The sequence below is a fragment of the Actinomadura spongiicola genome, assembly GCF_003432485.1.
GTDB classification, from domain to species: Bacteria; Actinomycetota; Actinomycetes; order Streptosporangiales; family Streptosporangiaceae; genus Spirillospora; species Spirillospora spongiicola.
Genome location: NZ_QVNQ01000005.1, coordinates 619,808 through 676,193, shown reverse-complemented (window position 1 = coordinate 676,193; position 56,386 = coordinate 619,808). Strand labels below are relative to the sequence as shown.

At 70.3% G+C, this 56,386-nt stretch carries 50 protein-coding genes and 3 tRNA genes (2 of these 53 cut by a window edge); 33 read left to right on the top strand and 20 right to left on the bottom strand.

Annotated elements, in window-relative coordinates:
* Positions 1 to 985, top strand: the 3' portion of a protein-coding gene (locus D0T12_RS19495; RefSeq protein ID WP_117400997.1) for an aminotransferase class I/II-fold pyridoxal phosphate-dependent enzyme. The gene continues 149 nt to the left of window position 1, outside the view; only the last 985 of its 1,134 coding nucleotides appear in the window; the start codon falls outside the window, past its left edge; it ends in the stop codon at positions 983 to 985.
* Positions 982 to 1,923, top strand: a complete 942-nt coding sequence (locus D0T12_RS19490; protein ID WP_117400996.1) for an ornithine cyclodeaminase family protein — start codon at positions 982 to 984, stop codon at positions 1,921 to 1,923. Before D0T12_RS19495 ends, D0T12_RS19490 begins: the two co-directional genes overlap by 4 nt.
* Before the next feature lie 376 nt (positions 1,924 to 2,299).
* Here D0T12_RS19490 and D0T12_RS19485 read toward each other — a convergent pair whose 3' ends face one another.
* On the bottom strand, positions 2,300 to 3,052 hold the full coding sequence (locus D0T12_RS19485; protein ID WP_117400995.1) for an SDR family NAD(P)-dependent oxidoreductase: 753 nt from the start codon (positions 3,050 to 3,052) through the stop codon (positions 2,300 to 2,302).
* Positions 3,049 to 3,741, bottom strand: coding sequence for a GntR family transcriptional regulator (locus D0T12_RS19480; RefSeq protein WP_117400994.1), 693 nt, complete (start codon positions 3,739 to 3,741; stop codon positions 3,049 to 3,051). Before D0T12_RS19480 ends, D0T12_RS19485 begins: the two co-directional genes overlap by 4 nt.
* A 355-nt stretch (positions 3,742 to 4,096) precedes the next feature.
* Here D0T12_RS19480 and D0T12_RS19475 point away from each other — a divergent pair, with 355 nt between their 5' ends.
* From D0T12_RS19475 to D0T12_RS19440, 8 genes are all read left to right on the top strand, one after another.
* A complete protein-coding gene (locus tag D0T12_RS19475) occupies positions 4,097 to 5,179 on the top strand; it encodes an ABC transporter substrate-binding protein (RefSeq protein WP_117400993.1) in 1,083 nt (360 codons plus the stop codon).
* Positions 5,180 to 5,198: 19 nt separating this feature from the next.
* Complete coding sequence (locus D0T12_RS19470) at positions 5,199 to 6,053, top strand: ABC transporter permease (protein WP_117400992.1); 855 nt, start codon at positions 5,199 to 5,201, stop codon at positions 6,051 to 6,053.
* Positions 6,050 to 6,838: an ABC transporter permease gene (locus D0T12_RS19465; protein ID WP_199487548.1), complete on the top strand. Its 789-nt coding sequence runs from the start codon at positions 6,050 to 6,052 to the stop codon at positions 6,836 to 6,838. Before D0T12_RS19470 ends, D0T12_RS19465 begins: the two co-directional genes overlap by 4 nt.
* Positions 6,839 to 6,884: 46 nt before the next feature.
* Complete coding sequence (locus D0T12_RS19460) at positions 6,885 to 8,024, top strand: ABC transporter ATP-binding protein (protein ID WP_117400990.1); 1,140 nt, start codon at positions 6,885 to 6,887, stop codon at positions 8,022 to 8,024.
* Complete coding sequence (locus D0T12_RS19455; protein ID WP_117400989.1) at positions 8,021 to 8,848, top strand: SDR family NAD(P)-dependent oxidoreductase; 828 nt, start codon at positions 8,021 to 8,023, stop codon at positions 8,846 to 8,848. The genes D0T12_RS19460 and D0T12_RS19455 overlap by 4 nt, the downstream gene beginning before the upstream one ends.
* On the top strand, positions 8,845 to 11,187 hold the full coding sequence (locus D0T12_RS19450) for a LamG domain-containing protein (RefSeq protein WP_117400988.1): 2,343 nt from the start codon (positions 8,845 to 8,847) through the stop codon (positions 11,185 to 11,187). The genes D0T12_RS19455 and D0T12_RS19450 overlap by 4 nt, the downstream gene beginning before the upstream one ends.
* A gap of 111 nt (positions 11,188 to 11,298) precedes the next feature.
* Entirely contained in the window at positions 11,299 to 12,738 is a 1,440-nt protein-coding gene (locus D0T12_RS19445) for a diaminopimelate decarboxylase family protein (protein WP_117400987.1), read from the top strand.
* Positions 12,735 to 13,994 (top strand): NAD(P)/FAD-dependent oxidoreductase, encoded by a 1,260-nt coding sequence (locus D0T12_RS19440; protein ID WP_199487547.1) that lies wholly within the window; start codon positions 12,735 to 12,737, stop codon positions 13,992 to 13,994. The genes D0T12_RS19445 and D0T12_RS19440 overlap by 4 nt, the downstream gene beginning before the upstream one ends.
* A gap of 151 nt (positions 13,995 to 14,145) precedes the next feature.
* On the opposite strand, the gene D0T12_RS19435 is transcribed toward D0T12_RS19440, so the two are convergent.
* Complete coding sequence (locus D0T12_RS19435; RefSeq protein ID WP_158581542.1) at positions 14,146 to 14,862, bottom strand: GntR family transcriptional regulator; 717 nt, start codon at positions 14,860 to 14,862, stop codon at positions 14,146 to 14,148.
* Between the two features lie 591 nt (positions 14,863 to 15,453).
* Here D0T12_RS19435 and D0T12_RS19430 point away from each other — a divergent pair.
* The 8 genes from D0T12_RS19430 to D0T12_RS19395 are packed head-to-tail and all read left to right on the top strand — an operon-like array spanning position 15,454 to position 27,186.
* Positions 15,454 to 17,568 carry a hydantoinase/oxoprolinase family protein gene (locus tag D0T12_RS19430; RefSeq protein WP_199487546.1) on the top strand — a complete coding sequence of 705 codons (2,115 nt, stop codon included), beginning with the start codon at positions 15,454 to 15,456 and terminating at the stop codon, positions 17,566 to 17,568.
* Positions 17,565 to 18,284 carry an SDR family NAD(P)-dependent oxidoreductase gene (locus tag D0T12_RS19425; protein ID WP_117400984.1) on the top strand — a complete coding sequence of 240 codons (720 nt, stop codon included), beginning with the start codon at positions 17,565 to 17,567 and terminating at the stop codon, positions 18,282 to 18,284. The genes D0T12_RS19430 and D0T12_RS19425 overlap by 4 nt, the downstream gene beginning before the upstream one ends.
* Complete coding sequence (locus D0T12_RS19420) at positions 18,281 to 20,047, top strand: hydantoinase B/oxoprolinase family protein (protein ID WP_117400983.1); 1,767 nt, start codon at positions 18,281 to 18,283, stop codon at positions 20,045 to 20,047. Before D0T12_RS19425 ends, D0T12_RS19420 begins: the two co-directional genes overlap by 4 nt.
* Positions 20,044 to 21,714 (top strand): thiamine pyrophosphate-binding protein, encoded by a 1,671-nt coding sequence (locus D0T12_RS19415; protein WP_158581541.1) that lies wholly within the window; start codon positions 20,044 to 20,046, stop codon positions 21,712 to 21,714. Before D0T12_RS19420 ends, D0T12_RS19415 begins: the two co-directional genes overlap by 4 nt.
* Positions 21,715 to 21,720: 6 nt before the next feature.
* On the top strand, positions 21,721 to 22,773 hold the full coding sequence (locus D0T12_RS19410; protein WP_117400981.1) for an ABC transporter permease: 1,053 nt from the start codon (positions 21,721 to 21,723) through the stop codon (positions 22,771 to 22,773).
* A complete protein-coding gene (locus D0T12_RS19405; RefSeq protein ID WP_117400980.1) occupies positions 22,773 to 23,936 on the top strand; it encodes a substrate-binding domain-containing protein in 1,164 nt (387 codons plus the stop codon). The genes D0T12_RS19410 and D0T12_RS19405 overlap by 1 nt, the downstream gene beginning before the upstream one ends.
* Positions 23,937 to 23,941: 5 nt before the next feature.
* Positions 23,942 to 26,410: an ATP-binding cassette domain-containing protein gene (locus D0T12_RS19400; protein ID WP_117400979.1), complete on the top strand. Its 2,469-nt coding sequence runs from the start codon at positions 23,942 to 23,944 to the stop codon at positions 26,408 to 26,410.
* Positions 26,411 to 26,433: 23 nt separating this feature from the next.
* Positions 26,434 to 27,186 (top strand): SDR family NAD(P)-dependent oxidoreductase, encoded by a 753-nt coding sequence (locus D0T12_RS19395; protein WP_117400978.1) that lies wholly within the window; start codon positions 26,434 to 26,436, stop codon positions 27,184 to 27,186.
* Positions 27,187 to 27,287: 101 nt separating this feature from the next.
* Here D0T12_RS19395 and D0T12_RS19390 read toward each other — a convergent pair whose 3' ends face one another.
* Both D0T12_RS19390 and D0T12_RS19385 read right to left on the bottom strand, forming a co-directional pair.
* Complete coding sequence (locus D0T12_RS19390; RefSeq protein ID WP_233526168.1) at positions 27,288 to 28,514, bottom strand: NAD(P)/FAD-dependent oxidoreductase; 1,227 nt, start codon at positions 28,512 to 28,514, stop codon at positions 27,288 to 27,290.
* A gap of 4 nt (positions 28,515 to 28,518) precedes the next feature.
* A complete protein-coding gene (locus tag D0T12_RS19385) occupies positions 28,519 to 28,737 on the bottom strand; it encodes a ferredoxin (RefSeq protein WP_233526167.1) in 219 nt (72 codons plus the stop codon).
* A 738-nt stretch (positions 28,738 to 29,475) separates the two neighbouring features.
* Between D0T12_RS19385 and D0T12_RS19380 the strand changes: the two genes are divergently transcribed.
* Positions 29,476 to 30,735, top strand: a complete 1,260-nt coding sequence (locus D0T12_RS19380; protein ID WP_233526166.1) for a cytochrome P450 — start codon at positions 29,476 to 29,478, stop codon at positions 30,733 to 30,735.
* A 301-nt stretch (positions 30,736 to 31,036) separates the two neighbouring features.
* Here D0T12_RS19380 and D0T12_RS19375 read toward each other — a convergent pair.
* The 5 genes from D0T12_RS19375 to D0T12_RS19355 all read right to left on the bottom strand — a co-directional run bounded on the left by D0T12_RS19375 (position 31,037) and on the right by D0T12_RS19355 (position 33,244).
* Positions 31,037 to 31,111 (bottom strand) — tRNA-Val (locus D0T12_RS19375).
* 4 nt (positions 31,112 to 31,115) lie between these two features.
* Positions 31,116 to 31,186, bottom strand: a tRNA-Cys gene (locus D0T12_RS19370).
* A gap of 29 nt (positions 31,187 to 31,215) precedes the next feature.
* Positions 31,216 to 31,288: transfer RNA gene (locus D0T12_RS19365), tRNA-Gly, on the bottom strand.
* A 30-nt stretch (positions 31,289 to 31,318) separates the two neighbouring features.
* Entirely contained in the window at positions 31,319 to 32,287 is a 969-nt protein-coding gene (locus D0T12_RS19360; RefSeq protein WP_117400977.1) for a CHAP domain-containing protein, read from the bottom strand.
* A gap of 150 nt (positions 32,288 to 32,437) precedes the next feature.
* The gene (locus tag D0T12_RS19355) at positions 32,438 to 33,244 is read right to left on the bottom strand and encodes a universal stress protein (protein ID WP_117401129.1); all 807 of its coding nucleotides are present in this window, start codon (positions 33,242 to 33,244) and stop codon (positions 32,438 to 32,440) included.
* Between the two features lie 134 nt (positions 33,245 to 33,378).
* Between D0T12_RS19355 and D0T12_RS19350 the strand changes: the two genes are divergently transcribed.
* From D0T12_RS19350 to D0T12_RS19330, 5 genes are all read left to right on the top strand, one after another.
* Positions 33,379 to 34,458: an LLM class flavin-dependent oxidoreductase gene (locus D0T12_RS19350; RefSeq protein WP_117400976.1), complete on the top strand. Its 1,080-nt coding sequence runs from the start codon at positions 33,379 to 33,381 to the stop codon at positions 34,456 to 34,458.
* Positions 34,455 to 35,054 (top strand): FMN reductase, encoded by a 600-nt coding sequence (locus D0T12_RS19345; protein ID WP_117400975.1) that lies wholly within the window; start codon positions 34,455 to 34,457, stop codon positions 35,052 to 35,054. Before D0T12_RS19350 ends, D0T12_RS19345 begins: the two co-directional genes overlap by 4 nt.
* Positions 35,055 to 35,097: 43 nt before the next feature.
* Positions 35,098 to 35,454 (top strand): ArsR/SmtB family transcription factor, encoded by a 357-nt coding sequence (locus D0T12_RS19340; protein ID WP_117400974.1) that lies wholly within the window; start codon positions 35,098 to 35,100, stop codon positions 35,452 to 35,454.
* The gene (locus D0T12_RS19335; RefSeq protein WP_117400973.1) at positions 35,451 to 36,101 is read left to right on the top strand and encodes an SRPBCC family protein; all 651 of its coding nucleotides are present in this window, start codon (positions 35,451 to 35,453) and stop codon (positions 36,099 to 36,101) included. The genes D0T12_RS19340 and D0T12_RS19335 overlap by 4 nt, the downstream gene beginning before the upstream one ends.
* A gap of 207 nt (positions 36,102 to 36,308) precedes the next feature.
* On the top strand, positions 36,309 to 36,905 hold the full coding sequence (locus D0T12_RS19330; protein ID WP_199487545.1) for a YbhB/YbcL family Raf kinase inhibitor-like protein: 597 nt from the start codon (positions 36,309 to 36,311) through the stop codon (positions 36,903 to 36,905).
* A 22-nt stretch (positions 36,906 to 36,927) separates the two neighbouring features.
* Here D0T12_RS19330 and D0T12_RS19325 read toward each other — a convergent pair whose 3' ends face one another.
* The gene (locus D0T12_RS19325; RefSeq protein WP_158581540.1) at positions 36,928 to 38,055 is read right to left on the bottom strand and encodes a DUF2637 domain-containing protein; all 1,128 of its coding nucleotides are present in this window, start codon (positions 38,053 to 38,055) and stop codon (positions 36,928 to 36,930) included.
* Positions 38,056 to 38,243: 188 nt separating this feature from the next.
* The gene (locus D0T12_RS19320; RefSeq protein WP_117400971.1) at positions 38,244 to 38,897 is read right to left on the bottom strand and encodes a dioxygenase family protein; all 654 of its coding nucleotides are present in this window, start codon (positions 38,895 to 38,897) and stop codon (positions 38,244 to 38,246) included.
* Between the two features lie 261 nt (positions 38,898 to 39,158).
* Between D0T12_RS19320 and D0T12_RS19315 the strand changes: the two genes are divergently transcribed.
* The 4 genes from D0T12_RS19315 (at position 39,159) to D0T12_RS19300 (ending at position 43,376) form a co-directional block, all read left to right on the top strand.
* Positions 39,159 to 40,133, top strand: coding sequence for an AraC-like ligand-binding domain-containing protein (locus tag D0T12_RS19315; RefSeq protein ID WP_117400970.1), 975 nt, complete (start codon positions 39,159 to 39,161; stop codon positions 40,131 to 40,133).
* Positions 40,134 to 40,372: 239 nt separating this feature from the next.
* Positions 40,373 to 41,728 carry an erythromycin esterase family protein gene (locus tag D0T12_RS19310; RefSeq protein ID WP_233526165.1) on the top strand — a complete coding sequence of 452 codons (1,356 nt, stop codon included), beginning with the start codon at positions 40,373 to 40,375 and terminating at the stop codon, positions 41,726 to 41,728.
* Positions 41,729 to 41,756: 28 nt separating this feature from the next.
* Positions 41,757 to 42,557: a DUF427 domain-containing protein gene (locus D0T12_RS19305; protein ID WP_117400968.1), complete on the top strand. Its 801-nt coding sequence runs from the start codon at positions 41,757 to 41,759 to the stop codon at positions 42,555 to 42,557.
* Between the two features lie 114 nt (positions 42,558 to 42,671).
* Positions 42,672 to 43,376, top strand: a complete 705-nt coding sequence (locus D0T12_RS19300) for a Crp/Fnr family transcriptional regulator (protein ID WP_233526164.1) — start codon at positions 42,672 to 42,674, stop codon at positions 43,374 to 43,376.
* A gap of 28 nt (positions 43,377 to 43,404) precedes the next feature.
* On the opposite strand, the gene D0T12_RS19295 is transcribed toward D0T12_RS19300, so the two are convergent.
* Complete coding sequence (locus D0T12_RS19295) at positions 43,405 to 43,791, bottom strand: DUF3291 domain-containing protein (protein WP_117401126.1); 387 nt, start codon at positions 43,789 to 43,791, stop codon at positions 43,405 to 43,407.
* 89 nt (positions 43,792 to 43,880) lie between these two features.
* On the opposite strand from D0T12_RS19295, the gene D0T12_RS19290 reads away from it, so the two are divergent.
* Positions 43,881 to 44,441, top strand: a complete 561-nt coding sequence (locus D0T12_RS19290; RefSeq protein WP_117400967.1) for a TetR/AcrR family transcriptional regulator — start codon at positions 43,881 to 43,883, stop codon at positions 44,439 to 44,441.
* Positions 44,442 to 44,443: 2 nt separating this feature from the next.
* Here D0T12_RS19290 and qcrB read toward each other — a convergent pair whose 3' ends face one another.
* A complete protein-coding gene (gene qcrB, locus D0T12_RS19285) occupies positions 44,444 to 46,138 on the bottom strand; it encodes a cytochrome bc1 complex cytochrome b subunit (protein WP_117401125.1) in 1,695 nt (564 codons plus the stop codon).
* 116 nt (positions 46,139 to 46,254) lie between these two features.
* Positions 46,255 to 46,893: an IDEAL domain-containing protein gene (locus D0T12_RS19280; protein ID WP_117400966.1), complete on the bottom strand. Its 639-nt coding sequence runs from the start codon at positions 46,891 to 46,893 to the stop codon at positions 46,255 to 46,257.
* Positions 46,894 to 47,059: 166 nt separating this feature from the next.
* Between D0T12_RS19280 and D0T12_RS19275 the strand changes: the two genes are divergently transcribed.
* A complete protein-coding gene (locus D0T12_RS19275; RefSeq protein ID WP_117400965.1) occupies positions 47,060 to 47,587 on the top strand; it encodes a DoxX family protein in 528 nt (175 codons plus the stop codon).
* On the opposite strand, the gene D0T12_RS19270 is transcribed toward D0T12_RS19275, so the two are convergent.
* From D0T12_RS19270 to D0T12_RS19255, 4 genes are read right to left on the bottom strand one after another with little or no spacing between them, the layout of a single operon-like run.
* Positions 47,588 to 48,181, bottom strand: coding sequence for a TetR/AcrR family transcriptional regulator (locus D0T12_RS19270; RefSeq protein WP_233526163.1), 594 nt, complete (start codon positions 48,179 to 48,181; stop codon positions 47,588 to 47,590).
* A gap of 40 nt (positions 48,182 to 48,221) precedes the next feature.
* Entirely contained in the window at positions 48,222 to 49,223 is a 1,002-nt protein-coding gene (gene nrfD / locus D0T12_RS19265) for an NrfD/PsrC family molybdoenzyme membrane anchor subunit (RefSeq protein ID WP_117400963.1), read from the bottom strand.
* Positions 49,220 to 50,059 carry a 4Fe-4S dicluster domain-containing protein gene (locus tag D0T12_RS19260; RefSeq protein ID WP_117400962.1) on the bottom strand — a complete coding sequence of 280 codons (840 nt, stop codon included), beginning with the start codon at positions 50,057 to 50,059 and terminating at the stop codon, positions 49,220 to 49,222. Before D0T12_RS19260 ends, nrfD begins: the two co-directional genes overlap by 4 nt.
* Positions 50,060 to 50,104: 45 nt before the next feature.
* Positions 50,105 to 52,600: a non-ribosomal peptide synthetase gene (locus D0T12_RS19255; RefSeq protein WP_199487544.1), complete on the bottom strand. Its 2,496-nt coding sequence runs from the start codon at positions 52,598 to 52,600 to the stop codon at positions 50,105 to 50,107.
* A 106-nt stretch (positions 52,601 to 52,706) separates the two neighbouring features.
* Here D0T12_RS19255 and D0T12_RS19250 point away from each other — a divergent pair, with 106 nt between their 5' ends.
* From D0T12_RS19250 to D0T12_RS19240, 3 genes are read left to right on the top strand one after another with little or no spacing between them, the layout of a single operon-like run.
* Positions 52,707 to 53,684, top strand: coding sequence for an iron ABC transporter substrate-binding protein (locus tag D0T12_RS19250; protein WP_233526162.1), 978 nt, complete (start codon positions 52,707 to 52,709; stop codon positions 53,682 to 53,684).
* 5 nt (positions 53,685 to 53,689) lie between these two features.
* On the top strand, positions 53,690 to 55,201 hold the full coding sequence (locus tag D0T12_RS19245; RefSeq protein WP_117400959.1) for an ABC transporter permease: 1,512 nt from the start codon (positions 53,690 to 53,692) through the stop codon (positions 55,199 to 55,201).
* Complete coding sequence (locus D0T12_RS19240; protein WP_117400958.1) at positions 55,198 to 56,256, top strand: ABC transporter ATP-binding protein; 1,059 nt, start codon at positions 55,198 to 55,200, stop codon at positions 56,254 to 56,256. The genes D0T12_RS19245 and D0T12_RS19240 overlap by 4 nt, the downstream gene beginning before the upstream one ends.
* Positions 56,257 to 56,293: 37 nt before the next feature.
* Here the strand turns inward: D0T12_RS19240 and D0T12_RS19235 are convergent, their stop codons facing one another.
* Positions 56,294 to 56,386: the final stretch of an acyl-CoA dehydrogenase family protein gene (locus tag D0T12_RS19235; RefSeq protein WP_117400957.1), read on the bottom strand. Its footprint extends 1,050 nt past the window's final position; the window shows 93 of its 1,143 coding nt (coding positions 1,051-1,143); the start codon falls outside the window, past its right edge; it ends in the stop codon at positions 56,294 to 56,296.

Genomic DNA, 56,386 nt, shown 5'->3' with positions numbered 1-56,386 from the left:
GAACCTTTCGCTGGGCTACACCCAGACCTTCGGCGACCCGGCACTGCGCGAGGCGATCGCCGGATTGTACGTCCGGGCGGACGCGGCCGACGTGATCTGTTTCGCCGGCGCCGAGGAGGCCCTCTACCTGGCGATGAACGTACTGCTGGGCGCGGGCGACCACGCCGTGGTGGTGACGCCGAACTACCAGTCGGCAGAGACCGTGCCGCTCGCCCTGTGCGAGGTCACCGGCGTCGCCCTGGACCCCGACCGGGACTGGGCCCTGGACCTCGATGCGGTGAAGGCGGCGATCCGGCCGAACACCCGGGTCGTCTCGGTGAACTTCCCGAACAACCCCACCGGCAAGGTCATCAGCACCGCCGACTTCGCCGAGCTGGTACGGCTGTGCGACGAACGCGGCATCCACCTGTTCAGTGACGAGGTCTACCGCGGCCTGGAACGCGATCCGGCCCGCACCCTGCCGCAGGCCGCCGACCTGTCCGAGCGAGCGCTGTCGCTGAACGTCACCTCCAAGTCGCTGGGCCTGCCGGGGCTGCGGATCGGCTGGATCACCTGCCGCGACCGGGAGGTGCTGTCCCGGCTGGAGCGGGCCAAGCACTACACCACGATCTGCAACTCCGCCCCCAGCGAGCTCCTGGCCCGCATCGCGGTCCAGGCCCGCGCCACGATCCTGGACCGCAACCGCGCGCTCATCGCGCGCAACCTGCCGCTCTTCGACGCCTTCTTCGCCGAATTCGCGGACCTCTTCGAGTGGCGGGCCCCGGACGGCGGCTGCGTCGCCTACCCCCGCTATCTCGGCGCCGACGGAGTGGAGGAGTTCTGCACTCGCCTGGTCCAGGAAGCCGGCGTCCTGCTGCTGCCCGCCAGCATCTACCGGTCCGAGCTCACGCCCACTCCCACCGACCGTTTCCGCTTCGGTGTCGGACGTGCCGACCCCGAAGAGGGCCTGGCCGCCTTCGCCCAGTGGTTGCGGGCACGCCGATGACCCCGCTCGTCGTCGGTACCAGCGCCATCAAGCGCGCCACCACCCCGGAGCTGGTCTTCGCCGTCGTCCGCGACGCGCTGATCGCCCACGCCCACGACCGCACCACCGTGCCGCCACCGCTGCACCTGCAGTTCCCCGACGCCGACGGCGACTGCCACGTCAAGGCCGGCTGGGTCACCGACACGCCCGGCTTCGCCGTCAAGATCGCCACCGGCTTCTACCGCAACCCCGCCGCCGGCCTGCCCACCAACCACGGCCTGGTCTGCGCCGTCAGCGCCCGCACTGGCGAGATCAACGCCATCCTCGACGACCAGGGCCTGCTGACCGCCTGGCGCACCGCCGCGGCCGGCGCCCTGGCGACCCATGCCATGGCTCGGCCAGGCGCCGCGACCCTGGCCGTGTTCGGCACCGGCGAACAGGCCCGCCTCCAGGTCGAATGGCTGGCCAGGCTCCGCCCGATCGACACGGTGCTCGTCCACGGCCGCAGCAAGGACAAGACCAGGTCGCTGTGCGAGGCGTTCGACGCCCTCGGGCATCACGCCCGGCCCGCCCTGGCCGACGAGGCCGCCGCGGCCGACATGATCATCACCACCACACCGGCACCGACCCCGGTCCTGCAGGCCCGTCACGTCCGCGCGGGCGCGCACGTCACCGGCATCGGCACCGACATGCCCCACAAGAACGAACTGCCGCCGGCGCTCTTCGCCCGCGCGGCACTGATCGCCACCGACGACCACCGGCAATGCCTGGACCACGGCGACTTCGGCCACGCCGTACGCGCCGGGGTCACCACCGACACCAGCGACACGCCCGTCGGCCTCCTGCTCGAAAGACCCGTCGAGCGGCCGGACGGCGCGATCACGGTCGCGGACCTCACCGGAGTCGGCGCACTCGACGCGGCACTCGCCGCGGCCGTCCTGCGCGAGCTGGCCTCGTAGGCTCCTGAGATCACGTGAGCGAGGCAGCGGACGGACAGTCCGCCGCCTCGCCTGAGGGAACGGTGGCGTTGCCGAGGGGGCACGGCGGCGTGGTCGGCGTGGGGTGAAGGTCTTGCCTTCATTGTGCTTCTCCCAAGGACACAGGCATCGGCGACCGTGCTGGCGCATGCCGTGGCCAGGTTCCGGCCAGCCTCCCGTGGCCCCTGAAGCCGAGCGTTGTCACGCGGACCGCTGTACGGCGTGCCCAGCGCGACGGCCGCTGACCGACGCCGCCGAGGGTGTCGGCGCCGCCACTCCGAACACTGCGCGTATCGAGGTATCCGCACGAGCCTGCTGGCACGCGATCACCGACAAGACGCTTGTGGCGCTGCGCCGTTCAGTAGGTGGCTCGCCCACCCGAGAGGTCGAACACCGCGCCTGTGGAGAACGTGCAGTCCGGCGAGCACAACCACGCCACCGTTGCGGCCACCTCCTCGGGACGGGCTATCCGTCCCATCGGTATCCGTGAGGTCATGTACTCGAGGAGTTCCTCTGAGGCGTGCTCGAGCATGGGCGTGTCCACGACGCCGGGAGCGACAGCGTTCACGAGTACGCCGCTGGTCGCCGTTTCGCGGCCGAGCGACTTGGCGAGGCAGATCACCCCCGCCTTGGACGCCGAATAGGCCGAATCGTAGGGGTTGCCTTCCTTGCCGGCCATTGACGCGATGAGCACCACCCTGCCGTAGCCCTGTTCCAGCATCAGTGGGAGGACGGATCGGCAGACCAGGTATGCGCCTGTCAGGTTGACGTCCATCACCTGACGCCAGTGGTCCGGCTCGCACTCCCAGACGGAGGCGGTCGGCCCGGGGATCCCGTGCGCCACCACGACCGCGGCCGGTGGGCCCTCCCGCCGGCCGATGTCCGCGATGGCGGCCTCCACGGCCTCCTCGTCCCGGACGTCGAAGCGCACACCGCGCGCCGCCCCGCCGTCGGCGGCCAGCTCTCGTGCCATGTCGTGGACGTTGTCGCCCCGGTCGCAGAGGATGAGCCGCATGCCGGCCGCGGCCAGGCGACGCGCCACCGCGCGGCCCACCCCGCCGGCGGCTCCGGTGACCACGGCGAGCGGTGGGGTGGCCGCGGACGCGCTCATGCCTCCCTCCCTTCGGACATTTCCTGTTGCAGCCGAATCCGGGTGCGCGCTATGTGTGTGCGCACGAGCGCGCCGGCCTGCTCGCCGTTGCCCGCCTTGATCGCCTCGTGGATGAGAAAGTGTTCGGCGCGCATCACCTCGTGCTCGTCGTCGTCGGGCTTCACCACGTTGCGGTAGGCCCGGCGCGCGTGCTGTGTTGCGTTCCAGAACTCGCCGACGAGCCGCCGGATCCGGGCCGGCGCGCCCCCGTAGCAGGCGAGGTGGAACTCACGGTCGAGCTGGAGCACCGTCTCGACGTTGTCCCGGTTGCCGACGATGTCGTCGCGCAGGCCGCCGAGGTGCCGCAGTTGGGCTTCGGTGAGGCCGGGGACACTGAGCTCCATCGCGAGCGGCTCCAGCCGTTCGCGCATGAGGTAGATCTCGCTGACTTCCGCGAAGTCCAGCTTGGCGACCCGGGCGAAGCTGTTGGGCGTCAGTTGGACCAGGCCTTCGCTCTCCAGCTGTCGGAGCGCCTCGCGTACCGGGATGCGGCTCACTTCGAGCGCACTGCCGATCTGCTCTTGAGGGATCCGCTCGCCGGGGGCCAACTGCCCGCTGACGACCGCCTCGCGGATCGCCCGTGTGACGAAGTGGCCGAGCGACTCGCCTCCCCGGCGCTGGGTCCGCCATGCTTGCTGATCCGTTGACATGCTCACGCTCCTCGCGCTCTGGATAACTGGATCCTAATAGGGGTCGGTCACCGTCTCAAAGCTGGCGCAACCGAGATCGGCTTCAGCGTCAGAGGCTGCACGAAGGAGTTCCCGTATCCAATCTGGCCCGTCGCCGTGGCTTTGGACGAGTCGTTGGCGGGACGGCTCACATAGCGATCCGTCGAGCGGACCCCGCGTGTACGCAGGAGATCCGCATGATCGCCCAGGTGGGAGGCCTATCCTGGGATGTCGACCTCTTGACAGTACTGGAAGTCAATTGGATACTTGGATCCGATTCGCCGCACTCCTTGTGGATTCGGGGCCACCACGGAGTGAGACTGGGAGAGGTGACGTCATGCGAGACCACGGACGCGGCGGCGACTGGCCGACCCGCCGGCAGGTGCTACGGGGTGGACTGGGCGGAGCAGCCCTTCTGGGCTCCGCCCCGTTCCTCGGCGCGTGCGGCCCGGGCGAGAGCGCGGCAGGCAAGTCGGAGAGGGTGACCTTCGCCGGCAACGGAGGCGCTCTGCAGAAGGCGCAGGAGAAGGCATACCTGGCCCCGTACATGCGGGAACATCCCAACGTCAAGATCGTTCAGGACGTCGGCTCGACCGACTACTCCCGCATCGAGGCCATGGTCAAGTCCGGCAATGTCACCTGGGACCTGGTCGACGTCGGCGGCGACTTCGGCACGGGCGAGCACGAGGCCCTCCTCGAACCGCTGGACTGCCGCCTGATCGCCTGCACCGCGGGGGAGGGCGGCACACCCTACCGGGTACCGCTGCACAGGTACGCCAGCGTCATGGGATACCGAACCGACAAGATCCCCAATCCGCCCAAGACCTGGGCCGAGTGGTTCGACCTCGGTGCATACCCGGGCAAACGGGCGTTCTTCCGCGTATCCGGTCCGACCGGCATCTACGAGTCGGCTCTGCTGGCCGATGGCGTGCCCATCGACAAGCTGTTCCCGCTCGACGTCGATCGGGCATTCCGGAAACTGGACTCGATCCGGTCGTCGCTCATCTGGGCGCCCTCTCCCACCGACACCGTGCGGCTGCTCGCCGACGGGGAGGTCGCCCTGGCGTCCGTCTTCTCCAGCCAGGCGTACGCGATGGCCAAGGACGGCGCCAAGATCGGCGTCGTGTGGAACGAGTACGGGCTGGGCAGCGACTACCTGGTCATCCCGAAGGGGGCGAAGAACAAGGACGCCGCCATGAAGCTCGCCGCCTACATGACCGACGCCGAGCACAACGCGCAGCTCTCCAACATCTATCCGGTCGCGCCCGGCCACCCGGAGGCTCGCCCCGACGAGTCCGCTGCCACCTATGGCTTCCTGCCGTCCGGTAAGGGCGGCGCGTCCTTCGCCTACGACAGCCTCTACTACGCCACGAACCAGAAGATGCTTGCGCAGCGCCTGAACGAATGGCTGAAGAAATGACCCGAGCGGAGGATCCGTCGTGCTCGCGTTGACCGGCCGTATGACGGTGAAAAGGCTTCGCGGCTGGGGACTGCTGGCCGCCCCGGGCATTCTGTTCCTGCTGGTGCTCTTCGGGTGGCCCCTTGCCGACATGGCGATCCTCAGCCTCACCACGCCGTCCCCATCCAATTATGCGGTCTTCGCGGAATCGCCGGTCTACCTGGACGCGTACGTCACCACGTTCGTCGTCGCGCTGGTCACCACCGGGGCCTGTCTGTTGCTCGGCTACCCGTACGCCTACCTGATGCACACGGGCGGTCGCACGCTGGCGCTGATCCTGGGGTTCTTCGTATTGCTGCCGTTCTGGTCGAGCATCCTCGTGCGCACCTTCGCGTGGTCGGTGTGGCTTCAAGACACCGGAATCGTCAACACCACGCTGCTGGACGCCGGCGTGATCGACCGGCCGCTGCCACTGATCCGCAACGCACTCGGTACCACCATCGGCATGACGCACGTGCTGCTGCCGTTCATGGTGCTCTCGCTCTACGCCGGGATGCGGCGGATCGACCCGAACCTCACCCGGGCCGCGATGAGCCTGGGCGCCTCGCCGCTGACCGCCTTCCGCAGGATCTTCCTACCGCTCAGCATGGCCGGGATCTACGCGGGGAGCCTCATCGTGCTCGTCATCTCGCTCGGGTTCTACCTCACACCGGCCGTACTCGGCGACCCGGGCAAGCCGCTCATCGGTCAACTCATCGTCGAGCAGGTCACCGGTCAGTTGAACTTCGGCGTGGGCGGCGCGCTCGGCGTCGTTCTGCTCGTCGCGACGCTGGCGGTGGTCTGGGCGGGCACCTGGCTCGTCGACCTGCGCTCGGTCATGGGATACGAGGAATGATGAACCGGTTCCCGTGGAAGGGCGGCCTGCACTCGGTCGTCGCGCTGATCGCGATCTTCCTGCTGCTGCCCACGCTCGTCGTCATCCCGCTCTCGTTCACCGAGGGCACCCTCCTGCGCTGGCCGCCGCGCGGTTTCAGCCTCAGGTGGTACGAGATCCTACTGACCGACCAGGCATTGCGGGACGCGACGCTGAAGAGCCTGGAGGTGGGCTTCTTCACGGCCGTCGCCGCGACGGCCATCGGCACCTCGACGGCGCTGGGGCTGACCCGTGGACGGTTCCGCGGGAGGCAGCTGACGAGCTCGCTGGTGCTGAGCCCGATCGTCGTCCCGACGGTCATCACCGCGATCGGCACGTACTTCGTGTTCGTGCGGCTCGGAATCGTCGGCACGACCGCCGGTCTGGTCCTGGCGCACACCGTGCTGGCGCTTCCGCTGGTCATCGTGTCCGTCACCAACAGCCTGCGTTCGTTCGACCGCAACCTGGAGCTGGCGGCGGCGAGCCTCGGTGCCGGGCCGCTGACCACCTTCTTCCGGGTCACGCTGCCGCTGATCGCACCTGGAGTCGCGGCCAGCGCGCTCTTCGCGTTCATCACCTCATGGGACGAGATCGTGGTCGCCCTGTTCATCACCGACCCGGTCGTTCGCACCCTGCCGGTCGTGATCTTCAACCAGGTGCGCAGCGGGGTCGATCCGACGGTCGCCGCCGCGGCCACCCTGCTCATCCTGGTCACGGTGATAGCGCTCGGCGTCGCCCTGCTCGCACGCCGCCGGACCATGACATGACGCCGGACCAAGACGCGAAGACGGATCAAGACATGGGGAATGCCGTATGACGACCACCAGGTCCGCCGGCCACCTGGAAGTGCGCGGGATCGCCAAACGCTACGACAAGGTCTCCGCGGTGGACGATGTGTCCTTCCGGATGGCTCCGGGTGAGTTCCTCACCCTGCTGGGCGCTTCGGGCTCCGGTAAGACGACCACACTGAAGATCATCGCCGGTTTCGAGGCACCGGACTCGGGAGAGGTCTGGCTGGGCGAGCAGCCCATCACCCAGTTGCCCGCGCACCGCAGGAACATCGGCGTGGTCTTCCAGAACTACGCGCTGTTCCCGCATCTCACGGCCGCCGAGAACATCGCCTTCCCGCTGCGCGTCCGCGGGATCGGGAAGGCGGAGCGTGCCAAGCGAGTGCGGCACGCGCTGGCGACCGTCCGCCTCGAAGGCACAGGGGACCGCTACCCGCGCCAGTTGTCCGGCGGGCAGCAGCAGCGGGTGGCGCTCGCTCGCGCGCTCGTCTTCGAACCGCAGGTCCTGCTGATGGACGAACCCATGGGCGCGCTCGACAAGAGGCTCCGCGAGGCCCTCCAACTGGAGATCATGCGGATCCACCGCGAGCTCGGCATCACCATCTGCTACGTCACCCACGACCAGGAGGAGGCCCTCGTGATGAGCGATCGCATCGCGATCTACGACGACGGCCGGATCCGGCAGGTGGGCACAGCGGAAGAACTCTACGAACTCCCCGAGTCGGTCTTCGTGGCGGAGTTCATGGGGGAGTCCAACGTCTTCCACGGCACCTTGGACGGCAAGGGGAAGGTGGGGCGCCTCATCGCCCCGCGGAGGCCGCCGATCACCGTGTCGATCGACGGTCCGTGCCCGATCGGCGACGGCGCGGACGCCGTGGTGGTCGTCCGTCCCGAGCGCATCCGCGTCCTGCGGCGACGGCGCGGCGACTCCGAGCCGGAACCCGGGCGGAACATCCTCACCGGCGTCGTGCAGGACGTGATCTACCTCGGCTCCGACCGCAGGTACCTCGTCGCGCTGCCCGACGGCAGCACGTGCCAGGCCCGGGTCGGGGCCGCGCATGCCGATCCCGGGATCGGCCGGGGCGACCACGTCGAGCTGACGTGGGACCGCGCCGACGCGATCCTCCTGGAGGCGCCGGCCGCCGAGCGGGAGGCGACCTCGTGAGGACTCCCTCCACCGATGGGGTCGGTGCCGCGCTCGCGGGCCGCGTGGCGATCGTGACCGGCGCGGCTCGCGGCATCGGTCGCGGTTACGCGCTGCGGCTGGCCCGGCTGGGCGCCGCCGTGGCCGTCGTCGACCGGGATCTGCGCTCCTACGCGGAGTTCGCCGGCGAACGAGAACCGATGACGGGAGCCGACACCGCCGACGAGATCGAGACGATGGGCGGTGGCGCGCTGGCCGTCGAAGCCGACCTGCGCGATGCGGCCTCGGCCCGCCGAATGGTCGAGGAGGTCATGGACGCCTTCGGGCGCATCGACGTGTGCGTGTGCAACGCGGGCGGCGGGACCGGTGCGCTGACGGAGAACACCGCCGCGCGCCTCGACCTCGACCAGCTCTCCACCGTGATCGCGCACAACCTGCTGACGACGGTCAACACGTGCGTCCCGGTCGCCGAGGTGATGCGCGCACGACGATCAGGCAAGATCGTCACGGTCTCCTCGGTCTCCGGGCTCCACCCCCGGCCCGATGGCGGCTACGCCCACTACGCCGCGGCGAAAGCGGCGATCATCATGTACACCCGGTGCCTGGCGCAGGAACTCGGCCCGGAGGGCGTCACCGCGAACGTGATCGCGCCCGGGGCGATCGGCACCGGACGGCTGATGCCGAAGATACGCGAGCTGGGTCTCGACGAGGTGACCGGGGAGATCGCGTTGCGCCGGCTCGGCACCGTGGAGGACTGCGCCGCCGCCATCGAGTTCCTCGCCACCGATCTGTCGGACTACGTCACCGGCCAGGTCATCCGGGTGGACGGGGGGTTGCGCGCATGACCGCGGCTACGCGGGCACGCCGTACCGAGCACCTCATCGGCTACGCCGATCGCTGGTCGGTCGCGCCCGGCGAGACGATCACCTTCATGGTGAGCTCCGAACCCGAGCGCTATCGGGCGGAGATCGTCAGACTGACCCGGGGCGGTCCGCGCACCAGGGGAGAGGCCGAGACCTTGGCCTGCGAACGGGTCGGCGCCCCGATCGACGGCGACTACCCGGGGCAGGCCCAGCCGGTGCGGCCTGGGTCGTACGCGCTGGTCACCGGTAGCGGGCTGCTGACCGGCGACCAGTTCACCCTGCAAGCGTGGATATGCCCCACCACGCCCGGCCGGGGCCGCCAGGGAATCCTCATGAGGGGATCCGCTCAGCCCCGGGGCGGCCTTGGCATGCTGCTCGACGAGACCGGTGCGCTCGCGTTCCGGGCCGGTGACGTGCTCGTCACCACCGGCGTTCCCCTTCTCGCCGGGCACTGGTATCTCGTGGCGGCAGCGGTCGATCTCGGTGCCGGCACCGTCCGTCTCGTACAACGACCGCTGCGTCGCTACGCGGGCGACCCCGACCGGGCGGAGCGAACCTCGGACATCGGATCCGAGCCGCCCGTCGACGTTGACGCTCCGGTGCTCATCGGCGGCGAGAACCTGGTGGGACCGCTGGGGGAGCGTAGGCGTCCTCGCCTGGTGAGCGGCTTCAACGGCAAGGTGGACGGTCCTTGCGTGCTCGACCGGGCGCTGACCGCCGCCGAGATGGCGCGGCTGGGTGGAGGAACGGAAGCCAGGGCGCTCAACGCGAGCGTCCTGGCCGACTGGGACTTCAGCCTGGAGATGGAACGCCGGCGCATTGTGGACGTGTCCGGACACGGAATCCATGGTGAGACGGTCAACTCCCCGCTGCGTGCTGTGACCGGTCACCGGTGGACCGGCCGATATCGTGACCACCGGCTGTCACCGGGTGAATACGGCGCGATCCACTTCCATGACGACGACCTGGACGACGCACGGTGGGATCCGGCGTTCCGCTACGAAGTACCGGACCACCTGCCCAGCGGCGCTTACGCTGCGCGGCTCAGCACCGACCGTGAGGAATACTTCATAGTCTTCTTCGTCCGTCCTCCCCGGGGCGGGGTCGGTCGGCGAGTCGCCTTTCTCGCCTCGACGTTCACCTACATGGCCTATTCGAATCTCCGGCTCAGGCCCGTGCGGATGAGGGAGATGACCGGCGGCGCCGACGCGGTGATCGACGAGATCGACCCCGTCATCGGCAGGCGCTTGGATCTGGGGCCGTCGCTCTACGACCTCCACTCCGACGGCTCGGGAGCCGCGCACGTCTCCCGGCTGCGGCCCATGCTCAACGTCCAGCCGACCTACCGGTGGTTCCTCAGCGGGGGCGGCGGCTGGTGTTTCAGCGGGGACATGTACCTCCTCGACTGGCTGCACGCGCAGCACATCGACTACGACGTGATCACCGACGAGGATCTCCACGAGGAGGGCGGTGCACTGCTCCAGGGGTACGACGTCGTGCTCACCGGTATGCATCCCGAGTATGTCAGCGACGGGATACTCACCGCCCTGGCCCACTACACGGACACCGGCGGGCGCCTGATGTACCTGGGCGGAAACGGATTCTACTGGGTCACGACGGTGCTGCCAGATCGTCCCCACGTGATCGAGATCCGCCGGGGCCACGCGGGAACACGAGCCTGGGCCAGCCCACCAGGTGAAGAGCACCACTCCAACGGCGAGCCGGGCGGCCTGTGGAGGCACCGGGGCCGCCCCCCGCAACACCTCGTCGGCGTCGGTTTCACCGCGCAGGGCGGCGGTCCCTCGGTGCCCTACAGATGCACGCCGGAGAGCCGGGACCCGCGCGTCGCCTTCGTCTTCGAAGGAGTGGACACGGACGAGCCCATCGGGGATTTCGGCAACAACGGTGGTGGTGCCGCGGGTGCGGAGATCGACAGGGCCGATGTCACGCTCGGCACGCCGCCGCACGCGCTCGTGGTGGCCACGTCCCAAGGGGAGCACGACGACCTGTTCCAGCACGTCGTCGAGGAGGTGATGGCGATGAAGTCCGGACAGGGTGGCACGGAGTGCCCGGACGTCCGGGCCGACCTCACTTACTTCGAAACGCCCGAGGGGGGCGCGGTGTTCTCGGTCGGTTCCATCGACTGGGTGGGCAGCCTTTCGCACAACGGCTACGACAACAACGTCTCACGCATCACGAAGAACGTGCTTCGCCGATTCCTCGACACCTCCGTCCCACTGGGCAATGCCGACCGGACTCGAAACTGGCACGGGGGCCGAAGAATGGCGCGCCACCCCCTTCACAAGCCTTCTGCTGACTGAAGGAAATCCGAACCGCGATGACCGCTCATCGACATCTGGCCCGCTGATCCAGGTGATCGTCACTGTCTCCGAGTACCGGCACGGTGCTCGCCCTCTAAGGACGGTGTCCACATGACCGTATCCGACCTCGCCCATGTGCCCGAGGCGCTCGCCCACGCACCTGAGGCCCTGGCCCACGCCCCCGACGGCTCCGTCACCTTCGACGGCGCGGATCTGACCCGGCTGGCGGCCGACCACGGCACCCCGACGTGGGTGGTGTCCGCGTCGCAGCTCAGGCACAACTACAGGTCCCTGCTGGCCGCACTCAGCGCGCGGCTGCCGCGGCCGGTGATCGCCTACTCCATGAAGGCCAACAACAACCGCGCGGTCATCCAGACGATGGGGGGGCTTGGAGCGGCGTTGGACTGCAGTTCTGAACACGAACTCGCGCTCGCGGTCTCCGCCGGAATACCGGCCGGCAAGGTGATCATCAACGGGAACGGGAAATCACGAGCGTATCTGACCGCGGCGGTGCGCATGGGCGTGTGGCAGATCAATGTTGATTCGCTCGCCGAGGTGGACCGCATCCGCTCCATCGCGCGGCACTACGGGGTGTCGGTTCCGTGCGCCGTCCGCCTGAAGCTCTCCTATGCCCAACTGTTGGAATGTGACCCCAGTTACGAGCGGACTCTGCGCGTTGCCGAGGGGAAGTTCGGTTCCAGCACGCAGAGCGGTGAGGCCGAGGCCGTCGTCAGGGCCGTCCTGTCGGCCGAGGAGTTGGAGTTCGTCGGACTCACCCACCACGCCGGGTTCCCCGGGATCCGGGCGGACTACAGCGCCGAACGTCAACTGATGCATCAGACCCTCTGTGCGAGGGAGATCGTGGAGTTCGCCCGCCTGCTGCGCCGTGAGCTCGGCTTCACCGTGCCGCGCATCAACCTCGGCGGCGGCCTTCGCTCCGGGCGGTCGGTGTACCTGTCGACACCGGGGAACGGCGACGACGGCGAGTTCCGGGCACTGCCCAGCCCCGAGGAGTACGCGGAGGCGATAGCGGACGGCGTCGCCGAGTTGGACTGGGAGCCGATCGTCCAGTTCGAGACCGGCGGATTCCAGGTGGCCAACGCCGTCTTGCTGCTCGCACGTGTACAGGACGTGAAGGACGTGACTCGCCCCGGCGAGCGCCGCTACGTCACGGTCGACTGCGCCATGACCATGTTCACCGGCCGCGGACTCGCCCGTGTCGGCTTTCCTGTGATCGCGGTCGGGCGCAGGCCGGATGCGCCGGCGCATCCGGTTCCGGTGGAGCTGGTGGGGCCCACCTGCGCGTACGACAGCATCGCCGAGGACATCATGCTGCCGGACCTGGCGGAGGGTGATCTGGTGGCCCTGCTCAACCACGGCGCCTACTGCGAGGTGCTGTCGACCCAGTTCAACGCTTTCCCGAGGCCGGCGGTCGTCTACCTGGACCGTGGAAGGGTCACCGTGGCCCGCCGCCGCGAGACGCTCGCCGACGTCTGGGAGCGCGAGTCGGCCGCACTGGACCTCTGGCCGGGCACGCCTGGCACGGCATGACGGACCGCGAGTTATCCGGCCGGCCCATCGCACGCATCCATCTCAACGGAGGAACGTTAATGCTGTCAGACGTCTTGATCATCGGTGGTGGTTTCGCGGGTGTGTGGGGTGCCATGGCCGCTGCCCGGGTGCGCGTCCAGAACGACGCCGACTTGCGAATCACCTTGGTGACCCCCGGCGACGATCTGGTGATCCGGCCGCGCTTGTACGAAGCGGACCCCTCGACGCTGCGCGTGGCCCTGGAGCGGGTCCTCCAGCCCATCGGCGTTGGGCGGCTTCCCGGGATCGCCACGGCCGTGGACACCGAACAGGGGGTGGTCTCGGTCACGCGTGGTGACGGGCGGATCGAGCAACTGGGCTACCGGCGCCTCATCCTCGCGAGCGGCAGCGCACTCCGGTCACCGGAGGTACCTGGCCGGGAGCACCTGTTCGACGTTGACACCCTTTCTCACGCGGTCGCGCTCGACACTCACGTGCGAGCGTTGCCGGCGCGCCCCGTGAGGCCCGGCCGACTCACCGCCGTGATCATTGGGGCGGGCTTCACCGGCCTGGAGGTGGCGACCGAGATGGTGACCCGGTTGCGGACGGTCGCCGGTTCTGACGCACACGAGGTCCGCGTCGTGCTGGTGGAACGCGCCGACATGCTCGGGCCGGAACTCGGTCCCGGTCCGCATGCCGTCATCAAGAAAGCGGTGGAGGAACTCGGCATCGAGGTCCACCTCAACGCGGGGGTCGCCGCGCTCGACGCCGGCCATGTGGTTCTCACCGACGGAACCGAGATCCCGGCGCACACCGCAGTCTGGACAGCCGGCATGTCGGCCAGCCAACTCACCCGGCAGATCGCCAGCCGTCGTGACCGCCTAGGGCGGCTTCACGTCGACCCGTACCTTCGTGTGCCGGAGTCGCCGGAGGTTTTCGCCGCCGGCGACACCGCGGCGGCGCTGGCGGACGCCGCCCATATGACCGTGCAGAGCTGCCAGCACGCCATTCCGCTCGGCAGGTACGCCGGCCACAACGCCGCCGCGGATCTGCTCGGTCGGCCCCTGATGGAGTTCTCGCCCGCGGATTACGTGACGTGCCTCGACCTGGGGGAGGCAGGTGCCGTGCTGACCACGGGATGGGAGCGTTCCGTCAAGCTCACCGGCGGTAAGGCCAAGGATCTCAAACGCACCATCGTGGAAGACCGGATCTATCCGCCTCTGGACGACCCCGCGGCGTTGCTGAACGCCGGCGATCCGGAGGCTCCCTGGTCGTGACGGTCGGCCGGCTCCTCCGTCGAGAGGCGCGACCGGCGACACACAAGTTCGTCGGCCACGCGTCGAGTGTCGCCAGGCCCGTACCGGGCCGTTCACCGGCTCCCGCCGGCCTATGCCGGCGGAGGCTCGTGCACGCCTCCGGAAGGCGGCCCTAACGCGAGCGGTATCCCTCGGACATCGCCTCGAGCTGGCCGGAAAGGCGTACCCGAGTTCGGCGAATATGGTTGCGCGCGATCTGCGCGGCCTGCTCCCCGTCACGCCTGTCGAGCGCGTCGACGAGCAGGAAGTGCTCCGCTTTGATCACGGCGACATTCGCTTCGCCGACCGATTCCCGATAGGCGCGACGGAAGTGCTGCGAGCTGTTCCAGAAGCCTTCGACGAGACGCAGCAAACGCGGCATGCCCGCCGCCTGCATGGAGGCGAGATGGAAGTCGCGGTCGAGCCTGAGGACCCGCTCCGAGTCGTGCCAGCTGTCTTCGATCTTTTCCAGTATCCGGTGTATCTCCTCCAGTTGCTCGGAGGTGAGGTTCGATGCGCTGCGCTCGACTGCCAGCGGTTCAAGGCGCTCGCGCATCTCGTAGATCTCGTTGAACTCGGCGGGGTCGAGCTCGGCTACCCGCGCGGGCGAGTTGGGCGCGAACCGGACGAGTCCCTCACTCTCGAGTTGGCGCAGTGCGTCGCGCACCGGAATGCGACTGAGCCCGAGTTGCTCGGCGATCGCCTCCTGATAGATGCGCTGACCTGGGCGCAGAGCACCGTCAACGATTCTTTCTCGCAGAACCCGCGTGGCGAAGTAACCGAGCGACTCACCCGACGCGCGCTCCACCCCTTGGAAGATTTCGGAGCTCAGACTGCCGTTGTCACGCATGAGCGGTTCCAAGCCGCCGCACCGGCCACAGCGCATCGGCCGCGGCGCTCCCGCCGCCGAGCGGGGCCGAGAACCCGGGCCGGCGCTCACCTCGGGGGCGGCGCTGCTCGCCGGAGGTTCTGGAGCGGTACGTCATGGTTCCTCCAACAAATCGCGCATGTATACACCCCCTCGAAATCAACGTTCGAGGGTCGGCAGGGAGCCCTGTCTGTATACAAGTATGCACCGTACTGGGGGAACGCCTGAATCCGGAACGACGCCCGGCTCCCGGGTCGGACCGTCCACACCGCCACCAAGGTCGATGAGTGGCCAAGGGCGGCTGGTGTGCGACCCGGCTGTGCTGCGCTCGGCTCCGGCAGCCGCCGCTCGTACTGCCGTGGCCTCAAGAATGACGGGCCCTGCCTGATCTGCGACACCCGGCTGGCCGCCGGTCATCGGTGGACGCGCCCGGACGACGGCCCCCGGAGCGCTCAAGGTCCTCTCGTATACATGATCGACTCAAGGGATACATCTTCCCAGGTCTTGACGCTCAAATTCGCGATAAGTACCGTTCGTGTATACATCAGCCGCTCTGATGCGGAGGTACAGGGATTGCAGACCGCGACCAAGCACGCTGGCGCCACCCGGCTCGCAGTCGACACCGGCGGTACGTTCACCGACCTCGTCGTGGAGCGTCCGGACGCGGACGTGCGGCTCTACAAACGGCCGACCACGCCGGCGAATCCGATCGACGGTGTGCTCAACGTCCTCGCCGCCGCCGCCGCTGACCTCGGCGTCCCGCTCGCGCACCTGCTCGACGGGTCGGAACTGATCTACGCCACGACGCACGCGATCAACGCCGTGCTGACCGGCTCCACCGCGCGCACGGCGTTCCTCGTCACGCGGGGCCATCGCGACATGTTGGTCTTCCGCGAGGGCGGCCGTGACAAGCCGTTCGACCACCGGCGGCAGTTCCCCGACCCCTACGTCCCCAGAGCCCTCACTTTCGAGGTCCCCGAGCGGATCGGCGCTCAGGGCGAAGTCGTCGAGCCGCTCGACGAGGACGCGGTCCGGAAGGTCTGCGCGACGCTCAGGGAGGAAGGCGTCGAGGCGGTCGCCGTCTGCCTGCTGTGGTCGATCGTGGAGCCGAAGCACGAACTGCGCGTCGCCGAGCTTCTCACGGAGGAACTGCCAGGCGTCCCGGTCACCCTGGGCCACAGGCTGAACCCCTCGTTGCGCGAGTACCGGCGCGCGGCGTCGGCCGTCATCGACGCGTCCCTCAAACCGCTCATGACCCGGCACATCGAAGAGCTCGAACGGCGCCTTCGTGAGGCCGGTCTGCGCGGACCGCTTCCGGTGGTGACCTCGAGCGGCGGGCTCGTCCACGCGGGGACGATCGCCACGGCGCCGATCCATGTCATCAATTCCGGCCCATCGATGGCGCCGCTCGCCGGACGTTCCTACGCCGCGGCCGGTGCCGGCGACGAGACGGTCATAGTGATGGACACCGGGGGGACCAGCTTCGACGTGAGCCTCGTCCGGCGAGGTGAGATCCCCTTCACACGCGAGAGCTGGATCGGCGAGCCGTACATCGGCGTCCTGACGGGCTTCCCCTCCGTCGATGTGCGCAGCATCGGCGCCGGCGGCGGCAGCGTCGCCAGGGTCGACGACTACGGACTGCTCCACGTCGGGCCCCAGAGCGCGGGCGCCGTCCCCGGACCTGTCTGCTACGGGCGGGGCGGGACCGCACCGACGGTCACCGACGCCTCGCTGGTGCTCGGCCATATCGACCCGGCGTACTTCCTCGGTGGCGAGATGGAGCTGGATCGGGACGCCGCCGCCGCCGCGATCGAGCGTGATATCGCTCGGCCGCTCGACCTCACGGTCGAACAGGCGGCGATGGCGATCCGGAACGTGGCGACCCAGCGCATGGTGGACGCGATCGAGGAGATCACCATCCACCAGGGCATCGACCCGCAGCGGGCCGTGCTGGCAGGCGGCGGGGGCGCGGCCGGGCTGAACGCCGTCTCGATCGGCCGTCGGCTGCGCTGCGAGCGCGTCCTGATCCCGGACGTCGTCGCGGCCCTCAGCGCCAGCGGAGCGCTGCTCTCGGACATGGCGTTCGACGCGCGCACCGCGGACTGGCGCACGACGGCCGACTTCGACGCCGACACGGTGAACCGGCTGCTCGACACGCTGGAGGCGCGCTGCGGCGCGTTCGTGGACGAGACACCGGGCGTCGTCTCCTCGCGTGTCGATCTCTTCGCCGAGGCCCGGTACGCGCGCCAGATCTGGGAACTGGAGGTCCACCTGCCGGTTCGCCGGTTCGCGAGCCGGGCGGACGTCGACGCGTTGCGCAGCCGCTTCGATGCCCTCCACCAGGAGGTGTTCGGGGTCGCCGACGCCGACTCGGAGGTCGAGCTGCTCGGTTGGCGTGCCGCGGCCCGCTGCAAGGTCGGGAGTGACGTGCTGCCCCGTGTCGCGCCCACCGGCAGCCCCATCCAGCCGGTGCGGCGCCGCTGGGCCACCTTCGAGGAGATCGGCACGGTCGCGGCGGCCGTGTGGGACGCGCGCGGCCTGAGAGTCGGGGAGAGGCATGAGGGCCCTGGGATCGTCGAGACGCCCGATACAAGCGTCGTCATCGACGCCGGCGCGACGTTCGAGCTCAACGAGCGCGGCAGCCTCGTGATCGACCCCCACGGCACCGAAACGAGGCAGCCGAGATGACGAAGGCCGCGATCGTGACCGGAGCGGCCGGCGGGCTCGGCGCCGCGATCGCCGATCACTTCGAGGCGATCGGAACGGACGTGTTGCGCGTCGACCAGATGGGCGACGACTGCTTCCGAGCCGACATCGGCACCGTCGAGGGCAACCGGGCGATGGTCGAGGAGGCGGTCGCGCGGTTCGGGCGCATCGACGTTCTGGTGCCGAACGCCGGGACGCAGCACACCGCCGCGATTCCCGACTACCCGGTCGAAGAGTGGGACCGCCTGATGAACGTGATGGCGCGAGGCCCGTTTCTCGCCGCCAAGTTCGCGTGGCCGTACCTGACCGCACGGCCCGGTGGACGCATCGTGGTGACGGCGTCGGCCTCCAGCTTCGTCGCCGAGCGCACCAAGTCGGCGTACGTCGCGGCCAAGCACGCGGTCCTCGGCTTCGTCCGCACCGCCGCACTCGAAGGGGCACCGCACGGCCTGACCGCGAACGCGGTCGCGCCCGCATGGATGCGCACACCACTGATCGAGACCCATATCGCCCACGCGATCACTACCGGCCAGAACACGCGCAAGGAGGCTCTGGAAGCCATGCTCTCCCGTCATCCGGTCAACCGCTTCGTCGAACTCGGCGAGGTCGCGGCGGCCGTCTTGTTCCTCGCCAGTGAGGGCGCCTCGGGCGTCAACGGCGTCTGCTTGCCGGTCGACCTGGGGACACTCGTCGGATGAGCGCCGCCCCCGACATCGACGGCGTGCGCCTGGCGGTTGTCACGAACCGGCTCCAGAGCATCGTGCGCAGCATGATGAACACCGTCCTGCGGACTGGTCGTTCCGGCGTACTGAACTCCGCACGGGACTTCTCCTGCTGCATCATCACCAGGCGCGACGAACTGCTCGCGGCGGCGGACAGCCTTCCCATCCATGTGATGAGCGGCCCGGATCTCGTGGCCCGCGCGATGCGCGAGCTCCACGACGACATCGCCCCGGGCGACGCGTTCTTGCACAACTCCCCCTACCTCGGCAACTCGCACGCGGCCGACCACAGCTTTCTCGTGCCCGTCTTCGACGACCAGGGCGCGCACCGCTTCACCGTCCTGGTCAAGGCGCACCAAGCCGACTGCGGCAACTCCGTTCCCACGACCTACATGGCGACCGCGACGGACGTGTACGAGGAAGGCGCGCTGATCTTCCCGTGCGTGCGTGTGCAGCGCGAGTACCGCGATATCGCGGACATCCTGCGCATGTGCGAGGTGCGTATCCGCGTCCCCGACCAGTGGCGCGGCGACTATCTCGCAGCCGTGGGCGCAGCACGCATCGGCGAGCGCAAACTTCGCGAGCTCGCGGCCGACATCGGGTGGGACACGCTCGACGAACTCGCCGAACAATGGTTCGACTACAGCGAGCGGCGCATGCGCGCCGCGATCGGCCGCCTCGGCGGCGGAGTGATCGAGGTGACCTCTCACCATGACGCCTTCCCCGGGCTGCCGGAGGGACTCGACCTTCGCATCCGCGTGAGCGTCGAGGCCGCCGAGGAGATGATCGAGGTAGACCTGCGGGACAACCCCGACTGCCAACCGTGCGGGCTCAACCTCACGGAGTCGACCTCGCGTACGGCCGCGATGGTTGGCGTCTTCAACGGGCTGCACGACGACATCCCGCTCAATAGTGGAGCGTTCCGCCGGCTCCGGATCCTGCTGCGGGAGAACTGCGTCGTCGGCATTCCGCGCCATCCGGCCAGTTGCTCGGTGGCGACGACGAACGTCGCCGACCGAGTGGCCTGCGGGGTCCAGCGGGCACTCGCCGAGCTGTCCGAAGGCGCCGGCCAGGCGGAGGTCGGGTACGTCATCCCGCCCGCCGACGGCGTGATCTCCGGACATGACGAGCGCGGACCGTTCGTCAACCAGATATTCCTCGGTATCGGCGGTGGCGCCGGCAGTCCCCACGCCGATGGCTGGTTCACCGCGGCCCACGTCGGCAATGCCGGTCTGACGCTGCTCGACAGCGTCGAAATGGACGAGGCTCGTTTCCCGATCCGCGTCCACACGCGGGCCCTTCTGCCCGACAGCGAAGGCGCAGGCGAACACCGGGGCGCACCCGGAGCCTTGGTCGAATTCGGGCCGGTCGGTGGCCCGATGACGCTCATGTACGCCCAGGACGGCTACGAGACACCCGCGCTCGGAGCGCGCGGAGGAATGGCCGGCGGTCTGGCCCGGGTGTGGAAAGTCGGTGCCGACGGCACGCGCACCGCTCTCGGCCCCATCGACCAGCTATGGCTCGACGACGGCGAGCGGGTGCGCTGCCACACCTGCGGAGGCGGCGGATACGGCCCACCGTCGGCGCGCGATCCCGAGCGCGTGGCCCACGACGTGCGCGAGGGCTGGATCTCCGCGGACCGTGCTCGCGGCGTCTACGGCGTGGCACTCGACGTGGACGGCCGTGTGGACGAGGTCGCGACGAAGGCGCTGCGCGCCGGGTTGGAGGAGGGGTGTTGAGGCCGAACCGGGCGCGCAACGGCGGGAACGTCGTCGCCGAAGCCCTTGAGCGTCACGGCGTTCGATACGTGTTCGGACAGGATTCACCCGAATGGCTTTACGAAGCGATCAACCCTGAACGCATCCGAGCCATCACGATGCGCGACGAGCGTTCTGCCGGCTTCGCCGCCGACGCGGTGGCCCGCCTCACAGGCCGCCCAGCGGTCGCGTGCGGGATCCACGGGCCGGGCGCACTGAACCTCACGACCGCACTGCTCGAGGCGCGGGCGGCGTGTTCACCGCTCGTGGCGCTGGTCAGCGGTATCGAAACGGACGTCCACGGCACGGGAGCCTTCCAGGAAGTCGATCAGGTCGCGGTCGCCCGCCCCCTGGTGAAGTGGGCCACGCGCGTCGAGCGCGCCGACCGTATCGAGGAGACCGTCGACCGCGTGCTGCGGATCGCCGTCTCGGGCCGGGCCGGGCCCGTCCTCGTGGAACTGCCGAACGATGTGATGGAGCAGCCGCAGACCGCACCCTCGACGACCTCTCCGAAGGCCGCTTCCCCGGCCCGGCCGGTGCGCGGCGCGTCCGGGCTCGCCGACGTGGCGGGCCTGTTGGCGGGCGCGACACGTCCCGTGATCCTCGCGGGCGGCGGCGCCCGCTCCGCCACGGACATCGTCGCCCTCGCGGAGCGGCTTGCGGCACCGGTCGCGGTGACCGCCATGGGGCGCGGTGCCTTCCCCGAAACCCACGCCCTCTTCGCCGGTGTCGCCGGCTTCATGTCCGATCGCGATGACGGCTCTGGCGCGGTCGCCAACGGAGTGCTCGCGCGTGCCGACGTCCTCCTCGTGCTCGGGTCGGCGCTCGACGGCGTGACGACCGACGGCGGACGCCTGCCCGGCCCGGACGCCAAGATCGTCCGTGTCGACCTCGATCCGGACGTGTTCGCGCGTGGCGCCCGCCGAGAACTTCCGATCCACGCAGACGTCGAGAGCGCCGTCGCCGGACTGCTCGCCGAACTCGACGGGCCGACGCGCGGCGCCCCGGCCGAGAACCTCGCCGACGCGTGGGCCGCGGTCCGCGCCGCGCAGGCTCGGCGGGCGGCGGACGAGGAGAGCCCGATTCACCCGGCACGTCTCTATTCAGCGCTCCAGCGGTCGCTCGCTCCAGACGACGTGGTCGTCTGTGACGCCGCCTACAGCAGCGTATGGGCGCTGAGCTACCTGCATCAGGGGAGGCATTTCGAGCGGATCGCGTACGGTCGTGCCGCGGGAACCCTCGGCTTCGGCCTCCCCGGGGCGATCGGTGCCGCCGCCGCGTTCCCGGACCGGCGCGTCGTCGCACTGGTCGGCGATGGCGGCCTCGGCTTCGGCTGGGGAGAACTCGAAACGCTCGCCCGCGAGCGCCTGCGGGTGGTCTGCATCGTCCTCAACAACGGCTGCTACGCCTACCAGAAGCTCTGGCACGACCTCAACGAGGGCACATCGCGCTGGCTCGACTTCGCCGACGTCCGTCATGACCGGCTCGCCGAGGCGGTCGGCATCGCCGGCCTGCGGGTGGAAGCCGCAGGTGACCTCGACGCCGCGCTGCACAAGGCGCTTACCCTCGGCGGGCCGTGCGTCGTGGACGTGCGCATCCGGCCCGACGAACTGCCGCCGTTCAACTTCGAGCGCCACCGCAGGAGGTAGGCGACCATGCCAACCACCGCGCCGCCGCGCCGCCGCGCCGAGGGTGCGTTCGGCGCGGTTCTCGGACGGATCGGCTTCGCGCTCGCGGTGCTGCTTCTGGTCAGCCTCGTGGCGGCGCCCGACACGCTGCGCGGCTCCACATTGCTGACCATGCTGCCGTTCGCCTCGATGCTGGCCATCGCGGCGATCGGCCAGACGATCGTCGTCCAGCACGGCGGGCTCGACCTCTCGGTCGCCGGGGCGGTCTCGCTGTCGGCCGCCCTGGTCACGAAGGGGGCGCAGGAAATCGGCGGGCTGCCCGCCGCGATCTGTCTCACGTTCGGCGCGGCCATGGTCGTCGGGCTGGTGAACGGAATGCTCGTGGCGCGTCTGTCGATCACGCCGATGATCGCGACACTCGGCGTCAACGCGCTGGCCATCGGCGTCGTGCTAGACGTGACCGGTGGCGTCCCGACCGCGGCCCCGTCGGCGCTGACACGCATCACCATCGAGCGCACCCTGGGCGTCCAGAACACGGTGATCGCCGCACTGGTCGTCCTCACCGTGGTCGGTGTCGTGGTGCAGCGGACCGTCGTCGGACGCCGTCATGTGGCCGTCGGTGTGAGCAACGCCGCGGCGCGCAACGCCGGATTGCGTGTGAGCGCATACCGAGTCGCGCCGTACGTCGTGGCAGCGCTCTGCTACGCGATCGCCGGAACGCTCATCGCGGGCTTCCAGCAGTCGCCCGGGCTCTCGGTCGGCGAGCCCTACCTGATCTCCACGGTCGCCGTCGTCGTGCTGGCGGGCACACCACTCACGGGCGGGCGTGCGAGCGTGATCGCGACCACCCTCGCCGCGCTCTTCCTCACCCAACTCAACCAGCTGGTGCTCTCCGTCGGTGCTCCCACGGCCGTGCAGTACCTCATCCAGTCCGCGGTCATAGCGGCGGGCGTCGCCACCCGGGAGGTGGCCGGCCTCCAGCGCGCCGCCCGGCACCTGCGGACGCGCCTGCGACGAAGGCCGCCGGTGACCACCCCCGCGTCGATCCCCTCATCCTCACTCAAAGAAACGGAAAGCTGATGGCCGCTGGTACACATCGAGCCGACCGGAGAAGGCATCTCCGAACCGGCGTCACCCTCACCGTGGCGCCCCTCATCCTCGCCGTCGGCTGCGGCGGCGCCGGCTCGCCCGGCAGCGCGGGGAAGACGCCGACCGGGTCGCCGAGCGCCGTGCAGGCGTCGGGCACGGGCGAGGGGTTCGCCAGCATGTCCGACGTCTGCGGCAGCGAGCCCATCACGGTGGGTCTCGCGGACGGCTACGGAGCCAACTCATGGCGGAAGATCAGCCGCGCCGAGCTCGAGGCCGAGGCGAAGAAATGCCCTGCGGTCAAGAAGGTCATCTACACGGACGCGCAGGGCAGCGCCCAGAAGGCGATCTCCGACGTCAACACTCTTGTCAGCCAGGGCGCGAAAGCGATCGTCGTCCTTCCGGACTCGGGGCCGGCCATGATCCCGGCCCTGCGCGCCGCGATGCGCGCCGGCGTCAAAGTCGTGATCACGCCTGGCGACCTCGGTGGCAAGGCCGGCCAGGACTACGTCACGGCGGTCTACGACAGCCCGGAGAGCAACGGGCGTGTCTGGGCCGAATGGATGGCCAAGCAGCTCAACGGGAAGGGCAACGTCGTCTTCCTCGGCGGCACCCCGGGGAACCCGACCTCGCCCCGTGTGGCGGCGGGCATCCGCGAGAGCCTCGCCAAGCACCCGCAGATGAAGCTGCTCGCCGGTCCGGTCGACACCAACTGGGACGTCGCCAAGACACAGCAGGTGACGGCGGGCCTGCTCACCAGGTTTCCGAAGATAGACGGCATCATCTCCGACTACGGCGGCAGCACGATCGGCGCGATCCGCGCGTTCCAGGCGGCCGGTCGCCCACTCGTTCCCATCGCGACGAACGACTTCAATCAGCTGAGCTGCACGTGGAAGGCCGAGCAAGCGGGGAAGGGCTTCCCTCTCGCCACGGTGTCGAGCCGCCCGTGGATCACCCGGATCGCGCTGCGCCAAGCGGTGGCGGCGGCCCACGGCAAGCAGGATCGCGAGCCGACGGTCCTCAAGCTGTCGCTGTTCGAGGACTCGACGAGTTCTGACAATCGGCTGGCGGTGCGCTGCGACCCGCAGCTTCCGCCCGACGCGATCCTCTCCTCGACGCTGACGTCGGCGGAGATGGCCACGCTCTTCGGGAAGTAGGCACCATGCCGGCAGACATCAGGCGCGCCCTGCGCGTCCAGGAGATTCACAAGTCCTATCCAGGCGTGCACGCGCTCAGAGGCGTCTCCCTCGACGTCCGCGCCGGCGAGGTGCACGCCGTGGTGGGCGAGAACGGGGCTGGTAAGTCCACCCTGATGGGGGTGATCTCCGGCTCCCAGGCGGCCGACGCGGGCACGATCGAGATCGCGGGCACCTCGCTGGACCGGCCTTCTCCGGCGGCGACGCGCGCCCTTGGTCTCGTCATCGCCCACCAGTGGCCCGCGCTCGCGCCCGACCTGACGGTCGTGGAGAACATGACCCTCGCGGCGCCGCGGGCACAGGTCGACGACCGTGTCGCCTGGTGCCGTGAGGCGCTGGCGGCCGTCCATGCCACCGCGAGCCCGCACGACCGCGTCCACGACCTGTCGCTCGCCCAGCGCCAGCTCGTCGAGGTCGCGAAGGCCTACGTGGCGTCGCCGCGCCTGCTGATCCTGGACGAGCCCACCGAGCCGCTGTCCGCCACGGAGATCGACAACCTCTTCGCGTGGGTCGAGCGCCTCGCCGCCGACGGCGTCGGCGTCATCTACATATCCCATAGGATTCCGGAGATCCGTCGTATCGCCGACCGTGTCACGGTACTGCGCGACGGGATGGTGGCGGGCAGTTGGACGCTGCCGGAGATCTCCGACGACGAGATCGTCCACCAGGTCGTCGGTCGCCCCGTCGAGGCCGCCTTCGCGGACAAACCGAAACGGGCCGCCCGTGACACGCCGATCCTCGCGGTCGACGACTTCTCCTGCGACGGCTTCGCGGACGTGAGCCTCAGCGTGCACGCAGGCGAGGTGGTGGGCCTGGCGGGAGTGGAGGGCAATGGGCAGCGCGAGCTGCTTCACGCGCTCGCCGGTGTCGCTCCGAGCCGCCAGGCGGTCGTCATCGACGGCGTGCAGAGGAAGATCGGCGACGTGCGCGCGGCGCGCCGTCACGGCATCGTCTACCTGCCCGCCGATCGCCACGATGACGGCCTGTTCATGCGGCTCTCCGTCCGTGAGAACCTGGCGCTGTCGACGCTCGGTGAGCGCCGGCGTGGCGGCTTCGTGCGGCGCGGGGCCGAGCGGGAGGCCGTGAACAGGCAGATCGAGCGGTTGGACGTGCGCGCCGCCTCGTCCGAGACCGAGGTCGCCACGCTTTCAGGCGGTAACCAGCAGAAGGTGCTGATCGGCGCGGCGATGATGGCGGGACCGCGGGTCTTCCTTCTGGAGGACCCGACCCAGGGGGTCGATGTCGGCGCGCGCGCGGAGATCTACCGCTCGCTGCGCGCGCTGGCGGCGGACGGCGCCGCGGTACTGATCGTTTCCTCGGATCCGATCGAGCTCGAGGGCCTGTGCGACCGCGTGCTCGTGTTCGCCCGCGGACGGGTCGTGGCCGAGCTGTGCGACGAGCAGGTCACCGAGCATGAGATCGCCCAGGCCGCCCTGATGGTGGCGGCGGCGCGCGAGCCGGGTGGAAGCGGCAGTGCCAAGGTTCGCTTCCTGCGCGGCGACTACTTCCCCAGTCTCGTGCTGGCCGGGATCATCGTGGCCCTCGGCGCCTTCGTGGCCTCGCGCAACGGCCTGTACCTGAGCGGGCAGAACGTGCGCACCACGCTGGCGCTGCTCGCCGCGCTCGCCTTCATCGCGCTCGGTCAACTCGTCGTGGTCCAGGCCGGTGGCTTCGACCTGTCCGTCGGGCCGCTCAGCGGACTGATCGTCGTCGTCGGCTCGTTCTACTTCGCCGAGCCTCTGGGCGCTGGTGCGCTCGTGCTCGGACTGCTGATCGCCGCAACGGTCGCGTTCGGCGCGGGTCTGCTCAACGGCGTCATGGCCGGGCCTGGAGGCATCTCGCCCATCGTCACGACGTTGGTCACCTTCATCCTCTTCCAGGGCTGCTCGTTGTTGCTGCGCCCGACACCCGGCGGAACGTACGACATCAGACTCTCTGATGCGCTCACGACCGCGGCCGGGCCGCTCCCGGTCTCCTTCGCCGTCGCGGTCGCCATCGGAATCGCCCTGGAGTGGTGGCTGCGCCGGACACGCTCCGGCATGGCGTTGCGTGCGGTCGGCTCCGACGACGACGTCGCACGGCGGTTGGGTCTCTCGCCCGAGCGCGTGCGCCTGTACGCCTACCTCGGCTGCGCCGGCCTGACATTCTGCGGCTCGCTCGTCCTGGCGGGACAGGTCGGAATCGGCGACCCCAATCTCGGAACCGAGTACACGCTCATGAGCATCACCGCAGTGGTGCTCGGCGGCGCGAGCATCTTCGGCGGCCGCGGTTCGTTCGTCGGCGCGATGCTCGGCGCTCTCCTGATCGTGCAGGTCATGAACGCGACGACGTTCCTCGGACTCGACGACGCGTGGCAACGGTGGCTCGTGGGCCTCATGACGCTGTCCGGCGCCGGTGTCTACTCACGGCTGAGAGCAACCAGGACTTCGCCCTGAGACGTGCCGAAGGGGAGGCGACGATGAGGCGTTTCGACGGGCAGGTCGCGATCGTGACCGGCGGAACCTCCGGCATCGGGCGGGAGGTCTGCCTGGCGCTGGCGGCCGAGGGGGCGCGTGTCGTCGTCAGTGGCACCGACGAGGCGCGCGGTGAGGCGACGTGCGAGGCGGCACGTGCGGAGGGCGGCATCGCGCGTTTCGCGGGGGCGCGCCTGAACCGCGTCGAGGACTGCCACCGGCTCGTCGACGGGGTCCTGGAGCGGGAGGGGGCGATCGACGTGCTCGTGAACGCCGCCGGCGTCTTCGAGGTCGGCGCCACCCCCGAGACGGCCGAGGCCGCGTGGGATCGCATGAGCGACGTCAACCTCAAGGGGCTGTTCTTCACAGGCCAGCGAGCGCTCACGGTGATGGCCGGACGCGGATCGGGCGTCGTCGTGAACATCAGCTCGATCGGCGCGCTGGTGGGAGCTCCGGGAATCGCCGCCTACTGCGCGATCAAGGGAGGTGTCGAGGCACTGACGCGTGCGTGGGCGGTCGAGTTCGCTCCGCAAGGCGTGCGCGTGAACGCGGTCGCCCCTGGCAACGTCGAGACGCCGATGAACGCCCAGATGATGGCGCGGCCCGAGCACCTGGCGACGATTCTCGAGCGTACGCCGTTGGGCCGCAACGGACGGCCGCACGAGATCGCCGGTGCGGTGTTGTACCTCGCCGGTCCCGAGGCGCAGTTCGTCACCGGAGCAAGCCTCGTCGTCGACGGAGGATGGACGGCGCAGTGACGCTGCTGTCGGGGCATCTGAAGACTGAAGATCCTCGGGGGGCCGCCCCGACGCCCGTTCGTCACCCTCGCGCTCCAGCCCATCCGCCCCTGGCCGGGCCCCTACCGGGGCACGCTCACGTTGGTGCCCTCGGTGATGAGGGCGCGATAGCGCATGTACTGCGCGCGAAGGCCGATCAGGACCACGCCCGTGAGCCGGCCGTCGCGGTGGTAGCCGACGGCCACCTCTTCGTCGAGGTCCCCTTCGAGCACCCGGACGTCCCCGGCCCCCAGATCCAGCGAGCCGAAGGACTGGATGCGCATGTCGTACTGGTCGCTCCAGAAGGAAGGCACCGGGGTGAAGGGGGCCGTATCCGGCGCTCTGCCGGTCAGTGAATCGCCCAGCGTGCGACCGGCTCTCCGGGCGGTTTCGGTGACCATGGCCCAGTGCTCGACTCGCCGTGGCACGCCGTCGAACAGCGGATTGGGAAACCTGGCGATGTCACCGCAGGCCACCACATCAGGACGTCCCTCAACCCGAAGATGGTTGTCACAGAGCACGCCGTCGGCCAGATCCAGGCCGTTCCCGTCCAGCCATTCGGTGTTCGGGGTGCATCCAACCGCCTCGACCACGAGATCCGCCGGCAGTACGGTGCCGTCGCTGAGCAGCAGCGAGGTCCCCCGCTCGCCACCGTGGACCTCGACCGGGACGACGCCCAGGTGAAAGCGCACACCATGGGCTTCGTGGCGACGCTGGAGCGCCGCGCCGAGCATCCGCTGCAGCGGTCGTTCCACCGGTACCGTCTCCGGTGCGACCACATCGACCTCGGCACCCAGCGTGCGGGCGGTAGCGGCGACCTCGCAGCCGATGAAGCCGGCGCCGACGACGACCAGCCGGACGCCTGAGGAGAGACCGGCGCGCAATCGCAGGACGTCCTCGACGGTACGAATGACATGCCGGCCGCGCCGTGGGCCCGGGATCCGCAGGCGACGAGGACGCAGCCCGCTGGCCACGACCAGCCCGGTCCAGGCGAGATCGTCGCCGCTGTCGAAGGTGACCGTGCGGGCGTTCAGGTCCGCCGCGACGACTCGTTCTCCGAGGCGCCATGTCACGTCCTTGGCCCTTGGGGAAGCCTGGAAGGTCAACTTGGTCAGGTCGAACCCGCTGCCGAGGGCCTCCTTCGACAGGGGAGGGCGGTTGTAGGGCATGTGCGGCTCGTCGCCGACGACGACGATCTCACCCGTGAAGCCGGCCTTGCGCACGGCTTCGGTCGCGCGCAGTCCGCCCATGGAGGCGCCGACGACCACGCAGCGACCGCTGGGCTCGGAGATCGGCTGTGCTGGCATCATCCGCTCAGCCTTCGACCTCGATGGCCTGAAGCGGACAGGCCTCGGCGGCTTCCTCGACGTCGTCGCGCAGTGATTCGTCCAGGTCGGCAGAGACAAAGGTGTCGGTCGCCGCACTGCGGAACGACAGCCTGCCGTTCTCGTCGAGCGCGAACACCTGGGGAGCGGAGAAGGCGCACTGGCCATGGTCTTGGCACTTTTCGAGGTCGACGACTACTCGCATCATGGCGATGGTCCTACCTTTGCTGGATCTGAACTGGTTCTTCGTAAGATCGGTGGGCTCGGGGGCTCTGGGGGTGACCGTCATGGTCGTACCGCTCGACGGACGAGAAGACTTTGCCGCCCCGGAGTCCCGTGACGACCGACCGCCCATGGAAAGTGAACGAAGCTTTTCCGCGTCGGGTGCGCGCGCTTCGCAGTCGGTCCGGATCGGGACGGGGACAGGCATGTCGTGATCGGCACGCCGTTCCGCACGGAAAGTCGCCCCGCACCAAGAGTGACCGACCTGGCGATGCCGACGACGAGGCGAAGTATGTTCCACTCCAACTCGTCGGTAGCGGCCTTGCGCTCGTACTCCGAGATGGATGATGACAAATTTCGTTCGGACCCAAACGTATCTCTGCCGCGAAGCCCGGTCAAGTGCCTGGACCAGGGGAATCTCGTCGAATTAAGCCTTGTGCACCCGGCCGGGAGGACTTACTATTTGGGATCAAACGACTTAGGAGTCCTCCTGGGCCCGAGTGGTACGGGGCCCGACTGACATGGCACCTGTGCCGCCCCGAACGACCCCGAGCCGCGAGACTGGAACCGAGCTTGGTGACGCCGCGGACAGACACGACGAAATCGTGTGATTTCCCGAGCGGGTGACCGTCTCGGAAATCTCGAGACCACGCCTTCCACCTCTGAATCCGCCGTCCCGCGACTTCGCCTGCCCCGGCGCGGATTCGAACCGAAAGGAGATCCCGTGATCGGCACCGGTATTACGGTCGACGAGGTCGACCTCACCGACCTGGACGTGTTCGAGCGCAACGCGGCATGGCCGCGGTTCGACATTCTTCGCCGTGAGGCGCCCGTCAACTGGAATCCCGAGCCCGCGCCCAACTCCGGGTTCTGGTCGGTGACGCGTCATGAGGACATCGTGGCCGTCGACCGGGACTCCGACACCTTCACCTCCACCAGGTTCACCAACCTTGAGGAGATCGACGACGACCTGATCGAGAAACGGCGGTCGATACTGGAGTCCGACGGCCTCCGCCACCGTGCCATACGCAAGCTGCTGCAACGCGACTTCGGTGCGCAGACGTTGAAGAAGTACGAAGAGGTTCTCCGGGGTCTTACCCACGCCACCGTCGATGCCGCGTTGCGAAAGCGCGAGTTCGACTTCGTCCAGGAGATCAGTGCGGACTTCCCGATCCAGGTCCTGGCCAAGCTGCTCGACGTGCCCGAGGAGGACACCGGGCAACTGATCACCTGGAGCAATCAGCTGATCGCCAACACCGATCCCGACTATGCCACAGTGCTGCTGGACGCAAAGGAAAGCGAGAAGTACAAGCATCTGCCCTTCCGCTCTCCCGCCGCCCTGGAGGTCTTCGAATACGGACGTGAGCTGGTCCGGCAACGCTGCGGCGGCGGCGGTGACGACCTGGTCAGCAAGCTGATCAATCGGGTGCCGATGGACGGTGAGTCACTGACCGCGACCGAGTTCGACAACACCTTCCTGCTGCTCATCGTGGCCGGGAACGAGACGACCCGCCACACCATCAGCCACTCGATGCTCGCACTGCTCGAGAACCCCGACCAGCTCGCGCTCCTTCAGAGCAGTCCCGAACTCATTCCGACGGCCGTCGAAGAGATGCTGCGTTGGGCCTGCCCCGTCTACCATTTCCGGCGCACCGCGACCCGCGACGTCGAACTGCGCGGCAGGCACATCCGGCAAGGCGACAAGGTGGTGATGTGGTTCGCCTCCGGCAACCGCGACGAGGACGTTTTCGTCAACCCCTATGACTTCGACGTCACCCGGCATCCCAACGACCATGTCACCTTCGGGAAGGGCGGGCCCCACTTCTGCCTCGGCAACAGTCTCGCCCGCATGGAGGTTCGCCTCATGTTCGAGACCTTGCTACCGCGATTGAAGAAGATCGAGCTGGCTGGTGAGGTGACCAGAGTGCGCAGCAACTTCGTGAACGGCATCAAGAGGTTCCCGGTCCGGGTTTCCGCGGGCTGAGGCCTCCGACGCCACGCCTGCGCCCCGCCCCGGCTGTCTGCAAGCGACGATTGATCAGTCCGCGAAGGCCGTGCGCAGGCCGCCACCCGCACGCGTGGTCGAGATTCAGCAGAGTCTTGTGCCGGCCAGGACATGGGGAAGCCAAGGAGCCGGTCATGCCGGACGCCGACCGTGGGTGAACGAAGGGCGTGCTGGTGTATCGCGATGACGCGGATCCATGACGCGAATCACCCATCGCCCGACCAGGCCTGTGGCCTCGTTAGTCGACAGCACAGACCGTGCCCCAAGCTGCGCGGGAGCATGGTGGGCGATACTGGGATTGAACCAGTGGCCTCTACCGTGTCAAGGTAGCGCTCTCCCACTGAGCTAATCGCCCTTAGAGGTGGAGACGGGATTTGAACCCGTGTAGACGGCTTTGCAGGCCGTTGCCTCGCCTCTCGGCCACTCCACCAGAGCGAGACCTGATCGAGGGCCTCTCAGAGCGGACGACGGGATTCGAACCCGCGACCCTCACCTTGGCAAGGTGATGCTCTACCAACTGAGCCACGTCCGCGTGCGGGTCGTAAGACCCGCGTGGACAACTCTAGCGGAATCCGTGTGTGCTTGCGTACTGGGACTCGGAGAGTTCGGCGTGCAGCGAGTTCCAGAACGTGAGTTCGGAGTCCTCCTCCAGGTGGGCGATGCGGCCCCAGAACTCGCGGTCCTCGGCCTCGTGGGCGGCCGCGAGGGAGAGGGCGGGCATGACGGTGGTGCCGGCGTCCGCGGAGTCGAGGTCGGCGGGGGTGAGGTCGGCGGGGAGGGTGACGGGGACGGCCGGACGGTGGTGCTTGCCGCGCTTGCGCACCCGGATGGGCGAGGCGGCGGGGGCCTTGGCCGCGGCGACCCTGCCGGCGGCGAGGGCGACGGTGCCGCAGAGGACGAAGGCGAGGATGCCGCCGAGGACGACCTCCTGGGTGGGGAGCCCCTCGGGAGCGACGTCCGGCGGCTGCTGTTCGTGGGTGGTGGTGGGGGTGGCCGCGGCGGGGGCGCCGACCTGGTCGACGGTGGGGGCCGGTGCGGCGTGCTTGGGGGTGTACTTGGCGGCGACCTTGACCTTGGCGGGGTAGCCGAAGCCGACGACGGAGTCCATGTCGCGGGTCTTGCGCATGAGCTTGTAGCCGTCGGCGTTGCCCTCGATGGTGTGCAGGGTCTTGCCGTCGACCTTCTCGACGATGCCGACGTGGTCGATCTGGTCGATGTCGTCGGAGCCGTTCCAGTCGTAGAAGACGATGGCGCCCGGCTCGGGTTTCGTGCCCCACGCGTCGTTCTTCTTGAACCACTTGGCGTGGTCGACGGTGGCGGCGAACTGGCCGGTCTGCTCGGTGACGTCCGCCTTGTCGGCGGCCCAGGCGAGGAACATGTCGCACCAGGGGGCGGTCGAGAAATACTCGTCGTGGTCGCCGTCGATGTTCTTGCGGTACCACTCGCCGAACTTGGTGTAACCGTCGCTCTTCTCGGTGTAGCCGAGTTCCTTCTTGGCGATGTCGAGCAGTTTCTTACCGATCGGGTCCATATCGCTCCCTGCCGCCTCGCTCGTTCGGGCAGGGTGGCGCCCGACCGGGGAACCGGAACGCGCCCAATGTCACGTTCCGATCTCGACGGAATGTAGCGAAGGTAAACCGCGGGCGGCAACTCGTTCCGGAGAACCGGCCATATCGGACTACTAGAAGTAGCCCCGGGGGAGGACGGTGACCGGGCACGGGGCGGCCCGCAGGACCTTGAGGGCGACCTCACCCAGGAAGACCCGGTGGGCGGCGGCGTCCTCGCTGGACGCGCAGACGAGGATCTCGCCGTCCTGCCAGTCCACGTCGTCGAGGGCGTCGGCGACGTCGTCGCCCTCGGCCAGCTCGGCGGACACGTCCTCGGGCGGCAGGTCGGCCGACCCCAGGGCGAGGCGGATGGCGAGGGCGAGGTCGTCGCGGAGCTGCTCGGCCCCGGAGGCGTCGCCGACGGCGAGGGTGACGAGGCGGAGCGGGACCTCCAGCCCCTCGGCGGCCTGGGCGGCGCGGATGACCGCGTCGTCGCACTGGGGCCGCCGGACGTACATGACCGTGATCCGGGTCAGGTCGCCCGACGGCGTGTGGCCGGACGGGGCGAGCATGACGGCCTCGGTGGCCGAGTGCAGGAGATGGTCGGCGGCGGCGCCGATGCCGATGCGGCCGCGGGCGCCGCCCTCCGGGGAGCCGACGACGATCAGGTCGGCGCCGATGCGGCTGGCGAGGACGGTGAGCCCGCGCCCGACGCTGCGCCCCTCCTGGACGTGCAGGTCGGCGGGCCGGTCGTCGAGCAGGTCGGACGCCTGTTCCAGCAGCGTGCGGGCCTCGCCCGCGGCGGCGGGCAGGCCCGGCGGGTGGACGGTCGCGACGCTCAACCGGCCACCGGTCAGCGCGGCGATGGACGCCGCCAGGTCAAGGGCCTCCCGTCCGCCCGCGTCGTTGACGTAGCCGGCGAGGACGTGTTCCCCGATCATGAGAACCAGCATTCCCCGAAGGACGCCGGTCAGACCAGAGGGAGGGGCGTGACCCCGCGCGGACGGCCAGGAATAGGGACCGGGGCCACGGGGTTCGGTAGGGTGATTGAACATTCTACTACCTGGAGGCCGGCATGCAGTTCGGGATCTTCACGGTCGGCGACGTCACGCCCGACCCGACCACCGGGCGCGCCCCGTCCGAGGCCGAGCGGATCAAGGCCATGGTGGCGATCGCCGCCAAGGCCGAGGAGGTGGGGCTGGACGTCTTCGCCACCGGCGAGCACCACAACCCGCCGTTCGTGCCGTCCTCCCCGACGACGATGCTCGGGTACATCGCGGCCCGCACCGAGCGGTTGATCCTGTCCACGGCGACCACGCTGATCACCACCAACGACCCGGTGAAGATCGCCGAGGACTTCGCGATGCTCCAGCACCTGGCCGACGGCCGGGTGGACCTGATGATGGGCCGCGGCAACACCGCCCCGGTCTACCCCTGGTTCGGCAAGGACATCCGCGACGGCATCGACCTCGCCATCGAGAACTACCACCTGCTGCACCGGCTCTGGCGGGAGGACGTGGTCGACTGGGAGGGGCGGTTCCGCACGCCGTTGCAGTCGTTCACCTCGACCCCGCGCCCGCTGGACGGAGTGCCGCCGTTCGTCTGGCACGGCTCGATCCGCAGCCCGGAGATCGCCGAGCAGGCCGCCTACTACGGTGACGGGTTCTTCGCCAACCACATCTTCTGGCCGAAGGAGCACTTCCAGCAGCTCATCGCCCTCTACCGGCGACGCTACGAGCACTACGGACACGGGTCCGCCGACCAGGCGATCGTCGGCCTCGGCGGGCAGGTGTTCATGCGGAAGAACTCCCAGGACGCCGTCCGCGAGTTCCGGCCCTACTTCGACAACGCCCCGGTGTACGGGCACGGGCCGTCGCTGGAGGAGTTCACGGCCGGGACCCCGCTGACGGTCGGCAGCCCGCAGCAGGTCATCGAGAAGACCCTGACGTTCCGCGACCACTTCGGCGACTACCAGCGGCAGCTGTTCCTGATGGACCACGCGGGGCTCCCGCTGAAGACCGTCCTGGAGCAGATCGACCTGCTGGGGGAGGAGGTCGTTCCGGTGCTGCGCGGGGAGTTCGAGGCGCTGCGCCCGGCGCACGTCCCCGCGACCGCGCCCACCCACGCCTCACGACTCACCGAGGAGGTCCGATGACCACGCTCGCCGTCATCTCCGCCGGGCTCGGGCAGCCGTCGTCCACCCGGCTCCTCGCCGACCGGCTCGCCGCGGCGACCGTCGCGGCGCTGCGGCGGGACGTCTCCGTCGAGACGATCGAGCTGCGCGACCACGCGCACGCGATGGTCGACGCCGCCCTCACCGGCTTCCCGTCCGGGACGTTCCGCGCCGCCGTCGAGACGGTGACGAACGCCGACGGCCTGATCGCCGTGACGCCCGTCTTCAACGCCTCCTACAGCGGCCTGTTCAAGACGTTCTTCGACGTCGTCGAGCGGGACGCCCTGGACGGCGCGCCGGTGCTCCTCGGCGCGACCGGCGGCACCGAACGGCACTCCCTGGCCATCGACTACGCCATGCGCCCGCTGATGGCCTACCTGCGGGCCACCGTCGTCCCGACCGGCGTGTACGCGGCGTCCGCGGACTGGGGCGCGGACGGCGGACTCGCCGACCGCGTCGACCGTGCCGCCGCCGAGCTGGCCGCGCTGATGGAGGCCCGTCCCGCGCCGGAGAAGGCCGACCCGTACGACGAGCCCGTCCCGTTCGAGAGGCTCCTGGCCCAGGGCGCGGGCCAATAGATTAAGGCTTGGCTTATATAAGCGAAGGTTGTAGCTTGGGGTCGTGCACGCGTTCGATGTGTTGGGTGATCCGGTGCGGCGCAGGATCCTGGAGCTGCTCGCCGACGGCGAGCGGTCCTCCGGCGAGGTGTCCACGGTCATCCGGGAGGAGTTCGGCATCTCGCAGCCCGCGGTGTCGCAGCATCTGAGGGTGCTGCGCGACAGCGGTTTCGCGGTCGTGCGGGCGGAGGGGACGCGGCGGCTCTACACCGTCGACCACGGTCCGCTGCGGGAGATCGACGCCTGGCTCGACCGGTTCCGCCGGTACTGGACACCGCATCTGGACGCCCTGGCGACGGAGATCGCGCGTGGCAGACGCGCACGTCGCCGCGCCGAGAGCGACTCAGGGAGCGAGCAATGATCGAAGTGACGGGGCAGATCAACGCGGTCCGGCGGCGGGTCGGCGAACGGGTCCTGGAGGCCGGGACCGCGCGGACCCTCACGGTCAGCCAGACCTACGACACCGACGTCGAGGACCTGTGGGACGCCGTGACCGACGCCGACCGCATCGCCCGCTGGTTCCTGCCCGTCTCCGGGGAGCTCCGCCCCGGCGGCCGGTACGAGCTGGAGGGCAACGCCAGCGGGACGATCGAGCACTGTGACCCGCCCAAGGGCTTCTCCGCGACCTGGGAGTACGGCGGCCAGATCAGCTGGATCGAGGTACGGCTGACGCCCGAGGACGGCGGCCGATCCCGCTTCGAACTGGAGCACATCGCCCACGTCGACGACCACTGGGAGCAGTTCGGCCCCGGCGCGGTGGGCATCGGCTGGGACATGGGCCTCCTCGGCCTCGCCCTGCACGTGTCGTCCGGCGTGGACGCCCCCGCGGAACTCGGCAAGGAGTGGACCGCGACGGAGGAGGCCAAGGAGTTCATGCGCCAGAGCGGCGAGAGCTGGTTCAAGGCGCACGTCGCCACCGGCGACGACGAGGCCATGTGCCGCGCCGCCGCCGACCGGACCATCGCCGCCTACACCGGGGACACGCCTTCACAGGACGACGGCCGCTGACGCGGGACACGGGCGTCTGACGGTCGCCGATCGCAACACGCCCGAAATTGGCAGGGACGGACAAGTGCGGGTCTCCATCCGGCAACGCCTGCCATGGCGCGCCGCGACCGTCGCCCGTACGCTGCGTCCAACGCTCACCGAGTGGTCGAACGCTCACCGAGCGGGGGCGGGGGAGTCAAGCGCACCCATCTCTGCAAGGAGCCCTCCGTGATCATCAAGCGAGTCGCGTTGTCGGCCCTGCTCGTCATGTCCGCAGGTGGTACCTCCGTCGCGGCCGCCGCGACGCTCCCGGCGCCGGACGGCGCCGCTCCCGGTGCCGCCTTCACGGTGACGAGCGGCGCCTTCCGGAACGGCGGCACGATCCCGATCGTCCACGAGTGCACGAGCAGCGGCGACAACGACCCGCGCAAGAAGAACGAGTCGCCGCCGCTGGAGTGGACCGGCGCGCCGGACGGCGCCCTGAGCTACGCGATCATCATGCGCGACGTCGACAACCGGAACCTGCTGCACTGGATCATCTACGACATCGAGCCGGCGGTCACCGCGCTGCCGCAGAACGTCGAGCACGTGTACCAGCCCTCGGTGCCCAAGGGCTCCCGGCAGATCTACTACCGCGGGAGCGCCTCCCTGTGGGGTTACCAGGGCCCCTGTTCACCGAGGTCGGTGAACACCTACACGTTCACCGTCCACGCGCTCAACCGGGCGACCCTGACGGAGCTGAACGAGAACTCCTCGATCCAGACCGCGGCCAACTCCATCACCAGGGCGTCGCTGGGCTCGGCGACGATCTCCGGGGAGTCGTAGACCACGGGAGGATGGGCGCGGTTCAGACGCGCCAGGACCGGACGAGCTCGTCCAGCGCGGCCTGGTCGTAGGGGATCCCCTGCGACCGCAGCTCCCGTGCGACCAGGTCGCCGTCTCCGTGGTGCTTGGCGAGCAGCCGGTACACCGCGTAGGGGAACCAGTGGTTGTCGCTGATCCGCTGGATGTCGGCCTCGTCGCAGGTGTAGCCCTCGGCCCTCACGTCGGCGAGGGTCGCGGCGACGTCGCCGTGGCGGCGTTCGAGGATCTCGATGACGAGGGCGCGCAGGTTCTCCGGGTCGGGGGCCGGCGCGACGGCCTCCTCGACGGCGGTGCCGTGGCCGTTGAGGCTTCCGCGTGCGGCGGCGCTGACCACGGCCAGCTCCGGCGCGGGTTCCGGCTTGGGCGCGGGCGGCGTGACGGGCGCGGCAGGCGCGACGGCCTCCCCGGAATCCTGGTCGTGCTCGGGTTTCGCGGGGGCCTGCCGGGTCGTGGCGGCGTTGGCGGCGTTGGCTGAGTTGGCGGCGTTCGCCGTGGCGGACGGAGCGCCCGACTCGATCGCCACCTTGCCGGAGTGGCCGGGAACCTGGATCTGCGGGAACGGGCCGGTGTTCCGCAGCGGCAACAGGGTGATTTGGTTCAGGGTGACGGGCCCGGTGATGGCGCGCGTCTGCGGCTCCGGCTGCTTCTCCGGCACCTCCTCGACCTCCCGCGACACGTACCGGTGCAGGGTCCGTAGCAGGACGAACAGGCCGAGCATCGACACGATCGGCGGGACGGCGGCTGTCGCCTGGTAGGAGAACGTCTTGTGCCCGACGTGGCCGACGTTGAAGACCAGGCTGGCGGTCCAGCCGGCGAGGGCGATGGTCAGCGGCAGGAAGAAGTCCAGCCAGCTCAGCAGGGCCCGGCGGCGCAGGACGAAGGCGTCCACGGCCAGGAGGAAGAGGCCGAGTTCCCCGACGATGATGAACAGGTCGACCAGCAGGGGGAACGACTCGGCCTTCCAGCCCCGCAGCCCGTGCTCCAGCGCCCAGTGGTAGAGACCGGCGTAGGACTGGGCGAAACCGCCGGCGGTGGCCGTCAGGACCGCGGCCGCCATGAAGGCGATGGCCCCCCACCGTGTGATGACCTGTGCCCGGTTGGCAGCGCTCATGCCGCGTGTGCTCCCAGATTTCCTTACACAACCAAGAGTGATCGCTGGGAGACTATCCATTCCTTTGACGGTCCGTGGGGGATTTCGAGCAGTTCACGGTCGTGTCCGGGCATGCGGATGTCCCCGCCGGGGCGCGCCGGTGCCCGGGCGGGGACTGGGATTCCGCGGGAGCTACGGAACCTGGGTCGTCACCACCGCCGCGCGGTGCGGACGACGAAGTCCAGGTTCCCGGTCCGGCCGTTCTGGTCGGTACCCATCTTCATCAGCAACCGCGGGTCGTAGATCGTGTCGGTCTGGTTGCGCGGCTCGTTCGGGAAGTACATCTGCGTCGTCAGGATCCGCGCGCCCGGCGCCTGGACCTTGACGTGGATGTGGCGGGTACGTCCCGGGTACAGGCCGGGCACGATCGTCGTCAGGGTGTAACGACCCTGCTCGTCCGTGTACTGGTGCCCACGGAAGATGTACCCGCGGTTGTCGTAGACACCTGCGTTGTCTGCCTGCCAGAAGTCGAGCAGCGCGCGGGCCACCGGCTTGCAGTCCAGGGAGTACACGATCCCGCTCACGGTGAGCAGGGTTCCCGGCTTGCCGGACCTGATGTCCTTGCGCTCTGGCGAACCGGGGCTGAAGTACGGGCCCTCGGTCTGCGGCGGGGTGGGGTCGTCATCGCCGTCGGTGCACTTCGGCGTCAGCTCCAGCTTCCGCGGCGGGGTGCGGGTGTCAGCCTGGGCCGACGTCGCCACGGACACGGCGGTGGGGACCGCCAGCGCGCCGATGCCCGCTGCGACGATGAAGTTCTTGCGGCTGATGCCCGATTGCAGCTGTTCCTGCTCGTCCTCTGGCATGGGGGGATTTCCTCTCGAGATCGTCCGGTGGACCGGGATCTTCCGGTCACCGGATTGCGGGGGCTCCCAGGGAGTGCGTCGCGACATGTATAAGCCGGTCAGATGGGGCGGGTCTTGGGTTTCCCTGCCCGACATTTGGCGTCGAGTGACAAAGCCCGCCGCCAGCGTCGTGCCGACTCGCTCATTGACCTTCACGACGCTCCGTAGAAACCTGGCGGTTGGCGTCCGAGACCCCCCGCCCGCCAACCTCGGAGGAGCGTCATGCCTACGCTCGCTGACACCTCGGATCATGCTGCCCAAGATCAGGCCGATTACTGGCGTCACCTGATCAACTCGGCGTTCGGTCCTTTCCATATCCAGCCGCGGCTCCCCGGTCCCTTCACCGCGCGGCTGTCCGCCCGCACGTTCGGCCCCGTCGAGGCCGGAGACGTGTACGCCCCGGCGCACATGGTGCGCCGCAGCGCCCGCCAGATCGCCCACGACACCAGGGAGTGCTACAAGCTCGGGCTCGTCCTGCGCGGCTCGTTCGTACTGCGACAGAACGGCCGCCACACCCGCGTCGGCGTCGGCGACGTGGTGTTCTACGACCTCACCCGCCCGGTCGAGATCTGTTTCGACGCGCACCACATCTTCACCGTCGTGATCCCGCACCGTGCCGTCCCGCTCCCGCCCGAGCGCCTCGCCGCCTTCGGCGGCATCCTGCTCGCCGAGCAGTCCCGACACGGAAGGCTGGTCTCCTCGCTGCTCGGCGCCCTCGCCGAGGACGGCGACACCGACGGCGCCGCCGCCGACGAGCCCTACGCCCACCACCTCGGCGGCGCCATCGTCGAGCTGGTGACCGGGGCGGCCAGCGAATGGCTGGGCGCCCCTCCGACCCCGTCCCCGGAGGGAGCCGAGATGCTGCGCGCCATCAAGGAGTGGATCGAGGCGAGGCTGCACGACCCCGCGCTGTCCCCGGCCACGATCGCCGAGGCGCACCACATCTCCGTCCGGCAGCTGTACCGGGTGTTCCAGCCCGCGGGCACGACCGTCGCCCGCTACGTCCGCACCCGCCGCCTCGAACACTGTCGCCGCGAACTCGGCGACCCGTTCCTCGGCACCCAGCGGATCGGCGCCATCGCCAACCGCTGGGGGCTGCCCGACGCCGCGGCCTTCAGCCGCGCCTTCCGCGCCGCCTACGGCGTGACGCCCACCGCGTACCGCGCCGCCACCACCGGGATCCTGCGGGACGTCTAGCTGTGTTAACTACAGTCCCGGCCCACTGCGCTCGCCTGGCGGCTCGCTACGTGACCGTTCCTGGGGCGAGCGGCACCGGGCGGGTCACGCGTTCGCGTGCGGGGCTGAGGCCACGTCGAGACGGGCCCTAGACCCCTTTTCACCCCCTTCCGGATCCGTCGCGAACCCCCCCGGGTCGGCTGCATCGATCGGCCGATCCGGGGAACGCGGGGAGGACGACGACGAAGGGGGGTGCGCCGATGCCACGCCCAGGAGGTCCCGGGGACGGCATGGCCGGTGAGGTGGTCGGGGCCGCGCTGCCGTTGGAGTACGAGGATGACCTCGGCCCGCTCATGGACCGGATCGGCACGGCCCGCTGCGTCCTGATCGGCGAGGCCAGCCACGGGACGCACGAGTACTACGCGTGGCGGGCCGCGCTCACCCGGCGCCTGGTCGCCGAACGCGGGTTCTCGATCGTCGCGGTCGAGGGCGACTGGCCGGACTGCCGGCGGGTGGGCCGGTCGGTGACGCTCGCGCCCGGCTCGGCCGACGACCCGCGAGCCGCGCTCGACGCCTACGAGCGGTGGCCGACGTGGATGTGGGCCAACGAGGAGACCGTCAAGTTCTGCCGCTGGTTGCGCGACCGCAACGCCGGCCTGCCGCCGGGGGAGCGGACCGGATTCTACGGGCTGGACGTCTACAGCCTGTGGGAGTCGCTCCGGGCCGTCATCGACTACCTGGCGGAGCACCGCCCGGAGTATCTCGCGACGGCGCTGGAGGCCTACCGCTGCTTCGAGCCGCACGGCGCGGATCCGCAGGCCTACGGCTGGAACACCGGCCTGGTGCCGCGCGGCTGCGAGGAGGAGATCCTGGCGTTGCTGACCAGGCTCCGCCGTCCCGTGGCGCCCCGGACGGGCCGCGGCGGAACCGGAGATCCGATGGCGGAGTTCGACGCCCGGCAGAACGCCGAGGTCGCCGCGGGCGCCGAACGCTACTACCGCGCCATGATCGGCGGCGGGCCGGAGTCGTGGAACGTCCGGGACGTGCACATGGCCGACACCCTCGACCGGCTCATGGAGTTCCACGCCTCGCCGGCCGGGCCGGGCAGGGCCGTCGTGTGGGCGCACAACACGCACGTGGGCGACGCGCGGGCGACGGACATGGCCGCGGCCGGGATGGTCAACCTCGGTCAGCTCGCGCGGGAACGGCACGGCCGGGACGAGCACGGCCGCGACCAGGTCGTCGTGGTCGGCTTCGCGGGCGGGCCCGGTGAGATGATCGCCGCGCCGCGCTGGGGCGCCCCGATGGAGGTCATGCACGCCCCGCCGCCGGTCCACGGGTCGCTGGAGGCGGTGCTGGCCGAGTCGGAGCTGCACCGCGGCCTGTTCGTCGTGCCGCCCGAGGAGGACAAGCCCGCGTTCCTCACCCGGACGCTCGGGCACCGCGCGATCGGCGTGGTCTACGACCCGGACGCGGACCGGCGCCACTACGTCCCGACCAGGCTGGCCGACCGGTACGACGCGCTGTGCTGGTTCCGTGCCACCTCCGCGCTGCAGCCGCTGCATCTGGAGGCGGCGCGCCGTGGTGAACTGGAGACGATGCCCACAGGAGTCTGAGACCACACGAGAACACGGGAGACACGGAATGTCGCTGACCATGCGGCCGGGACCGCTCGCGGGCTCGCCGGGAGACGAGGTCAACTTCACCATCGACGGTCCGCGGCACCGGTTGTTCATGCACGACTTCCCGCGCCGTGTCCGCGCGGTGTTCGCGGGGGAGACCGTCCTGGACACCGAGCGGGGGAAGCTGCTGCACGAGACGGGACTGCTGCCCGTCCTGTACGTCCCGGAGGCGGACGTGCGAACCGACCTGCTGGAGCGGACCGACCGGACGACGCACTGCCCGTTCAAGGGCGACGCCGCGTACTGGACGATCCGCGTCGGCGACCGGACCGCCGAGAACGCCGTTTGGGCGTACCCGGAGCCGAAGCCGGAGTCGGCGTGGCTGCGCGGCCGTCTGGCGTTCTACTGGAAACCGATGGACGCCTGGTACGACGAGGACGAGGAGGTTCGCGGCCACCTGCGCGACCCGTTCCACCGCGTCGACGCCCGCGCCACGTCCCGGCGCGTCCGCGTGCTGCTGGACGGCGAGGTCGTCGCCGAGACCGAGCGGGCGATGCTGCTGTCGGAGACGGGGCTGCCGAACCGGCTCTACATCCCGGCCGCCGACGTGCGCCGCGACCTGCTGCGCGAAAGCCCGAAACGGACCGTGTGCCCCTACAAGGGGGAGGCGACGTACTGGTCGCTGGACGGCGCGGAGGACGCCGCGTGGTCGTACGAGGAGCCCCTCGTGGACGCCGCCAAGATCGCCGGCCATCTGTCCTTCGACCACGAGGCCCTGACCATCGAGACGGCGCTCGGGACCGCCCCGCCGCCCGGCCGGTGAGCGCGCCGGTTCCACGGCCCGGACCGGTTGCGGACGCACCGTCCGTCATCATCGTGCCCGAGTGACGACTTCGGGTTACTGTGCTGTCAAGCCACACGCAAGGGAGGCGGGCTGGTGCCACCGTACGCGGCGTCCTCCCCGCGTCCGGGTTTCTGGGCCGTGCTCGATCCGGCGCAGCGGGCCGCGCTGCGCCGGGCGGCGCGGCCCCGGCAGTACCCGGTGAAGACGCCCCTGGTGTACCAGGGGGACGAGTCCGACCATGTGATCATCATGGAGCGGGGCTGGGCGAAGGTGACCTCGGCGACCGAGGACGGCCATGACGTGGTGCTGGCCGTGCGCGGCCCCGGCGACCTGATCGCCGAGAGCGCGGTGCTCGGCGGCCGGACCCGGTCGGCGACGGTGACGGCGCTGTCGCCCGTCCGCGGGCTGGTGGTGTCCGCCGCGCGCTTCACCGGTTTCCTGGACGAGCACCCGGACGTGTGGATGCTCGTCACGAGCACCTTCGTGCAGCGCCTCGACGACTCCGACCGGCGGCTGACGGCCCAGATGAGCAGCCGCGGCCCGCAGCGGCTCGCCGCGCTCCTGACCGACCTGGCGGAGCTGTCGGCCCTGCACGCCCCGCCCGCGCCGGACGGGTCGATCGAGATCGGCCCGCCGCTGTCGCAGGAGGAGCTCGGCAGCTGGATGGACGCGTCCCGGGAGACGGTCGCCCGCGCCCTCAACGGCCTGCGCGGCCGGGGGCTGATCAGAACCGGCTGGCGCAAGATCGTCATCATGGACCTGCCGGGCCTGCGCGAGTTCGCCAAGGAGCCCGACTGACCACCCGCCCGCGTCGACCGGCCCGGGTTCACGACTCGGCGAGCCGCCGCCGCGCCTCGGCCCAGTCGATCGGCAGGTCGGCGGCCGTGGCCTCCCAGAACACGAACGCGGAGTCGCGCATCACCGCGCGCTGGCGGCGCATGGTGGACGCGTGCGGTTCGGCGTTGGAGTAGGCGGCCAGGGACTTCCTGTCGCTCCACGCGGAGAGCGTCCAGAACGTCCGCTTGAACGGTTCGGCCTTCAACGCGACACCGTGCGCGCCGTCCGCGCGGCGGGCCTGCCGTAGCAGCAGGAGCGAGGCGCGGAGGAACCCCGGCACGTGGCGCAGCGACCGCACCTCGAGCCGGGAGGCCATGACCAGCACCTTGGTCTCCGGTTCGTCCTCGATCAGCGTGGTCCATGGCAGTGTCGGCATGACGGCCCCCATCTCGCGCAGCAATCTTGTCACTGGCTAGATTGCCGGATCGAAGGGCGACTTGTCAATGACAAGATAGGATCTCCGGCATGACCGACCAGTCGAGCTACCATCACGGCGACCTGCGCAGGGCCGTTCTGGAGGCCGCCGTCGAGGCGATCGCCGAGCGGGGCCCGGCCGCCTGGAGCCTGCGTGAGCTGGCCCGCCGCGCCGGTGTCTCCCACGCGGCGCCCGCCCACCACTTCGGCGACAAGGCGGGCGTGCTGACCGCCGTCGCCGCCGCGGGCTACACCCGGTTCGCGGACGCGCTCGAAGCCGGGGGCGACGACCTCCACGAGGTCGGCCTCGCCTACATCCGCTTCGCCGTCGACAACCGCGCGTACTTCGAGGTCATGTTCACCCCCGCGCTCTACCGGACCGACGACCCGGACGTCGCCGCCGCCCGCGCCCGCGCCGACCGGGTCCTCGCGCGGCTCGTCCACGACGCCTCACCGGGCGCCCCCGAGGACGAGCGGACCGCCCGGCTCGCCGCGTGGTCGATCGTCCACGGCTTCGCGCATCTCTGGCTGAGCGGCGCCATCCCCGCTGATCCGGGCGACGATCCGGTGACCCTGGCCCGTCCCGTCATCGGCCGCCTGTTCGAGCGCTGAGATCAGCCGGAGCCTGAGCCGGAGTCGGAGCCGTTGATCGCACGCCTCCCATCGTCGGCGTCCCGTGCCGGGTGCCGTTCGGGCACGGCGACCAGGTCCGCCCGGAACCGGCGGTTGAGGGCGGCGCGCACCCGCTGCGCCCCGCGGCGGGCGCGCGGGCTCTCGACGCCCTCGACGGGCGGCGGCACGTCCAGCGGGACCGCCACCGGCGGGCGCGGATCGGTGATCGCGGCGATCTCCTCGTCCGACATGGGCCGTTCGACCTCGCTGAACCGGCCCTCCGGCGACATGCGGATGGTGCCGGTCTCCAGCCCGTGCTCGGCGATGCCGAGGTCGCGGCGTTGCAGCCCCAGGCAGATGCGGTAGGCGATGACGTAGCCGAGGACCGGCCCGAGGATCACCAGGCCACGGAAGATCCATGTCGTCCAGTACAGCGAGATGTGGAACCGCTCGGCGATGACGTCGTTGCCGCCCGCCAGCCACAGCACCCCGTAGAACACGACCCCGGCGACGCCGAGCCCGGTGCGCGCCGGGACGTCCCGGGGCCGGTCGAGCAGATGGTGGGTCTCGTGGTCCCCGGTCACCCAGCGCTCCAGGAACGGATACGCGGCGAGCCCGCCGATCAGCAGCCCGAGGACCACCAGCCCGGGAATCGCCACGCTGAGCGAGATCGTGTGCCCCAACACGTCGATCTCCCAGGCGGGCATGATCCGCAGCCCGCCCTCCAGCCAGCCCATGTACCAGTCGGGCTGCGACCCGGAGCTGATCGCGCCCGGGTCGTACGGCCCGTACAACCAGACGGGGTTGATCTGGACGAACGCCGCCAGCAGCGTCGAGACCCCCAGCACCCACAGGAAGAAAGCGGTGGTCTTGCCGATGAAGACGGGGAAGAACGGGTAGCCGCGAACGGTCGTGTTCGAGCTGCCCTTGCCCGGGAACTGGGTGTGCGTCTGCCGCCAGGTCAGCACGATCGCGTGCAACGGGATCAGCGCGGCCAGGATCCCCGGGATCAGCAGGACGTGGATCACGTACAGCCGGGGGATGATGTCGGTGCCGGGGAACTCGCCGCCGAACAGGAACATCACCAGGTAGGTGCCGACGAGCGGGACGGACAGCGTGACGCCCTCCAGGACCCGCAGCCCGGTGCCGGACAGCAGGTCGTCCGGCAGGGAGTAGCCGAACAGCCCGTTGAACATGACGAGCACGAGCATGACGAGGCCGATCAGCCAGTTCAGCTCGCGCGGCTTGCGGAACGCGCCGGTGAAGAAGTTACGCAGTAGGTGGACGAGGATCGCCGCCATGAAGATGAGCGTCGCCCAGTGGTGCATCTGCCGGACGAGCAGCCCGCCCCGCACATCGAAGCTGATCTTGAGCGTGGAGGCGTACGCCTCGCTCATCGCCACGCCCTTCAGCTTCGTGTACGAGCCGTCGTAGATCACCTCGTGCATGCTCGGCTTGAAGAACAGCGTGAGGAACACCCCGGTGAGCAGGATGATCACGAACGAGTACATGGCGATCTCGCCCAGCAGGAAGCTCCACTGGTCCGGGAACGCCTTGCGCATGGACTTGCGCAGGAAGCCGGTCGTGCCGAACCGCTCGTCGAGGGCCCGCGCCGAGGCGTCCACCGCCCGGGGCGGCTTCCCCGACGCCCGCCCGCGCCCTCCCGTACCGCTGACGGCACCCGAACTCCCCGCCATCGTCACGTCCCTCTCCTCGCCACATGGAAATCGACGCCTCTGCGGATAAGACCGACGAAGGCGGAGGAATGTGACATCCGGTCGTTGTGGAGCGGATCACACGCGGACGGACGGTCTCAGCAGGCGGGCACGGCGCCCCTGCTGCGGCGCCGGTAGCGGGGCCGCCAGCTCGTCCGGTAGACGAGCCGGATCGGCGGCGGCAGCAGCCGCAGCACCGAGCGGCGGGTGGCCTCGGGCGCGTCGTCCAGCAGCCACGGCAGGAAGACGCCGAGGCTCCGGACGCCGAGCTCGCGCCGGAACTCGACGTCGAACGTCCCCCACTCGTACGGCGTGAGCGTGGACGAGATCAGCGGCAGGACGTCCGACTCCTTGAAGTCGAGCAGCGCGCCCACCGCCGCGCGCAGCTCCCGCGCGTACCGGGCGAACAGGTCACGGTCGCGCCGCTCCAGCGCCGCGTCGACCGCGTCCATCAGCGGGACGACCCGCAACGCCCGCAACGCCATGGCGTCGAGGGCGGCTCCGACGGGCCCCGGAGAGCCCGCCTCCGTCGCGTACATCACCGTCCAGAGGGCGCGTTTCTCGGCGATGTCCTGGACGCGCCAGTGAGAGGTGAACAGGCACCAGCTGTTCGCGACCGCCATACCGGCGAGCGCGCCGTCCGCCCCCGCCGCGGCCTCCATCCGGGCCGTGTCGCGCCGGAACGCGTCGTAGGTCGCGTACAGCATCGTGAGGTCGAACCGCCGTGGCTCGCCCATGCCGCCTCCCAAGCTCTCCCGACCGGCACCCCCACCATGGAGATGGATCGGGCGTGCGGAATGTGACGCGATCCGGAGCTTGTCTCCTGTGATCTGCCCCACCGCGCGAGGAGTATGCGGGCGGTACGTTGGCGGGGATCGTTTTCCGGGCGGAAAGGGGCCGCGCATGGCCGTGGACGCGGTGGGCGTCGACATCGCCTCCCTCATCCTGCGGGTCTCCGTGGGCGGCACGCTGGTCGCCCACGGCTGGAACCACGCGTTCGGCGGGGGCCGGATCGAGGGCACGGCGGGCTGGTTCGAGTCGATGGGGCTGCGGCCCGGGAAACTGCACGCGCTGATGGCCACCGGCACCGAACTCGGCGCGGGCGTCCTGCTGCTCCTCGGGCTCCTCACCCCGCTCGCGGCGGCGGGCGCGGTCGGCACGATGCTGGTCGCGTTCATCACCGCGCACCTGCGCAACGGCTTCTTCATCTTCCGCCCCGGCCAGGGCTACGAGTACGTCCTGATGATCATCTTGGTGGCGTGCGCGCTGGGGGCGCTCGGCGGCGGCGCGGTGTCCGCCGACCGCGCGCTCGGGGTGGCGGACGACCTGTCCGGTCGGGTCGGCCTTGCGATCACCGCGCTGGCGGGCGGGCTCGGCGGCGCGCTGCTCCTGGCGGTCTTCTGGCGCCCGTCGAAGGAGCCGCAGAGCTGATCAGCGGGCCGGGCGGGCGCCGAGCGCGCGGAGCGCGAACGCCGTGATCTGGGCGGCGGTCTCCGTGGCCCCGGCACGCGCCATGCCCGCCATCTGGTCGTCGAACGCCTGGCCGAGCGCGGCGCGGACGAAGCGCGCGTCCGGGCCGGGATCCGTCCACGGGAACGAGCCGTCCGCCCGTCCCGCCGCGAGGATCTCCGCGATGATCGTCTCCTGCTCGGCGGTGACGCGTCCCCGCTCCCCGGCGTAGCCACGGGCGCGGGCCGTGTCGGCGGAGGCGAGCGCGAGGACCCGCCCGCGGCGCTCCTCCGCGGTGATCGCCAGCATCCCCGCGATCAGCGCCGTCAGCGCCTCGGCCGGGGACGCGGCGGAGGCGGCGAGCTCCCGCAGCTCGGTCATCACCCGGGTGCTGTCCCGGCGGAACATCGCCAGCAGCAGCGCGTCCTTGGACTCGAAGTGCCGGTAGAACGCGCGGGTCGACAGGCCCGCCGCGGTCAGGATGTCGGTGATGGACACGGAGGCGCCGCGCGCCTCCGCGAGGCACCGGTACGCGGCGTCGACGATGCGCGCCCTCTCGGCGGGCTGACCGGGCACGGGCAGGGCCCCTCTCCTGCGCCTCCAGTGAGGGGCCAGCCTACCCAGCGGCGGCCCGGAGCCGCTCCCGTTGTGGAATCACGGTGTACTTGGGGTCCCGCGCCGACTGCGTTCCCGCGTGGAACACGCCGAAGCGGGTGCACGCCGAGCCCGCCAGCAGGGCCGCCCCGCCGAGCGCCGCCACGGCGCGGCGGCGCCCGCCGAACACGGCGCCGGCGGCGCCCGCGACCGACAGGATCTCGGCCGCGCGCAGGAGCCGGCCCGCCCGTCCTGTCGCGTACGCCTCGGCGACGATCCCGAGTCGACGCTCCAGCGCCTTCGACGCCGCCAGCTCCAGGGCCGTGCCGAGTACCGCCGCGGTGCGCATCGGCCCGGTCTCGCCGACCGGGCCCGCGACCAGCGCCATGCCGGACGCGGCCGCCGTCGCCGAACCGGCGAACACGAACGGCAGTTCTCGGTGCGCCTCGTGCCAGGCGGGCACCGCCGTGTCGGCGGCCAGCACGGCGGTGTAGGTGGCGACGGCCGGGCCCAGCGCCGCGGCCCCGGCGGTGGCGGCACGGCCGAGGCGCGGCCACCATCCGGTCACGTCCAGGACGGCGGCGGCGCCCACGGCGGGCCCGTAGGCGGCCAGCAGCCACGAGCCCATGCTCATCGGCGAGGTCGGCTTCATGACCCGCAGCATGTTGACGAACCGCTCGGGCCGTCCGAGGTCGTGGATCAGCGCGGCGGTCGACCCGCCGAGAGCGGCGAGCGAGGAGATCTTCAGCGCCCGCGCGACGCGGGGACGCCCGGTGAGCCCCGCGCCCGCGGCCAGGACCGAACCCGCCCCGGCGAGACCGCCGAGGAAGAAGTACCCGGCGACGTCGAACGCCTTCCAGACGGGCGGGTTCAGGATCGGCTTGCCGTAGTAGGACGTGAACTCGGCCTCCGGCACCATCGCCTTCTCGCCCCGCCGCCCGCCCCGCCCACGGCGGCGGCGCCCCGTGCCCTCACCGACGCGGGCCTCCCGCATGTCCTCCCCGCCTGTGTCCGGGCCGTTCATCGTCCGCCTCCCGCGCGGCCGTGGACGGCGAAGACCGCGGCGAGCCCGCCGAGCAGCGTGGCGGCGGCCATTCCAGCGTGCCTCCACATGGACGGCAGATCGCGCGTGGTGACGACGGGATCGGGCGGCAGCCCGTACACCTCCGGCTCGTCCAGCAGAAGGAAGAACGCGCCGTCGCCGCCGACACCGTCGTCCGGGTCGTGGCCGTAAAGGCGTGCCTCGTCCACGCCGAGTTCGTGCAGCTGGTCGACGCGCATCGCGGCGCGCTCGCGCAGTTCGTCGAGGGGCCCGTACTGGATGGAGTCGGTCGGGCACGCCTTCGCGCACGCCGGTTCCATCCCGACGCCGATCCGGTCGTAGCACATCGTGCACTTCCACGCGCGCCCGTCGCCCTTGCGCTGGTCGATGACGCCGTAGGGGCAGGCGGGGATGCAGTACCCGCACCCGTTGCAGATGTCCTCCTGGACGACGACGGTGCCGAACTCCGTCCGGAACAGCGAACCGGTCGGGCAGACGTCCAGGCAGCCGGCGCGCGTGCAGTGCTTGCAGACGTCGGACGCCATCAGCCAGCGCATGTCGCTGTCGGCCTGACCCATGGGCTTGTCCTGCTCGATGAACGCGACGTGCCGCCAGGTGTCGGCGCCGAGGCCCTGCGTGTTGTCGTAGGACATGCCGGTGAACTCCAGCCCGTCCTCGGGCACGGCGTTCCACTCCTTGCACGCCACCTCGCACGCCTTGCATCCGATGCACACCGACGTGTCGGTGAAGAACCCCATCCGCGGGGCCGTGCCGGGTTCGGCGTCGGCGAGCAGGTTCCGTCCGACCAGACTCCCCATCCTCACCACCTCCGTCCACGGTGCGCCTTCCCGCGGGCGCGCTCCCTACACCCGGCCGAGCTGCCGTTGGTCGCGCGGCTGTCGCCTGCCGGTTCGCCGTGTCGCGTGGCGGACGGCCCTCGTGGCGACGGCGGTGTAGGCCAGGCCGGCCGCGAGGGAGGCGAGCAGGGCCAGGATCCCGGAGCGCTCCTCCAGCAGCGGGTAGACCTGCCAGTGAACCAGGTAGACGTAGAGCGATCCGGCGGCCAGCAGGGCGGCGAGGCGGTTGAGCCAGGCGGTGCTCGGCAGGAGCGGGAACCAGATCAGCAGGCACACGCCGATGATGAGGACGGTCTCTCTGAGCTGCTCTCCCGGGCCGAAGTATCCGGGGATCGTGGCAAGGCCGATCGCGGTCACCAGGAGGCGTTGGCCCACGCCGGTCGCCTTCGCCGCGGCCCAGCCGAAGGGGAACATCCACAGCGCGGTGATCGCGTCCGGCAGGTGCGTGAGCCCGGCGAAGTCGTAGCGGACGACCAGCGTGACCAGCAGAACGCCGAGGGCGAAGGGAAAAGGCGAGCGCCGTTCCCACAGGTCCACGGCCGGGATGCCGAGCCACGCGGCCATGGCGAGGAGGACGTAGACGATCACCTCGACGAACCAATAGTTGCTGTCGTGCCCGGTCGCGCTCTTCAGCAGCAGCGCGTCGACCAGGTGGTAGTCGGCGGTGAGGAGCGCCGCGAGGACGATCCAGACGACGCTCGGCACGGCGATCCGGGCCAGGGTGCCCAGGACGTGCCGGCGGCGCTCGGTCCGTCCCGCGGAGGTGAGGTGGAAGCGGGCGAAGTTGTGGCCCGCCACCGCCAGCAGGACGTGCGCCCCGCCCTGAACCCAGAACAGGCCGATGTGGGAGCCGACGATGAGGACGATCGCGGTGGCGCGCAGCGCGATGCCCGTCTCCAGGGTTCGCGGCCTGGCGCCGCGGGCCGGGCGCCGCAGGTCACGGATGCGCCGTGTAGGCCAGTCCGGGGGGAGGGGTCCGAGGGCCTCCTCCAGTTTCAGCGACATCTCCACATAGGACAGCGAGTCGCCCCCGAGGCCCACGAAGGTGTCGTTCTCGGTGACGCCGGGATGGTCCAGGATCTCGGCGAACAGGTGGCACAGGTCCGTGGTGGGCGGCGGTTCGGCGCGGGCCAGCCGGAGCACGGCACCGTAGTCGGGCTTTCCGGTGGGGTGTCGGGGCAGGGCGGGCAGGACGTGCGCGCTGACCGCCCTGGCGGGCAGGCCGCATTCGGCCGCGACCAGCCGCCGGACGCTCCGGGCGTCGCTGTCGCCCGTGACGGCCACGACCAGTCCCGTGTCGTCGCCGGCGCAGCACGCGCTCAGGCCGTGTCCGGCGAGCGTCTCCTCGACGTGCTGGAGGTCGATCCTGAGACCGTACGGCTTGGCGAACCTGCTGCGGCGTCCGACGATCTGGTACAGCCCGTTCGGGAGGCGCCGTGCGACGTCGCCGGTGCGCAGTTCGTCGATGGTGCGGCCAAGGGCCAGGTCGGAGGGGTGCTCGGCGTACCCGAGCATGACGTTCGGGCCCGTGTACACGAGTTCGCCGGTGTCGGGGCCGGGGACGCCCGGCAGCGGCTCCAGCCGGAAGGAGCCGCCCGGGATCGGGACGCCGATCGCCTCCGGATGGCGGGAGACCAGGTCGGGCGGCAGGTAGGCCATGCGGGCGGTCGCCTCGGTCTGGCCGTACATGACGACCAGGTTCCAGCCGTGCCGCCGCCCGAGCGCCGCGTAGCGTTCCACCTGGACGGGAGGAAGCCGTCCGCCGGCCTGGGTGACACAGCGCAGGTCCGGCAGCCGCATGTCGGCGAAGCCCACCCGGTCCAGCAGTTCGAAGGTGTAGGGGATGCCCGCGAGCGTCGTGCCGCGGGCGTCGCGGAACAGCGTCCAGAAGCGGTCGTCGCTCACCGAGAGGTCGGTGAGGACGAGGCCCGCCCCCCGATGGAGGTGGCTGTTGATGACCGACAGGCCGTAGCAGTAGTAGATCGGCAGGGTCGTGGCGGCGCGGTCGTCGCGGCGGATGTTCAGCGAGACGGCGATGGACTCGGCGTTGGCGCGCAGGTTCTCATGCGACAGCCGGACGAGCTTCGGTGAGCCCGTCGAGCCGGACGTGCTGAGCAGCAGCGCCAGGTCGGGGTGCAACGTGTGCACGGTGCCCGTGCGTCGTTCGTCGAGCGTCCCGTCCGGGTAGGCCACGACGTCCGGGTCGTAGGCGTCGGTCAGGGACCGCGGGAAGTCGGGCCGGTCGTGCGGTGCGAGCAGGACGGGATGCCCGAACGCCAGCGCCGCCAGATAGACGACGAGGGCGTCGACGGTGTTGGCGCCGCCGAGCAGCACGAACCGCCGTTCGGTGCCGAGCCGCCGCCCGGTGGCGGCCACCCGGTCGGCGAGTTCGCGGTAGGAGAGTGCGCCCTCGGCGGTGATGACCGCCGTCCGGTCGGCGTGGGCGGCGAGGTCGCGGGCGAAGGGGACGACCGCGGACACCGTGGGGTGGGGGTTGCTCACCCTGGGCATCTTAGGTAAGGCTAAACTAAACGACAATTCCCTCTTCGATCCCCCCTTCGAGGAAAGCATGCGACACCCCCTGCGCCGTTTGTCTTCCGTATTGATCTTGACGGCCCTCGTTCTCTCACTCGGGACCGCATGCGGCCTCGGGAGCGAGGCCGGTCTCGTCATCTACTCCGGCCGCAACGAGGGGCTGGTGAAGCCGCTGCTGGAGAAGCTGGAGAAGTCCCTCGGCACCGACGTCGAGGTGCGGTACGGCTCCAGCGCCGAACTGGCCGCGCAGATCCTGGAGGAGGGAGCCAAGTCCAAGGCGGACCTCTTCCTGTCCCAGGACGCCGGGGCGCTCGGAGCCCTGGCGAAGGAGGGACGCCTGGAGAGGCTGCCCCAGCCGTCCCTCGACAAGGTGCCCGCGAAGTTCCGCGGAAGCGCCGGTGACTGGGTCGGTCTGTCCGGACGCGTCCGCGTGCTGGCCTACCACCCCGGCCAGGTGGCCAAGGCGCCCGACACCGTGCGCGACCTCGTCAAGCCGGAGTGGAGGGGCAAGGTCGGCTATGCGCCGACCAACGCCTCCTTCCAGGCGTTCGTCACCGGCATGCGCGTCCTGGACGGCGACGAGGCCACGCGCAACTGGCTCAAGGGCATGAAGGCCAACGGAGTCAAGGCGTACGACAACAACATCGCCGTGCTGGACGCCGTGAACTCCGGGCAGATCTCGATCGGACTGATCAACCACTACTACTGGTACGAGAAGGTCGCCGAGAAGGGCGAGGGAGGCGTCACCGCCAAGCTGCACTACCTTCCGGGCGGCGACCCCGGGGCGCTGATCAACGTCGCGGGCGTCGGGATGCTCAAGGGCGGCGAGCACCGGGCGACCGCCCTCAAGGCCGTCGACTATCTGCTGTCGAAGGAAGCGCAGACCTACTTCAGCGACGAGACCAAGGAGTACCCGATGGCCATCGGCGTGGCCGGCACAGTCCCCGGCCTGCCTCCCCTGGACTCGCTGAAGGCCCCCGAGATCGACCTCGGAAAGCTCGACTCGCTCCAGCAGACCCTGACGATGCTGCGAGAAGCGGGGATGGTCTGAGACCGATGGCGGCGGCCCGCCCCCCAAGGAGTCTGCTCGCTCCGGCGTGCCTGGCGGGAGCCTTCGCCCTGCTGCCGCTCGGCTACCTCGCCGTGCGGGCGCTGGAGCGGGGACCGGGCTTCGCCTGGAGCGTCGTCACCACCGGCGGCACCGCGCATCTCCTGGGCCGCAGCCTGGCCCTGGCCTGCGCGGTGGTGGCGGCCTGCCTCGTCCTGGGCGTCTCGCTGGCCTGGCTCACCGTGCGCACGTCCCTGCCCGGCGCCCGCGCCTGGTCGGTGATCGCCACCCTGCCGCTGGCCGTGCCCAGCTACGTGGCCGCCTTCGCCTGGCTGTCGGCCCTGCCGGACCTGTCCGGCTTCACCGGATCGGCGCTGGCGCTGACCCTCGTCAGCTACCCCTACGTCTACCTGCCGGTGGCCGCCGCGCTCCGGGGCATCGACCGCGCGCAGGAGGAGACGTCCCGCTCGCTCGGTTCGGGGTCGGCGCGAACCTTCCTCCGCGTCGTGCTTCCGCAACTCCGCCCGGCCGCGGCCGGCGGCGGGCTCCTCGTCGCGCTGTACGTCCTGTCCGACTTCGGCGCGGTGTCACTGATGCGGTACGACACGTTCACGCGCGGCATCTACACGTCCTACCAGGCCAGCTTCGACCGCACCCCGGCCGCCGCGCTGAGCGTCGTGCTGGTGGTGATGACCATCGCCCTCGTCGCCCTGGAGACCCGGACCCGCGGGCGGCGCGGGCACGCCAGGACCGGCACCGGGACCGCGCGTCCCGCCGTCCCGATGCCGCTCGGCCGGCTCACGGTCCCCGCCCTGGCCTGGTGCGCGACGGTCGCCGCGGCCGCCGTCGCGTTCCCGTTGACCACGCTCGCCTACTGGCTGGCCACCGGGAACCGCTCCACCTGGGACACGCCCGGGCTCCTGGAAGCCGCGGGCGTCACCCTCGGCGTGGCGGCGGCCGGCGCCGCGCTCACCACCGTGCTCGCCCTTCCCGTCGGCGTGCTCGCGGCCCGCCATCGGGGACGGACCGCCGAGCTGATCGAACAGGCCGCCTACGCCGGGCACGCCCTGCCGGGCATCACCGTCGCGCTGGCCATGGTCTTCTTCGCGGTCCGGTACGCCGCCCCGGTCTACCAGGAACTGCCGCTGCTGGTCTGCGCCTACGCTGTGCTCTTCCTGCCGGTCGCCGTCGCCGCCACGCGCGCCGCCGTCCTCCAGGCGCCGCCCGTCCTGGAGGACGTCGCCCGCTCTCTCGGCCGCGGGCCCGTGCGCGTCCTGGGCAGCGTGACCGTGCCGCTGGCCGCCCCCGGCGTCGCCGCCGGCGCGGCGCTGACCTTCGTGGTCTGCATGAAGGAACTGCCGGCCACCCTGCTGCTGCGTCCGACCGGCATGGACACCCTCGCCACCAGACTGTGGACGGAGACCGGCGTCGGGTCCTACGCCGACGCCGCCCCCTACGCCGCCGCGCTGATCCTCCTCGCCGCCGTACCCTCCTACCTTCTCGGAAGGCAGCGTCCATGACCGACCTGCGCATTAAGGGCCTCACCAAGGCGTACGGCCCGGACGCCACCGTTCTGAACGGGCTCGGCCTGGACGTCCCGAGCGGTTCGCTGGCCGCCGTGCTCGGCCCCTCGGGCTGCGGGAAGACCACCCTGCTCCGCGTCGTCGCCGGCTTCCTGCGCGCCGACGCGGGCACCGTCACCGTGGGCGGACGGACCCTGACCGGCCCCGGAACCCACGTCCCCCCGGAACGCCGCCGCATCGGCATCGTCCCCCAGGAGGGCGCGCTGTTCCCCCACCTGAGCGTCGCCCGCAACGTCGCCTACGGCGTCGCCGACCGCTCGGCACGCCACCGTCGCGCCGAGGAGATGCTCGAACTGGTGGGCCTGGCCGGATACGGCGATCGGTCGCCGCACGAGCTGTCCGGCGGGCAGCAGCAGCGCGTCGCCCTGGCCCGCGCCCTGGCCCCCGAGCCCACGCTGGTCCTGCTCGACGAGCCGTTCAACGCTCTGGACAGCGCGCTGCGCGCCGGAGTACGGGCCGACGTACGCGCCGCCCTGCGCGCGACCGGCGCCACGGCCGTTCTCGTCACCCACGACCAGCAGGAGGCCCTGTCCGTCGCGGATCTCGTCGCGGTCATCCATGAAGGGCGAGTCGCGCAGTGCGGCACCCCGCAGGACGTGTACCGCCGCCCCGCCAGCCCCTGGGTCGCCGGATTCGTCGGCGACGCCGTCATCCTGCCGGGAACCGCCGCGATCGGCACCGCCACGACCGCACTCGGCCCGGTCGAGTTGTGTGCCCCCGCCGACGTCCCCGGCGACGGCATTGTGATCCTGCGCCCCGAACAGCTACGGCTCACCGAATCCACCGGGGCGGGCGACGGAGGCGCGCCCGGCGGGACGGTGACCGACGTGCGCTACTACGGGCACGACGCCATGATCACCCTCGTCGTGGAGGGGCTCGAACGGCCGGTCGACGTCCGGGTCGACGGGGACCTGCGCCTCCGCCCCGGCGACCGGACCGGCGTCCACCTCACCGGACGTGCCACCTTCCACCCCGGACCGCCCGGACACTGAAACCCCCACCCCAGATGGACGGGCCGGGCCAGGCTCCTCATCGGGCGAGGTGGCGGGAGATGACCAGGCGTTGGATCTGGTTGGTGCCCTCGAAGATCTGCATCACCTTCGCTTCGCGCATGAACCGTTC

What these genes read in the sequence shown, in the direction of transcription:
- D0T12_RS19490 (WP_117400996.1), top strand. Translation starts at nt 982, where the DNA reads ATGACCCCGCTCGTCGTCGGTACCAGCGCCATCAAGCGCGCCACCACC.
- D0T12_RS19485 (WP_117400995.1), bottom strand. Translation starts at nt 3,052, where the DNA reads ATGAGCGCGTCCGCGGCCACCCCACCGCTCGCCGTGGTCACCGGAGCC.
- D0T12_RS19480 (WP_117400994.1), bottom strand. Translation starts at nt 3,741, where the DNA reads ATGTCAACGGATCAGCAAGCATGGCGGACCCAGCGCCGGGGAGGCGAG.
- D0T12_RS19475 (WP_117400993.1), top strand. Translation starts at nt 4,097, where the DNA reads ATGCGAGACCACGGACGCGGCGGCGACTGGCCGACCCGCCGGCAGGTG.
- D0T12_RS19465 (WP_199487548.1), top strand. Translation starts at nt 6,050, where the DNA reads ATGATGAACCGGTTCCCGTGGAAGGGCGGCCTGCACTCGGTCGTCGCG.
- D0T12_RS19460 (WP_117400990.1), top strand. Translation starts at nt 6,885, where the DNA reads ATGACGACCACCAGGTCCGCCGGCCACCTGGAAGTGCGCGGGATCGCC.
- D0T12_RS19450 (WP_117400988.1), top strand. Translation starts at nt 8,845, where the DNA reads ATGACCGCGGCTACGCGGGCACGCCGTACCGAGCACCTCATCGGCTAC.
- D0T12_RS19445 (WP_117400987.1), top strand. Translation starts at nt 11,299, where the DNA reads ATGACCGTATCCGACCTCGCCCATGTGCCCGAGGCGCTCGCCCACGCA.
- D0T12_RS19440 (WP_199487547.1), top strand. Translation starts at nt 12,735, where the DNA reads ATGACGGACCGCGAGTTATCCGGCCGGCCCATCGCACGCATCCATCTC.
- D0T12_RS19435 (WP_158581542.1), bottom strand. Translation starts at nt 14,862, where the DNA reads ATGCGTGACAACGGCAGTCTGAGCTCCGAAATCTTCCAAGGGGTGGAG.
- D0T12_RS19425 (WP_117400984.1), top strand. Translation starts at nt 17,565, where the DNA reads ATGACGAAGGCCGCGATCGTGACCGGAGCGGCCGGCGGGCTCGGCGCC.
- D0T12_RS19420 (WP_117400983.1), top strand. Translation starts at nt 18,281, where the DNA reads ATGAGCGCCGCCCCCGACATCGACGGCGTGCGCCTGGCGGTTGTCACG.
- D0T12_RS19410 (WP_117400981.1), top strand. Translation starts at nt 21,721, where the DNA reads ATGCCAACCACCGCGCCGCCGCGCCGCCGCGCCGAGGGTGCGTTCGGC.
- D0T12_RS19405 (WP_117400980.1), top strand. Translation starts at nt 22,773, where the DNA reads ATGGCCGCTGGTACACATCGAGCCGACCGGAGAAGGCATCTCCGAACC.
- D0T12_RS19400 (WP_117400979.1), top strand. Translation starts at nt 23,942, where the DNA reads ATGCCGGCAGACATCAGGCGCGCCCTGCGCGTCCAGGAGATTCACAAG.
- D0T12_RS19395 (WP_117400978.1), top strand. Translation starts at nt 26,434, where the DNA reads ATGAGGCGTTTCGACGGGCAGGTCGCGATCGTGACCGGCGGAACCTCC.
- D0T12_RS19390 (WP_233526168.1), bottom strand. Translation starts at nt 28,514, where the DNA reads ATGATGCCAGCACAGCCGATCTCCGAGCCCAGCGGTCGCTGCGTGGTC.
- D0T12_RS19385 (WP_233526167.1), bottom strand. Translation starts at nt 28,737, where the DNA reads ATGATGCGAGTAGTCGTCGACCTCGAAAAGTGCCAAGACCATGGCCAG.
- D0T12_RS19360 (WP_117400977.1), bottom strand. Translation starts at nt 32,287, where the DNA reads ATGGACCCGATCGGTAAGAAACTGCTCGACATCGCCAAGAAGGAACTC.
- D0T12_RS19355 (WP_117401129.1), bottom strand. Translation starts at nt 33,244, where the DNA reads ATGATCGGGGAACACGTCCTCGCCGGCTACGTCAACGACGCGGGCGGA.
- D0T12_RS19350 (WP_117400976.1), top strand. Translation starts at nt 33,379, where the DNA reads ATGCAGTTCGGGATCTTCACGGTCGGCGACGTCACGCCCGACCCGACC.
- D0T12_RS19345 (WP_117400975.1), top strand. Translation starts at nt 34,455, where the DNA reads ATGACCACGCTCGCCGTCATCTCCGCCGGGCTCGGGCAGCCGTCGTCC.
- D0T12_RS19335 (WP_117400973.1), top strand. Translation starts at nt 35,451, where the DNA reads ATGATCGAAGTGACGGGGCAGATCAACGCGGTCCGGCGGCGGGTCGGC.
- D0T12_RS19325 (WP_158581540.1), bottom strand. Translation starts at nt 38,055, where the DNA reads ATGAGCGCTGCCAACCGGGCACAGGTCATCACACGGTGGGGGGCCATC.
- D0T12_RS19320 (WP_117400971.1), bottom strand. Translation starts at nt 38,897, where the DNA reads ATGCCAGAGGACGAGCAGGAACAGCTGCAATCGGGCATCAGCCGCAAG.
- D0T12_RS19315 (WP_117400970.1), top strand. Translation starts at nt 39,159, where the DNA reads ATGCCTACGCTCGCTGACACCTCGGATCATGCTGCCCAAGATCAGGCC.
- D0T12_RS19310 (WP_233526165.1), top strand. Translation starts at nt 40,373, where the DNA reads ATGCCACGCCCAGGAGGTCCCGGGGACGGCATGGCCGGTGAGGTGGTC.
- D0T12_RS19305 (WP_117400968.1), top strand. Translation starts at nt 41,757, where the DNA reads ATGTCGCTGACCATGCGGCCGGGACCGCTCGCGGGCTCGCCGGGAGAC.
- D0T12_RS19295 (WP_117401126.1), bottom strand. Translation starts at nt 43,791, where the DNA reads ATGCCGACACTGCCATGGACCACGCTGATCGAGGACGAACCGGAGACC.
- D0T12_RS19290 (WP_117400967.1), top strand. Translation starts at nt 43,881, where the DNA reads ATGACCGACCAGTCGAGCTACCATCACGGCGACCTGCGCAGGGCCGTT.
- qcrB (WP_117401125.1), bottom strand. Translation starts at nt 46,138, where the DNA reads ATGGCGGGGAGTTCGGGTGCCGTCAGCGGTACGGGAGGGCGCGGGCGG.
- D0T12_RS19280 (WP_117400966.1), bottom strand. Translation starts at nt 46,893, where the DNA reads ATGGGCGAGCCACGGCGGTTCGACCTCACGATGCTGTACGCGACCTAC.
- D0T12_RS19275 (WP_117400965.1), top strand. Translation starts at nt 47,060, where the DNA reads ATGGCCGTGGACGCGGTGGGCGTCGACATCGCCTCCCTCATCCTGCGG.
- nrfD (WP_117400963.1), bottom strand. Translation starts at nt 49,223, where the DNA reads ATGAACGGCCCGGACACAGGCGGGGAGGACATGCGGGAGGCCCGCGTC.
- D0T12_RS19260 (WP_117400962.1), bottom strand. Translation starts at nt 50,059, where the DNA reads ATGGGGAGTCTGGTCGGACGGAACCTGCTCGCCGACGCCGAACCCGGC.
- D0T12_RS19245 (WP_117400959.1), top strand. Translation starts at nt 53,690, where the DNA reads ATGGCGGCGGCCCGCCCCCCAAGGAGTCTGCTCGCTCCGGCGTGCCTG.
- D0T12_RS19240 (WP_117400958.1), top strand. Translation starts at nt 55,198, where the DNA reads ATGACCGACCTGCGCATTAAGGGCCTCACCAAGGCGTACGGCCCGGAC.